The 48,343-nt window shown below is 74.3% G+C and carries 37 protein-coding genes, 2 pseudogenes and 1 riboswitch; of the genes and pseudogenes, 20 read left to right on the top strand and 19 right to left on the bottom strand.

Annotation, left to right across the window (positions count from 1 at the left end; translation table 11 throughout):
* Positions 1-815 (bottom strand): arabinofuranosidase catalytic domain-containing protein (locus tag AB0H28_RS15765; protein ID WP_358039678.1); only part of this gene is annotated, 815 nt, incomplete at its 3' end.
* 238 nt (positions 816-1,053) lie between these two features.
* Between AB0H28_RS15765 and AB0H28_RS15760 the strand changes: the two genes are divergently transcribed.
* The 8 genes from AB0H28_RS15760 to AB0H28_RS15725 all read left to right on the top strand — a co-directional run bounded on the left by AB0H28_RS15760 (position 1,054) and on the right by AB0H28_RS15725 (position 9,645).
* Positions 1,054-2,316: a cyanophycinase gene (locus AB0H28_RS15760; protein WP_358039675.1), complete on the top strand. Its 1,263-nt coding sequence runs from the start codon at positions 1,054-1,056 to the stop codon at positions 2,314-2,316.
* Positions 2,317-2,448: 132 nt separating this feature from the next.
* Positions 2,449-3,879, top strand: coding sequence for a hypothetical protein (locus tag AB0H28_RS15755; RefSeq protein ID WP_358039672.1), 1,431 nt, complete (start codon positions 2,449-2,451; stop codon positions 3,877-3,879).
* A gap of 68 nt (positions 3,880-3,947) precedes the next feature.
* Positions 3,948-4,832: a MurR/RpiR family transcriptional regulator gene (locus AB0H28_RS15750; protein WP_358039669.1), complete on the top strand. Its 885-nt coding sequence runs from the start codon at positions 3,948-3,950 to the stop codon at positions 4,830-4,832.
* Positions 4,833-4,926: 94 nt separating this feature from the next.
* Positions 4,927-5,868, top strand: a complete 942-nt coding sequence (locus AB0H28_RS15745) for a transporter substrate-binding domain-containing protein (RefSeq protein ID WP_358039667.1) — start codon at positions 4,927-4,929, stop codon at positions 5,866-5,868.
* Between the two features lie 113 nt (positions 5,869-5,981).
* The gene (locus AB0H28_RS15740) at positions 5,982-6,839 is read left to right on the top strand and encodes an amino acid ABC transporter permease (protein ID WP_358039664.1); all 858 of its coding nucleotides are present in this window, start codon (positions 5,982-5,984) and stop codon (positions 6,837-6,839) included.
* A complete protein-coding gene (locus AB0H28_RS15735) occupies positions 6,836-7,597 on the top strand; it encodes an amino acid ABC transporter ATP-binding protein (protein ID WP_358039661.1) in 762 nt (253 codons plus the stop codon). Before AB0H28_RS15740 ends, AB0H28_RS15735 begins: the two co-directional genes overlap by 4 nt.
* Positions 7,597-8,763, top strand: a complete 1,167-nt coding sequence (locus AB0H28_RS15730) for a M20/M25/M40 family metallo-hydrolase (RefSeq protein WP_358039659.1) — start codon at positions 7,597-7,599, stop codon at positions 8,761-8,763. The genes AB0H28_RS15735 and AB0H28_RS15730 overlap by 1 nt, the downstream gene beginning before the upstream one ends.
* Positions 8,764-8,808: 45 nt before the next feature.
* Positions 8,809-9,645, top strand: coding sequence for a DUF6671 family protein (locus AB0H28_RS15725; RefSeq protein ID WP_358039656.1), 837 nt, complete (start codon positions 8,809-8,811; stop codon positions 9,643-9,645).
* Positions 9,646-9,658: 13 nt separating this feature from the next.
* On the opposite strand, the gene AB0H28_RS15720 is transcribed toward AB0H28_RS15725, so the two are convergent.
* Complete coding sequence (locus AB0H28_RS15720) at positions 9,659-10,198, bottom strand: carbonic anhydrase (protein ID WP_358039654.1); 540 nt, start codon at positions 10,196-10,198, stop codon at positions 9,659-9,661.
* 98 nt (positions 10,199-10,296) lie between these two features.
* On the opposite strand from AB0H28_RS15720, the gene AB0H28_RS15715 reads away from it, so the two are divergent.
* Entirely contained in the window at positions 10,297-14,529 is a 4,233-nt protein-coding gene (locus tag AB0H28_RS15715; RefSeq protein WP_358039651.1) for a putative inorganic carbon transporter subunit DabA, read from the top strand.
* Positions 14,526-14,867: a DUF190 domain-containing protein gene (locus tag AB0H28_RS15710; protein ID WP_358039648.1), complete on the top strand. Its 342-nt coding sequence runs from the start codon at positions 14,526-14,528 to the stop codon at positions 14,865-14,867. Before AB0H28_RS15715 ends, AB0H28_RS15710 begins: the two co-directional genes overlap by 4 nt.
* Before the next feature lie 21 nt (positions 14,868-14,888).
* Here AB0H28_RS15710 and AB0H28_RS15705 read toward each other — a convergent pair whose 3' ends face one another.
* Together AB0H28_RS15705 and AB0H28_RS15700 are read right to left on the bottom strand one after the other, a co-directional pair.
* A complete protein-coding gene (locus tag AB0H28_RS15705) occupies positions 14,889-15,458 on the bottom strand; it encodes a TetR/AcrR family transcriptional regulator (RefSeq protein ID WP_358039645.1) in 570 nt (189 codons plus the stop codon).
* Positions 15,455-16,354: an NmrA family NAD(P)-binding protein gene (locus tag AB0H28_RS15700; RefSeq protein ID WP_358039642.1), complete on the bottom strand. Its 900-nt coding sequence runs from the start codon at positions 16,352-16,354 to the stop codon at positions 15,455-15,457. Before AB0H28_RS15700 ends, AB0H28_RS15705 begins: the two co-directional genes overlap by 4 nt.
* Before the next feature lie 103 nt (positions 16,355-16,457).
* On the opposite strand from AB0H28_RS15700, the gene AB0H28_RS15695 reads away from it, so the two are divergent.
* The 6 genes from AB0H28_RS15695 (at position 16,458) to AB0H28_RS15670 (ending at position 22,796) form a co-directional block, all read left to right on the top strand.
* Complete coding sequence (locus AB0H28_RS15695) at positions 16,458-17,639, top strand: sensor histidine kinase (RefSeq protein WP_358039639.1); 1,182 nt, start codon at positions 16,458-16,460, stop codon at positions 17,637-17,639.
* Positions 17,640-17,692: 53 nt separating this feature from the next.
* Positions 17,693-18,370 carry a response regulator transcription factor gene (locus AB0H28_RS15690; RefSeq protein ID WP_358039713.1) on the top strand — a complete coding sequence of 226 codons (678 nt, stop codon included), beginning with the start codon at positions 17,693-17,695 and terminating at the stop codon, positions 18,368-18,370.
* Between the two features lie 91 nt (positions 18,371-18,461).
* Positions 18,462-19,382, top strand: coding sequence for an ATP-binding cassette domain-containing protein (locus AB0H28_RS15685; protein WP_358039636.1), 921 nt, complete (start codon positions 18,462-18,464; stop codon positions 19,380-19,382).
* Complete coding sequence (locus AB0H28_RS15680; protein WP_358039633.1) at positions 19,379-20,206, top strand: ABC transporter permease subunit; 828 nt, start codon at positions 19,379-19,381, stop codon at positions 20,204-20,206. Before AB0H28_RS15685 ends, AB0H28_RS15680 begins: the two co-directional genes overlap by 4 nt.
* Before the next feature lie 252 nt (positions 20,207-20,458).
* A complete protein-coding gene (locus tag AB0H28_RS15675; RefSeq protein ID WP_358039631.1) occupies positions 20,459-20,929 on the top strand; it encodes a hemerythrin domain-containing protein in 471 nt (156 codons plus the stop codon).
* Positions 20,930-21,185: 256 nt separating this feature from the next.
* Positions 21,186-22,796 (top strand): cellulose-binding domain-containing protein, encoded by a 1,611-nt coding sequence (locus tag AB0H28_RS15670; RefSeq protein WP_358039628.1) that lies wholly within the window; start codon positions 21,186-21,188, stop codon positions 22,794-22,796.
* Between the two features lie 139 nt (positions 22,797-22,935).
* On the opposite strand, the pseudogene AB0H28_RS15665 reads toward AB0H28_RS15670, so the two are convergent.
* From AB0H28_RS15665 to AB0H28_RS15635, 7 genes and pseudogenes are all read right to left on the bottom strand, one after another.
* Positions 22,936-24,420 (bottom strand): annotated as a pseudogene (locus AB0H28_RS15665) (MFS transporter); the annotation flags it as partial.
* Positions 24,417-26,201 (bottom strand): IucA/IucC family siderophore biosynthesis protein, encoded by a 1,785-nt coding sequence (locus AB0H28_RS15660; RefSeq protein ID WP_358039625.1) that lies wholly within the window; start codon positions 26,199-26,201, stop codon positions 24,417-24,419. The pseudogene AB0H28_RS15665 and the gene AB0H28_RS15660, both read right to left, overlap by 4 nt.
* On the bottom strand, positions 26,198-26,782 hold the full coding sequence (locus AB0H28_RS15655; protein ID WP_358039623.1) for a GNAT family N-acetyltransferase: 585 nt from the start codon (positions 26,780-26,782) through the stop codon (positions 26,198-26,200). Before AB0H28_RS15655 ends, AB0H28_RS15660 begins: the two co-directional genes overlap by 4 nt.
* Positions 26,779-28,053, bottom strand: a complete 1,275-nt coding sequence (locus tag AB0H28_RS15650) for a SidA/IucD/PvdA family monooxygenase (RefSeq protein WP_358039620.1) — start codon at positions 28,051-28,053, stop codon at positions 26,779-26,781. The genes AB0H28_RS15655 and AB0H28_RS15650 overlap by 4 nt, the downstream gene beginning before the upstream one ends.
* Positions 28,050-29,555, bottom strand: coding sequence for an aspartate aminotransferase family protein (locus AB0H28_RS15645; RefSeq protein WP_358039617.1), 1,506 nt, complete (start codon positions 29,553-29,555; stop codon positions 28,050-28,052). The genes AB0H28_RS15650 and AB0H28_RS15645 overlap by 4 nt, the downstream gene beginning before the upstream one ends.
* A 69-nt stretch (positions 29,556-29,624) precedes the next feature.
* Positions 29,625-30,866, bottom strand: a complete 1,242-nt coding sequence (locus AB0H28_RS15640) for an MFS transporter (protein WP_358039614.1) — start codon at positions 30,864-30,866, stop codon at positions 29,625-29,627.
* The gene (locus AB0H28_RS15635; RefSeq protein WP_358039611.1) at positions 30,866-31,576 is read right to left on the bottom strand and encodes a siderophore-interacting protein; all 711 of its coding nucleotides are present in this window, start codon (positions 31,574-31,576) and stop codon (positions 30,866-30,868) included. The genes AB0H28_RS15640 and AB0H28_RS15635 overlap by 1 nt, the downstream gene beginning before the upstream one ends.
* Positions 31,577-31,630: 54 nt before the next feature.
* On the opposite strand from AB0H28_RS15635, the pseudogene AB0H28_RS15630 reads away from it, so the two are divergent.
* A pseudogene (locus AB0H28_RS15630) lies at positions 31,631-33,679 on the top strand (penicillin acylase family protein); the annotation flags it as partial.
* A 33-nt stretch (positions 33,680-33,712) separates the two neighbouring features.
* Entirely contained in the window at positions 33,713-34,276 is a 564-nt protein-coding gene (locus tag AB0H28_RS15625; protein WP_358039710.1) for a GNAT family N-acetyltransferase, read from the top strand.
* Positions 34,277-34,330: 54 nt separating this feature from the next.
* Here the strand turns inward: AB0H28_RS15625 and AB0H28_RS15620 are convergent, their stop codons facing one another.
* The gene (locus AB0H28_RS15620) at positions 34,331-35,221 is read right to left on the bottom strand and encodes an SGNH/GDSL hydrolase family protein (protein ID WP_358039608.1); all 891 of its coding nucleotides are present in this window, start codon (positions 35,219-35,221) and stop codon (positions 34,331-34,333) included.
* A 470-nt stretch (positions 35,222-35,691) separates the two neighbouring features.
* Here AB0H28_RS15620 and AB0H28_RS15615 point away from each other — a divergent pair, with 470 nt between their 5' ends.
* A complete protein-coding gene (locus AB0H28_RS15615) occupies positions 35,692-36,717 on the top strand; it encodes a hypothetical protein (RefSeq protein WP_358039605.1) in 1,026 nt (341 codons plus the stop codon).
* Between the two features lie 64 nt (positions 36,718-36,781).
* Here AB0H28_RS15615 and AB0H28_RS15610 read toward each other — a convergent pair whose 3' ends face one another.
* Complete coding sequence (locus AB0H28_RS15610; RefSeq protein WP_358039707.1) at positions 36,782-37,777, bottom strand: ribonucleotide-diphosphate reductase subunit beta; 996 nt, start codon at positions 37,775-37,777, stop codon at positions 36,782-36,784.
* A gap of 23 nt (positions 37,778-37,800) precedes the next feature.
* Positions 37,801-40,167, bottom strand: a complete 2,367-nt coding sequence (locus tag AB0H28_RS15605; RefSeq protein ID WP_358039602.1) for a ribonucleoside-diphosphate reductase subunit alpha — start codon at positions 40,165-40,167, stop codon at positions 37,801-37,803.
* A gap of 123 nt (positions 40,168-40,290) precedes the next feature.
* A riboswitch (cobalamin riboswitch) is annotated at positions 40,291-40,505 on the bottom strand.
* 107 nt (positions 40,506-40,612) lie between these two features.
* On the opposite strand from AB0H28_RS15605, the gene AB0H28_RS15600 reads away from it, so the two are divergent.
* Positions 40,613-41,422, top strand: coding sequence for a PrsW family glutamic-type intramembrane protease (locus tag AB0H28_RS15600; RefSeq protein WP_358039600.1), 810 nt, complete (start codon positions 40,613-40,615; stop codon positions 41,420-41,422).
* Positions 41,423-41,432: 10 nt separating this feature from the next.
* Here AB0H28_RS15600 and AB0H28_RS15595 read toward each other — a convergent pair whose 3' ends face one another.
* The 5 genes from AB0H28_RS15595 to AB0H28_RS15575 all read right to left on the bottom strand — a co-directional run bounded on the left by AB0H28_RS15595 (position 41,433) and on the right by AB0H28_RS15575 (position 48,340).
* Positions 41,433-42,656 (bottom strand): cytochrome P450, encoded by a 1,224-nt coding sequence (locus AB0H28_RS15595; protein ID WP_358039597.1) that lies wholly within the window; start codon positions 42,654-42,656, stop codon positions 41,433-41,435.
* Positions 42,657-42,731: 75 nt separating this feature from the next.
* Positions 42,732-44,195, bottom strand: coding sequence for a PepSY domain-containing protein (locus AB0H28_RS15590; protein ID WP_358039594.1), 1,464 nt, complete (start codon positions 44,193-44,195; stop codon positions 42,732-42,734).
* A gap of 139 nt (positions 44,196-44,334) precedes the next feature.
* The gene (locus tag AB0H28_RS15585) at positions 44,335-46,458 is read right to left on the bottom strand and encodes a bifunctional copper resistance protein CopD/cytochrome c oxidase assembly protein (protein ID WP_358039591.1); all 2,124 of its coding nucleotides are present in this window, start codon (positions 46,456-46,458) and stop codon (positions 44,335-44,337) included.
* 53 nt (positions 46,459-46,511) lie between these two features.
* A complete protein-coding gene (locus AB0H28_RS15580) occupies positions 46,512-47,081 on the bottom strand; it encodes a copper resistance CopC family protein (RefSeq protein ID WP_358039704.1) in 570 nt (189 codons plus the stop codon).
* 26 nt (positions 47,082-47,107) lie between these two features.
* On the bottom strand, positions 47,108-48,340 hold the full coding sequence (locus tag AB0H28_RS15575; RefSeq protein ID WP_358039701.1) for a Dyp-type peroxidase: 1,233 nt from the start codon (positions 48,338-48,340) through the stop codon (positions 47,108-47,110).
* Positions 48,341-48,343: the final 3 nt, after the last annotated feature.

The raw sequence follows: 48,343 nt of genomic DNA, 5'->3' as shown, positions 1-48,343 counted from the left end.
TGGGTGGACTCCGAGCTGGTCGGCGATCCGCCGGATCGCGCCGATTGCGCCGGCCGGATCCCGACGGGCCTCAAGGACCAACCGGGTCGCACGCTCACGCAGCTCGTCGGGGTACTTCTTCGGTGCGGGCATCGCTGGTGTTCCTCCAGGTTTCGATGTCTCCATCTAACCCGGGGCGGAACACGGCTGTTGGTCTCGGCGTTGCCGTAGTCGAAGCAGCAGCCGCCGTTGTAGTGGGTGCCGTCGAAGATGGCGTACATGCCCTCGGGCTGGTCGCCCCGGGCGATGCCGTTGGTGTTGTTGTTGCGGTAGCCGGTGCCGGGGGCGACGAACACGCCGTACGCCTTGCGTCCGCCCAGGGTGACCGGGGCGAGCGTGGCGTCGGCGAGGTTGTCGTAGCCGCCGGCGGCCGGGCCGGAGAACCCGCCGGGCGGCGCCTGGGTCAGGTGGTTGCCCCGGCCGGTCTGGTCGTAGATGACGCTGATCAGGCAGCTCGTGCCGGCGCAGAAGGCGTCCTGGGTGGCGGCGTTGGCGACGTCGCCGGCGGCCAGCGGGGCGACGTCACGGGTGGCGTTGTCGGAGGCGCGCCGCAGCTGGTAGAGCGGGCCGGCGTAGGCGCCGTAGAGCGCCCGGGTGGTGCTGTGCGCGGCCACGCAGGGCGTGCCGCCGGCGGCGTAGATGTCGCAGGGGCCGGTGCCGGCGGCGCGCGCCGGGGGCGCGGCGGAGCCGACCACCGTCGCGGTGACGGCGACCAGCAGGGCCAGGGGTACGAGCGCGACCGCCAGACGGCGGCGGACGGTGGTGGTGGGGTCCATCGATCCTCCTCCAACGGAGATGACGAACTAGTTAACGCTAACAATCGTTCTTAGCCTGACGTTCACATCGACGACTGTCAACACAACTGGGCAGACCCGACGCGCGGAGCAGTCGCGTTGTTAGCGCTCTCCCGATCCCTTCCGGGCCACGCCTGACGCCGCGGGCGATTGTCCTCGCGGTGGGGGTGCCGTACGCTCTGGCTCGCGGCCCGCCCTCACGGTCATGTGAGGAGCACCCATGCCCCTGAACCGCCTGCTGACCCTCGGGGTCGGCGCCTGTGCGGCGGTCGCGCTCAGCGTGCCGGTCGCCGCGGCGCCGGCCTCGGCCACCTCGTCCCACCACCGCGACGGCGGCAGCCTCGTGCTGGTCGGTGGCGCGCTGGCCGACGACAACCGCGAGGTCTACGACGAGATCGTCCGGCTCGCCGGCGGCCCCGGCCGGGCCCGGATCGGCATCCTGACCGCCGGCGCCCCGGTGCCGGCCGAGGATCCCGACGCCGGCACGCCGGACTGCAACAACAGCGTCTGCAACGGCGACTACTACGCCGACCTGTTCCGGTCCTACCGGGTGGCCGACGCCCGGTGGATCCCGATCGACCTGGACCACCCGGGCGCGGCCGACGATCCGGCGGTGGTCCGGCAGATCGAGTCGATGACCGGGTTCTTCCTCGGCGGCGGCGACCAGTACCGCTACGTCACCACGATGACCCGGGGCGCGGCGCAGCGGGACAGCGCCGCGCTCGCCGCGATCCGGCGCAAGCTGCGTGGCGGCGCGGTGGTCGCCGGCACCAGCGCGGGCGCGCAGATCATGGCCGGCCGCGACATGATCACCGGCGGGTCGACCGACCCGGGGCTGCGCGACGGCGCGAAGCCGGGCTACTTCGAGGACCCGGCCGTGCTCGGCTATCTGCCGCGCGGCGGTTTCGGGTTCTTCACCGCCGGGCTGGTGGACACCCACTTCTCCCGTCGCGGGCGGGAGGCGCGCTCGATCCGGCTCGCCTCGGACACCCGGCACACCCGGGTGTTCGGGCTGGACGAGAACACCGCGTTGGAGGTGACCGGTGTGGGCGGTCGCCGTACCGCGCTGCGGGTGCTCGGCCAGCGCGGGGTCAGCGTGCTCGACCTGCGCCGGGCGCGGGTCACCGACCACGCCGGCGGGTGGGGGATCGAAGGTGTGCGGTGGAGCCGGCTCACCGCCGGTGACGGGTACGTCGCGTCGCGCTGGCGGGTGGTGCCGGGCGCCGGCAAGCCGCGGGTGCGCCCGGCGGTCGGCCCGTGCACGGCGGTTGCGTCCGAGGACGTCTTCTACGACTACGCCATGGTCGGCCTGGTGGAGGAGGGGCTCGCCGCCCGCACCGGCTGCGTGGCGGTCGGCGGCACCTCGTACGAGAAGGACCCGCAGTGGGCGGCCCGGTTGACCCGGGGTTCCGGGTTCGCGGCCCGGCGGGGCGCGACGGCGACCACGTTCACCGATGTGGTGATCGGCATCCGACCGGTCTGACGTGGGTGCGGCGGCGCCGGGCCGGGTATCCGGCGTCGCCGTCACGCAGATGTAACAGAAGTTACGTATTGAGCAGCGTAATTAATGGATGTAACTTCTGTTTCATCGCTTCGTGGCCCCTCGGAGGTGCCCATGTCCCCTTCCCGCAACCCCCGCCGACTCGCCGTGACGGCAGCCGCCGCCGCGCTGCTCACCGTCGCCCCGCTCGGCGGCACCGCCGCGCACGCCCAGGTCACCCGGGTACGCCAGGGCAGCGCCACCGACGCCACCCGGGCGAGCTGGTCCGGCCCGGCCTACACCATGAACGGCTCCGGCGGCATCGTCACCGCCACCATGACGAAGGCGGTCGACGCGATCCGCGGCGGCACCGGCGCGATCGACGTGGTGGTCGTCGCCGGCTCCGGCACCGGCACCCCGGAGTGCGACGTGATCACCGGACTGGCCGGCGTGAACTCCTGCACCACGCTCACCCTCACCGCCGCCTCGGACGGCAATAACAGCCAGGTCAACACCGACGTCCGCAACGCCGAGTTTGTCTACTTCGCCGGCGGCGACCAGTGCCGGTACGTCGCCTGGAAGGGCACCGCGCTGGAGGCGTCGGTGGAGTCGGTGGTGGCCAAGGGCGGTGGCGTCGGTGGCGGCAGCGCCGGTCACCACGTCAACAGCGACGTCGTCTACGACGCCTGCACCGCCAGCGCCACCTCCTCCGGCGCGCTGGCCAACCCGTACGACCGGTCGCTGACGTTCACCACCGGTATGTTCCGCTGGCCGAACTACGCCGGCACGATCAACGACTCGCACTTCGTCACCCGGGACCGGATGGGCCGGACCATGGCGTTCGTGGCCCGGGCCGTCAAGGACGGGTTGGTCACCGGCGGCAAGGCGTGGGGCGTCGGAGTCGAGGAAGGCGCCTCGCTGTTCGTCGACCGCGCCGGCCGGGCCACGCTCAGCGGTCCCAGCGCCTACGTGGTGCTCGGCGACCACCAACCCGAGGTGGCCGTCGCCCGGCAGCCGCTCACCTACACCAACTTCAAGATCTGGAAGCTGACCAACGGGCAGAGCTACGACTTCGCCAACCGGCCCACCTGCGGTTACTACCTGCGCAGCGTGCGCGCCGGTGTGCCGGACGCCAACCTCTACGGCGGCACGCCGGTCACCGACTGCTCGACCACCCCACCGCCTCCCTCCGGCGGGTCGTCGTACGCCGAGGTGGAGCCGAACGACAGCCGTAGCGCCGCGAACGACATCTCCGGACTGACCTTCCCGGCCACCGTCACCGGTGACATGAAGAGCAGCTCGGACCGGGACTACTTCTCCCTCACCCTCTCCGGTGGACAGACGGTGACCGTGGACTGCGCGGTGCCGTCGGCGTACGACGCCGACCTCTACCTGCTCAACGCGAGCGGAAGCACGCTGACCCGCTCGGTGAACGACGGCGCCGGGGCGGACGAGTCCGTCACGCTCACCCGGACCGGGTCCGGCGTCGCCACCTACTACCTCGACCTGGAGGCGTACGCCGGCTCCGGCCCGGCCGACTACTCCTGCGCGGTCGCGAAGTCCTGACCCGGCCCGGTCGGTGGGCGGGGCGGTGGCGTCCCGCCCACCGACCGGCGGGCCGCTACGCTCGCCTCGTGTCGAACTCCGATGCTGTCGACGAACCGCACGCGGTGGGTGTGGCGGCGCTGATCCGCCGGCGGCTCGGCGAGTGCAGCCCGGCCGAGCGCCGGGTGGCCCGGACGCTGCTCGCCGCCTACCCGTCCGCCGGCCTGGGCACGGTGGCCGCGCTGGCCGAGCGGGCCGAGGTGAGCGCGCCGACGGTGCTGCGCCTGCTGTCCCGGCTCGGCTTCGGCGGCTACCCGGAGTTCCAGCGGGCGCTGCGCGACGAGTTGGCGGAGCGGGAGACCTCGCCGTTGACCGCCTACCGGGCGACCGAGCGTGGTCCGGCGTCGCCCGAGGGGGCACTGCCTCGGGCCGCCTCGGTGCTGCCGGAGGCGGTGGCCGGCACGCTCGCCGACGTGCCGCGGGGCGAACTGGACGCGGCCGTGCGCCTCCTCGCCGACCAGCAGTTCCGGGTCACCGCGGCCGGAGGCCGGTTCTCCGCGCTGGTCGCCAACTATCTGGTCCTGCACCTGATGCAGGTGCGCGGCAACAGCCGCCTGCTGCCCGCCGGTCCGGTGGAGCGCGCGGACATGCTCGTCGACGTCGGCAAGCGCGACGTGGTGGTGCTGTTCGACTTCCGCCGCTACGAGGAGCGGACCCTGGAGTTGGCGCGGGAGGTGACCGGCCGGGGCGCCCGGGTGGTGCTGTTCACCGATCGGTGGCTCTCGCCGGTGGCCGGTCTGGCCGAGGTGGTGCTGCCCGCCCGGGTCGACTCGCCGTCGCCGTACGACAGCTTCGTGCCCACCCTCGCCCTGGTGGAGACGCTTGTCGCGGCGCTGATCGACCGGCTCGGGCCGGTGGCCGGCGCCCGGCTGAAGGCGATGGAGGGGGCGCAGCAGGCGTTCGGCGGGCGCTGAAACGCGCGTTACAAGAAACTGTAACTCCATCGAGATCGTAACGTGAGTTACAGTCCGAGGGCCTGGCTCGTTCTGGCCCCCGGAAGGACTCACCATGCGTATCCGTTCCCTCGCCCTGGTCGCCGCGACCACGGCGCTGCTCGCCGCCACCGCCGCCTGCGGCTCCTCCTCGGCCGGCGGCTCCACCGACGAGATCACGCCGGTCTCGGTCACCATCGACGGCGTCGGCGCGGTCGACACCGACAAGGCCCTGGCCGGCAAGGTCCCGGCCGACGTGCGCGGCCGTGGCACCGTCACGGTCGCCACCAACGCCCCCTACCAGCCGTTCATCGATTTCAAGGTGGAGGGCCGCACCGACGAGTTCGTCGGCCTCGATCACGACCTGTTCCAGGCCGCCTCGGCCCGCCTCGGCCTCAAGGCCACCTTCACCCAGCAGCCGTTCGACGGCCTGGTGCCCGGCCTCCAGGCGGCGAAGTACGACGCCATCGCCGGCGGCATCACCGACAAGAAGGAACGCCAGCAGGTCGCCACGTTCGTCGACTACTCCGCCTCCGGCACCGGCTTCCTGGTCGCCGCCGGCAACCCGCTCGGCGTCAAGACGGTGGCCGACCTCTGCGGTCGCACGGTCGCCGTGCAGAAGGCCAGCAACCAGGCGAAGAACCTGGCCACGTACGCGAAGCAGAGCTGCGCCGGCCGCCCGCTGGAGGTGAAGGAGTACCCGGAGAACCCGCAGGCGGTGCAGGCCCTGATCGCCGGCAACGTGCAGGTGGTCGCCGCCACCCGGGTCAACCTGGTGGACACCGCCGACTCGCTCGCCGGCAAGGCCGAGCTGGTCGACGACCCGTCCTCGCCCAACGGCTGGCTGGCCAGCCCGAACGGCTTCGGGTTCCTCAAGGCGAACAAGGAACTGGCCGAGGCGTACCGGGCGGCCGTGCAGTCGCTCATCGACGACGGCACCTACGGCAAGATCCTGGCCCACTGGAAGCAGACCCCGATCGCGGTCGAGAAGGCCACCGTCGACCAGGCCATCGACTGAACCGGCGGACCACCGCCCCCCGATCCGCGGTCGCCGGGCGCCCTCTGAATCCGTGAGGGCGGGCCCGGAGGCGCCCGGCGACCGCCGTACCCCCTGCCGGAGGCACTCCCACGATGACCACCACCGACACCCCGGCGGTCCGGGTCGTCCCCGTCCGCCACTACGGCCGCTGGCTGACCGCGCTGGTCGTCGCCGGGCTGGCCGCGCTGTTCCTGCGGGCGCTGTTGAGCAGCCCGAACCTCGAACCGGGCACCGTCGCCCACTACCTGTTCCAGGACTACGTGCTCGACGGCGTGGTCACCACGCTCTGGCTCACCCTGCTCGCCATGCTGCTCGGCACCGCCGGCGGCATCCTGCTCGCGGTGCTGCGGCTGTCGGACAACCCGGTGCTGCGCGGCGTCTCGTGGACGTTCATCTGGGTGTTCCGCGGCACCCCGCTGCTGGTGCAGATCATCTTCTTCGGCTTCCTCGGCGCGCTGTTCCCCCGGATCACCCTCACCGTGCCGTTCACCGGCACCGTCCTGTTCGACCGCCCGACGAGTGTGGTGGTCACCGGTACGGTCGCCGCCGTGCTGGCGCTCTCGCTCAACGAGATGGCGTACGCGGCCGAGGTGATCCGGGGTGGCATCCTCGCCGTCGACCAGGGGCAGACCGAGGCCGCCGCCGCGCTCGGCATGGGCCCCACGCTCACCCTGCGCCGGGTGGTGCTGCCCCAGGCCATGCGCGTGATCATCCCACCGATGGGCAACGAGACCATCACCATGCTCAAGTCGACGGCACTCGTGTCGATCATCGCCGGCCGGGACCTGATGACCGCCGTGCAGAGCGTCTACCAGAACAACTACAAGGTGATCCCGCTGCTGCTGGTGGCGGCGATCTGGTATCTCGCCCTGGTCAGCCTCCTCTCCGCCGGCCAGTGGCTGGTCGAGCGCCGGTTCGGCCGCGGCTTCGCCCGGGGAGGCGCGCGATGACGGCGATGGTGCGTGCCGAGGGCGTGACCAAGCGGTTCGGCCCGGTGGAGGTGCTCAAGGGCATCGACCTGACCGTGGCCGCCGGCCAGGTGGCCTGCCTGCTCGGCCCCTCCGGCTCCGGCAAGTCGACGTTCCTGCGCTGCGTCAACCACCTGGAGCGCATCGACGGCGGGCAGCTCTCGGTCGACGGCGAGCTGGTCGGCTACCGCCGCCAGGGCGACCGGTTGTACGAGTTGAAGGCCCGCGAGGTGGCCGTGCGCCGCCGCGACATCGGCATGGTGTTCCAACGCTTCAACCTCTTCCCGCACCTCACCGCGCTCGGCAACGTGACCGAGGCGCCGGTGCGGGTGCTGCGCACCCCGCGGGAGCGGGCCCGCGCGGAGGCGATGCGGCTGCTGGAGCGGGTCGGGCTGGCCGACCGCGCGCACAACTACCCCAGCCAGCTCTCCGGCGGGCAGCAGCAGCGCGTCGCCATCGCCCGGGCGCTGGCCATGCGCCCGAAGCTGATGCTCTTCGACGAGCCCACCTCCGCGCTCGACCCGGAGCTGGTCGGCGAGGTGCTGGACGTGATGAAGGGCCTCGCCGCCGACGGCATGACAATGGTGGTGGTGACCCACGAGATGGGCTTCGCCCGGGAGGTCGCCGACCAGGTCGCGTTCCTCGACGACGGGGTGGTGGTGGAGGCCGGCGTGCCGGACGAGGTGCTCGGCCGGCCGCGCCACGAGCGCACCCGTGCCTTCCTCGAGAAGGTGCTCTGATGGATCCGCTGCTCACCGCCGCCGGTGACCGGTCGGGCGCCTACCACGACCGGCTCGCCCGGCTGGTCGCCGTCGACTCCGGCTCCGGCCAGGTCGACGGCCTGCGCGAGGTCGCCGACCTGGTGCAGGGCTGGTGTCTGGCCGCCGGGCTGGCGGTGGAACGGGCGCCGGTCGCCGACCCGGGTGGCCGTCCGCTCGGGGACGTGCTGATCGCCCGCCGCCGGGGCGCCGGCACCCGCCGGATCCTGCTCGCCGGTCACCTGGACACCGTGTTCCCGCCCGGCACGGCCGCCGCCCGCCCGTTCCGGGTGCACGACGGCCGGGCGTACGGGCCGGGGGTCAGCGACGACAAGGGGGGCGTGCTCGCCGGGCTGGCCGCCGTCGAGGTGCTCGCCGCGACGGACCGGCACGGGTACGGCGAGCTGGTGCTGGTCTGCACGCCGGACGAGGAGATCGGCTCGGTGGGCAGCCGCGCGGTGCTGCGTACCCTCGGTTCCGAGGCCGACGTGGCGCTCTGCCTGGAGTGCGCCCGCGACAACGGCGACCTGGTCTCCGCCCGCAAGGGCGTGGCGGACCTGGCGGTGACGCTGCGCGGGCGGGCCGCGCACGCCGGCATCGAGCCGGAGCGCGGCGCCAACGCGCTGCTCGCCGCCGCCCGGCTGACCGTGGCCCTGGACCAGCTCAACGGGCGCTGGCCCGGGGTGACCGTGAACGTCGGCGCGCTGGAGGCGGGCGGCCGTCCCAACGTGGTCGCCGACCGGGCGCGGATGCTCGTCGACCTGCGCGCCTGGCGCACCGGCGAGTACGAGGCGGCGCTCGCCGAGATCCGCCGGCTGGTCGCCGAGCCGGCCGTGTCCGGGGTGCACGCCGAGCTGACCGTGCAGGCGCCCACCCCGCCCTGGGAGCCGGACCCGGCCGGGCGGCGGCTCGCCGAGCTGGCCGCGAAGGTGGGCGCGGGGCTGGGCGTGCCGGTGTCGCACACCGCGACGGGCGGCTGCGCCGACGCGAACCTGCTGGCCGAAGCCGGCGCGACGGTGCTCGACGGGCTCGGCCCGGTCGGCGGCGCCGACCACAGCCCGGGGGAGTGGCTCGACCTCGACTCGGTGGTCCCTCGGGTGGCGTTGCTGGCCGGCCTGATCGACGCGGTCGGACGGCAGGACACGTAGCGGAAGTCAGGAAATGCTCTTCGTGTCTCCGGTAGGCTCGGTCCCGTGGACGCCTCGCCGTTCCGGGGTGTGGTGGCCTGCCTGGCGACCATGCACGGCAAGCAGTGGGCCTTGCGCGCGCCGCTGCGCCGCCGCCTGGGCATGGGCCTGCGGGTCGCGCCGGTGGACACCGACGCGCTCGGCACGTTCACCGGCGAGGTGCCCCGACCCGGGTCGGCGCGGGAGACGGTGGTGCGCAAGGCCCGGCTCGGAATGGCCGTCACCGGGTCCCCGGTCGGTCTGGCCAGCGAGGGAGCCTTCGGCCCGCACCCGGCGGCGCCCTGGATGCCCGCCGACGTGGAGTACGTCGCCTGCGTCGACGACCGGTCCGGCCTGACGGTGGTGGAGTCCGCCGTCAGCCTCGAGACCAACCACGCGCACCTCACCACCGACGGCCGGGACCGTCGGGCCGTCCTCGCGTTCCTGCGGCGGGTCGGGTTCCCGCACCACGCCGTCGTCGTCCGGCCGGTCGCCGGCCCAGGCCGGCCGGAGAAGGGCCTGCGCCGGCTCGCCGACGTGCTCGACGCCGTCGCCCGGGCGTCCGCCGGCGGCGCGGCCGTCCTCGCCGCCGACCTGCGGGCGCACGTCAACCCGACCCGGATGCGGGTCATCGCCGCCGCCGGGCAGCGGTTGGCCCGCCGGCTCGCCACGGCCTGCCCGGCCTGCGCCGCGCCCGGATTCGGCCCGGTGGGTGCGGAGGGCGGCCTGCCCTGCGGGGATTGCGGCACACCCACCGGGCACGACGCGCTGCTGATCCGGGGATGCGTGCGGTGCCCGCACCGCTCCCGTCACCCGGTGCACGGCGTCGCGGACCCCGGCGCGTGCCCGCGGTGCAATCCCTGACCACCGGACCCGGTCAGGACTGTCGCACCGACGCCCGGTTCGGTGGCCGCAGGCGGCCGAGGTGCCGCGCCGCCGGCGACGCGGTGGGACGCACCTCGGCGAGGGTGCGCGCCGCGTCGTGCCAGACCATGCCGTGCAGTCCGCACCGGCCGGACCGCGTCGCCTGATCGAGCACGGCGGAACGGCGACGCAGGGCGGCGAGAGTGGCCCGGACCCGCTCGGGCCCGCTGCCGGGCGGCAGTGAGCAGCCGGTGTGACCGAGCACCACCACCAGGGGCACGCCGAGGTGGCCGACCGCGTACTCCAGGCTGCCGAGCGCCGCCGGCCCGGTGCTCAGGCCGGCGGCGCGGACCGCGAAGACGTCGGCGCCACCGAACACGATCATCGGCTCCGGTTGCGGATCGGCGCAGGAGAGGACGGCGGCCACCGGCGCTCCGGCCGGGGCCGCCGGGACGAGCGCGGCGCCCGTCCGGAAACGGTGGTGGCCGGCGCGCAGCCGGGCGAGGGCGAAGCTCGGGCTGATGGGCCATCCCTGGGGCGGGGATCCGGTCATGTCCATCACTGCTCCTCGTGACGAGTCACTGTTGTGCGTCTCACGATACACGAATTCCAAATCGTGTAATAGAGTGCGCTTGTCTGAGGGAGGTGGCGATGGACGTCGCACTGGTTCTGGGAGTCCTGGCTGGGCCCGCGTCGGCGGTGCTCGGCGCGCTGGCGGTGCCCGACCCGCGCCGAGCGGCCCGGGTGGCAGGCGCGCTGCTCGGCCTCGGCGCGGTGGCGGCCACCGCGCTGCTCGTCCGGGTGGCGGCCGGCCCACCCGTGCCGGCCGTGCTCACCCGCGTCGACACGCTCGGGCCGGCGTTCTCCGTCGGTGTCCGCGTCGACCGGTTCACCGCGCTGTTCGTGCTGCTCGTCTGCGGGCTGGCCGCCGTCGTCGCCGGATACGCCCGCCGCTACCTTGACGGCGAGCCGGGTGCCCGCGCCCTTCAGGCGCGGGTGGCGGGGGCCACCGTCGCGACGCTGCTGATGGCCACCGCCCCCAGCCTCGTGCAACTGGCCGTCGGCTGGATCGTGGCCGGGCACCTGCTGGTCGGCCTCATCGGTCACTACCGGGACCAGCCCCGGGTCCGGGCCGCGGCACGCCGTGCCCGGCGGCTGTTCCTCGCCGGCGACGCCGCCCTGGTCGGCGGCCTCGCCCTGCTGGTCACGCCGGCCGGCGACGCCGACCTGGCGGCGGTCCGCGCCACGGTCGGCGACCGGCCCGGGTGGCTGCTCGCCATCGCCGGCGCGTTGCTGCTGGTGGCGGCCATGGTGCGGTCCGCGCAGGTGCCGGCGCACCGCTGGCTGCCGTCCACCCTGGACGCGCCGACCCCGGTGTCGGCGTTCCTGCACGCCGGCATGGTCAACGTGGCCGGCTTCCTCATGATCACGTTGGCCCCGGTGGTGACCGCCGCGCCCGGAATGATGCCGGCGATGGTCCTCGTCGGTCTCGTCACCGCCGTCTCGGGGCTGCTGTTCGCCGCGGTGCGCACCGACGTCAAGGGCACCCTCGCCCGGTCCACCGTGGCGCAGATGGGATTCATGCTCGCCCAGTGCGGGCTCGGCGCGTTCGGGCTGGCCGCCGTGCACCTGGTCGGGCACGCCGTCTACAAGGCGTACGCCTTCCTCTCCGCCGGCGGCGCGCTCCAGGCACAGGCCCGCGACGCGGGCGCGCCCCGACCGGCGGGCCCGCCGTCGACCCGCTCCCGAGCCCTGGCCGGGGCGGTGGTGCTCGCCGCCGTGCTGGTCACCGAGCTGCTGCTCGGCGCCACCGCGAGCGGCTCCCTCGGCGCCGTGCTGGTCGCCGCCGCCGCGCTCGCCGCCGTGTGGTCCGCCCTCGGCGACCGCGCGCTGCCGGCCCGCACCGCGCTCACCCTCACCGGGGCGGTGGCGGCGCTGGCGAGCGGATACCTCGTCGCGGGGCGGGCCGCCACCGACTGGCTGGCGCTGCCGACCGGGACGAGCGTGCTCGGCGTCGGCGTGGTGGCGGGCGTGCTCGTCGCGTCGGGCGTCGCCGGAGCCGCCCTGCGTCGCCGGGGGAGCGCCGGGCTGTGGTGGTGGGCCTGGCACGACGGCGGCGCGCGCCCGCGCCGGCGGTCGGCCGAAGCTCCCGCCGCGCTCACCACGCCCCGGGCCGACCTGCTCGACCGCTCCGACGGGGCCCGCGTCGTCGCCGCGGCGACCGCCGCCACCGACCACGTCGGCGCGGTCGCGCCGCTGGACGCCTTCGTCGCGGTCAACCCGCTCGCCGGCCGGGAGAGCGTGCCGTTCGCGGAGGCCACCGCCGAGCTGCGGAACCTCACCGGGACGCGGACCCACCTGCCGGCCGCCGCATACCGGCAGCGGTTGCGCGACGGCCGGATCCTCCGGGCCGACCTGGCCGCGGTGCTTCCCCCGGCACCCGCCACCGGGTCGGTCGTGCTCGGCCACCGGCGGGTCGACGCCACCGAACTCCAACTGGCCGTCCTGAGCCATCCGGTGCACGACGGGCCACCACCACCGGCCGACCTGATCGCGGTGGCGCGGCGCCGGCTCGCCGACCTGCCCGCGCGACCCCGCGCCCGCACCTCGCCCGAGGCCGAACCGCGCACGCTCGCCGAGACGCTGGACCGGGCGCTGGGCACCCGGATCGCCGCGGACGTCGACGACCTGGTGGCCGGCTGGTGCGCCGCGCACGGTGGACGCCCGGCGGCGCTCTGGCCGGTCCCCGGCCCGGCCGACGAGGGGTGCTGGGCGCGCTGGCGGCGGATGGCCGGCGCCGATCCGGCCCTGGCCCGGCGGGGCGTCACCGGGTTCGCGACGCTCGTCGACGCGCTGCCCCCGGCGCCCGAACAGGCCGTCGCGGTGCTCCTGCGCGCGGTCGGGGTGCCGCCCGCGGCCTGGTCGACCTACCTGTCCCGGTCGCTGCTCCGGTTGCCCGGGTGGGCCGGGCACGCCCGCTGGGCGCAGGCCCACCCCGGACCGGGTCCGGCGGTGAGCCCGCTGGACCTGCTCGCCGTGCGCCTCACCTACGAGTACGCGCTGGCCGGTGTCGCCGCCCAGCGCCACCTGGAACTGCCGCCGGTGCTGGACGCGGTCGCCGCCGCGACCCCCACCCCGCTGCCGAGCACGGCCGGGATCGCGCCGGAGGTTCTCGCCCGGCTGGCCGCCGCGCTCGACGTCGACGTCGCCACGCTGGCGTGCCTGCCGGGGGAGACCGTGGCGGTGCTGCGGGACGTGGCGCTGCACCTGACGCCGGCACGGCAGTCCGAGGTGTGGCTCGCCGCCGCGGAGCACGCCTACCGGCGCCGGCTGCGGTACCGGCTGGACCGGCGCGTGGACCGGCCCGTCGCCGGGTCCCCGGCGCGCGTGCAGGCGGTGTTCTGCATCGACGTGCGCAGCGAGGGCCTGCGCCGGCACCTGGAGGCCACCGGACCGGTCGACACGTACGGCTTCGCCGGCTTCTTCGGCCTGCCGGTGCGGACCGTGGCCGCCGACGCCCGGCGGGGCCGGGACCGCTGCCCGGTCCTGATGCGACCGGTCGCCACGGTCGCGGAGTCACCGGCGTCGGCGCGGGCCGCCCGGGCGGTACGGCGGCGGCGGTCGCGGCAGGCGTGGCACCGCGCGTACGCCGCCGCCAAGGCGAACCCGGTCGGCGCGTTCGCCTTCGTCGAGGTCGGCGGCGTGCTCGCCACCGCCGCCCTGCTCCTGCGGGCCGTCGCGCCCGACCGGTTCGCGCCGGCCGCGGACCACACCGCACCGGGCGCCACCGACCTCACCGCCGCCATGACGCTCGACGAGCAGGTCTACTACGCCGAGGCGACGCTGCGCACGCTCGGGCTCACCGCCGGCTTCGCGCCGCTGGTGCTGCTCTGCGGGCACGGCGCCACCAGCGCCAACAACCCGTACGCCGCCGCGCTCGACTGCGGGGCCTGCGGCGGCAACCGGGGCGGGGTGAGCGCGCGTCTGGTCGCCGAGGTGCTCAACCGGCCCGAGGTGCGCGCCGCCCTGGCCGAACGCGGCATCCACCTCCCCGACGGCACGCACGTGCTGGCCGGCGAACACGACACGGTCACCGACGAGGTCCGGCTGTTCGACCTGGACGCCGTCCCCGCCGGGCTGCGGCCGGCGGTCGAGGAGCTGTCCGGCCGGCTCGCCGAGGCGGGCGCGCGGTTGCGTGTGGAACGGGCCGCGCGGCTGCCCGGCCGGCCGCGCCCGTACGGTCTGCCCCGGCGCGCCGCCGACTGGGCGCAGGTCCGGCCGGAGTGGGCGCTGGCGGGCAACGCCGCGTTCATCGCCGCGCCTCGCGAGCTGACCGCCGGGGTCGATTTGGGCTGCCGGACGTTCCTGCACTCCTACGACTGCGCCGTCGACACCGACGCCGCGGCACTGGAGACGATCATGACCGGCCCCCTCGTCGTCGCCGCCTGGATCAACCTCCAGTACTACTTCTCGACTGTGGATCCGCAGCGGCTCGGCGCGGGCACGAAGACGGTGCACACCGTGCTGGGCGACGCGCTCGGCGTCCTCTCCGGATCCGGCGGCGACCTGCGTATCGGCCTGCCGCTGCAGTCGGTCGGCGACGGCACCCGGCCGGCGCACGACCCGCTGCGGCTGCTCGCGGTGATCCGCGCCCCGCACCACCTCGTCGACACCGTGCTGGGCCGCAACCCCGGCCTGCGCCAGATGGTCGACGGCGGCTGGCTGTCCCTGACCGTCGTCGACCCCGGCACCGGCGAGTGGACCGAACCGGCGCCGGGGGGAGCCTGGCGGACGCTGCCCGCCGCGCACCTCGGCACCGAAACCGCCACCGAGCCGCCCGCGCGCCGTCCGGCGCGTCGGGTGGAGAAGGAGTACACGGCATGAACGAACTGGGACTGACCCGCATGGTCAAGGTCGAGGTGGTGACCCGCGCCGACGACGCCGACGCCGTCCGCACCCTGCTGCGCGCCTCCGGCGTGAGCGGCTGGACCAGCCTCAGCGGCGTCTCCGGCTTCGGCCACCACGGCACCCACGAGGGTCGGCTGCTCTTCAACGACCGGGCCGGCCTCGTCATGGTCATCGCCGTGCTCCCGCACGAGCGGGCCGAGCCGGTCGTCACCGGTCTGCGGGACATCCTGGCCCAGCGGCCCGGGGTGATGTTCGTCAGCGACGCCTGGGTCAGCCGACCCGACTACTTCGGCGCGCAGCGTCGGCCGGACTGACCGCCCGCGGGCGTGCCCGGTTCAGGCCGGGTACGCCCGCAGGACCCGGTCGACCAGCCGCTCGGCGTACCGCCGGTCCACCGGTGCGCCGGAGGTGGTGCGACGGTAGAAGATCGGGCCGGCGAGCAGGTCGAGCACCTCGGCGGGGTCTGTGCCGCGGGGGAGTTCGGCCCGGCCGACGCCCCGCTCGACGACGCGCCGGATGATCGCGTGCCGGGCCTCGGCCTCCCGGTGGTGCAGGTCGGCCAGCCGCGGGTCGCGTTCGGCGGCGTCGACGAGCGCGAACCACAGCGCCGCGGCCGGCCCCCGGGAGACCGCGTCGGCCAGCCCGGTGACCAGGGCCACCAGGTCACCGCGCAGAGTGCCGGTGTCGGGGTCCTCGGGCGGGCGCCGGACGCTGGCGAAGGCGTCGAGCACCAGCGCCGCCTGCCCGTCCCAGTGCCGGTAGATGGTCGTCTTCGCCACCCCGGAGCGTTCCGCGACGGCCTCGACGGTGGTGCCCGCGACGCCGCGTTCGACGAGCAGGCCCAGCGCGGTGCCCAGGACGGCGGCCCGGGTACGCCGGATGCGCGGGTCGGTCGCCGGGGTCATTCCGACATCTTCGGCGGCTCCGACGCAGGCGTCCACCGCCACACGTCGCGGTGCTCGGTCACGTACTCGCGCAGGGTGCGCGCCGGCCGCCCGAGCAGCAGGGGCAGCGCGGGGTCCACCCGCTCCGCCTGACCCCGGCGCAGGCCGGCGTGCAGCACGGTCTGCACCAGCGCCTGCGTCACCGGAACCCGCCGTCGGCGCAGGTGCCGCAGATAGCCGGCGACGCTCGCCGGCTGGTAGCGCACCGGCCGCCCGAGCACCTCGGTGAGCAGCGCCGCCACCTGGGTGAAGTCGAGCGCCTGCGGCCCGGTCAGGGTGTGCGCGGCGCCCCGGTGCGCGGTCGGGTCGGCGAAGACGGCCGCCGCCGCGTCACCGATGTCGCGGGTGTCCACGAAGGCGACCCGGCCGGCGGCGGCGGGCAGGTAGATCCGCCCGTCGTCGCGGATGTCCCGACCGTAGGCGTCGGCGAGGTTCTGGGCGAAGAAGCCGGGCCGCAGGATGGTGTTCGGCAGGCCGCTGGCGCGCAGGTGGCGCTCGATGCGGTGGTGCGGCACCACCGGGTTGCGGTCCGCGCCGGCGACCGAGGCGAACACCACGTGCGCCACCCGGTGGCGCACGGCGTGGTCGACGAGCGCGTTCAGCGTGGGGCCCACCCGGGCGATCCGGGGCGGGCGGATCAGGAACAACCCGGCCGCGCCGGCCAGCGCGGCGTCGAAGGTGCCCGGCTCGCCGAAGTCCAGGTGAGCCGCCGGTACGCCGGGGAAGCGCGCCCGCAGCCGGGCGACGTCGGTGCCGGCGACCCGCGGCGCGATGCCGGCGGCCTGCAACGAGCGGGCGACGGCGCCACCGACGTTGCCGGTCGCGCCGGTGACCAGGACCGGGCCGTTCAATCGCATGCCCGCAGCATAACGCTACGGATGCGTAGCGGAAAGGAGTGGCGGCTGTCGATCGTGGCCGCCGTTGCGTCCCGTCGCCCGGCCGGTGCCGTACGGTGACCGCATGGGACGCCTCGCGCGGTGGCGTCGGGTGGCCCGGGAACACCCGATCGGGGTCGACGCCCTGCTGGCCGCCCTGCTCTTCGTGGTCAGCCTGCTACCGGTGAACCCGCCCGGCGGGCCGCCACGCGACCCGCTGACCGCCGGCGCGGTGCTGCTCGCGCTGGCCGGCTGCGGCGCGCTGGTGCTGCGCCGCCGTCACCCGCTGCCGGTGCTCGCGGTGGTGACCGCCGCCGCGGCGACCGCGCTGCTGGTGCAACAGGCACGCGGGCCGTTCGTACTGACCGTGGCGCTGGCCGCGTACACGGTCGCCACCCGCACCGACCGACGGACCGCCGTGGCGGCCGGCGCGGCGAGCGGGCTGCTCCTCGGTGGCGGCGCGGTCGTCGCGCTCGGCGTGGGCTGGCTGGACCCGGCGGTCGTGGTGCTGCTGCTCTGGTTCGGCGTCGCGGTGGCGGCCGGCGACGCGGTGCGCAGCCGGCGGGCGTATGTCGCGGTGCTCCAGGAGCGGGCGCGCCGGGCCGAGCGGACCCGCGAGGAGGAGGCCCGTCGCCGGGTCGCGGAGGAGCGCCTGCGCATCGCCCGGGAGCTGCACGACGTGGTGGCCCACCACATCGCGCTGATCAACGTGCAGGCCGGCGTGGCCGGGCACCTGCTGCGGGCGCGGCCGGACGCGGCCGAGGAAGCCCTCGGACACGTCCGGTCCGCCGCCCGCACCGTGCTTGACGAGCTGGCCACCCTGCTCGGCCTGCTCCGCCGCGGCGAGCCGGACGCGCCGACCGAGCCGGCACCCGGCCTGGACCGGCTGGACGCCCTCGTCGACGGCTTCGCCGCCGCCCAGCCGGTGCGCTGGAAGCTGACCGGACGGCCCCGGCCGCTGCCGAGCGCGGTCGACGTGGCGGCCTACCGGATCGTCCAGGAATCCCTGACCAACGCCCACCGGCACGCGCCGGGCGCGACCGTCACGGTCGGCGTGGCCTACACCGACGCCGGCGTGGTGGTGGAGATCCGCGACGACGGGCCCGGTCCGCGCACGCCCGGCGACCCGGGATCCGGCCTCGGCCTGCTCGGCATGCGCGAGCGCGCCGAGGCGGTGGGCGGCGTGTTCCACGCCGGCCCCCGGCCCGACGGCGGCTTCCGGGTCCGCGCGGAACTGCCCGCCGGCATCCCGCAGGAGGCGGCATGAGCGAACGCACCGAGCGGAGCGAGGGCCGTGCGGGCATGCCCGGCCAGCTCGGCATGAGCGTCCGGGTGCTGCTCGCCGACGACCAGACCCTCATCCGGGCCGGCTTCCGCGCGCTGGTCGACTCGGCCCCGGACCTGAGCGTGGTGGGGGAGGCCGCCACCGGACGGGAGGCGGTCGCACAGGCCCGCGCCACCCGGGCCGACGTGGTGCTGATGGACATCCGGATGCCCGACCTCGACGGCCTGGCCGCCACCCGGGAGATCACCGCCGACGAGGACCTGGCCGGCGTACGGGTGCTGATCCTGACCACCTTCGAGGTGGACGAGTACGTCTTCGAGGCGTTGCGCGCCGGCGCCAGCGGCTTCCTCGGCAAGGGCGTGGAGCCGGTCGAGCTGCTCGACGCGATCCGTACCGTGGCCGCCGGGGACGCGCTGCTGTCGCCGAAGGCCACCCGCGGGCTGATCGCCCGCTTCCTGGCCCAGCCCGAGGCGCGACCCGGGGCCACCCCGGAGCGGCTGCGGGTGCTCACCGAGCGGGAACGCGAGGTGGTCGCGCTGGTCGCCACCGGGCTGAGCAACGAGCAGATCGCCCAACGGTTGGTGGTCTCCCCGCTGACCGCCAAGACCCACGTCAACCGCGCCATGGCCAAGCTCGACGCCCGGGACCGGGCCCAACTGGTGGTGCTCGCCTACCAGAGTGGGCTGGTCCGGGCCGACCCGCCGCCGCGGTAGCCGGGCCGCCCGCGTACCGCCGCCGCGGTACGCGCAGGTGTCCGCGCCCGGCCGACGCGCCGAGGGGGGTACGCGGGCCACTGTTGGGCACATGATCGAAGCCTCTGACCTGAGCAAGCGGTACGGCGACAAGCTCGCCGTCGACGCGCTGACCTTCACCGTCCGGCCCGGCGTGGTGACCGGTTTCCTCGGTCCCAACGGAGCCGGCAAGTCCACCACCATGCGGATGATCCTCGGCCTGGACGCGCCGACCGCCGGGACCGTACGCGTCAACGGCCGCCGCTACGTCGAGCACCGGGACCCCCTTCGCCAGGTCGGCGCGCTGCTGGAGGCCAAGGCGGTGCACACCGGCCGGTCCGCCCGCAACCACCTGCTCGCGGTGGCCGCCACCCACGGCATCGGCCGCCGCCGCGTCGACGAGGTGATCGACCTGGTCGGGCTGCGGGAGGTGGCCGACCGTCGGGCCGGCGGATTCTCCCTCGGCATGGGCCAGCGACTGGGCATCGCCGCCGCGCTGCTCGGCGACCCCGCGGTCGTGATGCTCGACGAACCGGTGAACGGCCTCGACCCCGACGGCATCCGGTGGATCCGCGGCCTGCTCAAGGGCCTCGCCGCCGAGGGCCGGACGGTCTTCGTGTCCTCGCACCTGATGAGCGAGATGGCCCAGACCGCCGAGCACCTGATCGTGGTCGGCCGGGGCCGGCTGATCGCCGACGTGCCGCTCGCCGAGTTCACCCGCCGCGCCTCCCGCGGCACCGTGCGGGTGCGCTCCCCCCAGGCCACCGCACTGCGTGACCTGCTGGCCGGCCCGGAGGTGACCATCACCGGCGGCGAACCCGGGGTGCTGGAGGTCAGCGGCCTGCGCCCCGAGGTGATCGGCGACCGGGCCGCCGCCGCCGGGCTCACCCTGCACGAACTGACCGCCGCCGAGGCGTCCCTCGAAGAGGCGTTCATGACGATGACCCGCGACGCCGTCGAGTATGCCGGCGCCACCGAAGGAGCCGCCCGATGACCAGCGCTGCCCCACCCGCCACCACCGTCGCCGCCGACGCCCGGATCACCGGACTCCGGGTGGTCCGCGCCGAATGGATCAAGTTCCGGTCGCTGCGCTCGACGCTGATCATGCTGGCCGCCACGGTGGTCGTGTTCGCCGCCCTCGGGCTCGGCTTCTCGGCGTTCCTCGCCGACGCGACGATCGAGCCGGGCACGCCGGCGCCACCCGGCGGGCCCTCGTCGCTCGACCCGCTCGGCGCCAGCCTCGGCGGTGCCAACCTCGCCCAACTGCTCATCGGCACGCTCGGCGTGCTGCTGACCGCGGGCGAGTACAGCACCGGCATGATCCGTACGTCCCTCGCCGCGGTGCCTGCCCGCTGGCCGGTGCTCGCCGCGAAGGCAGTCGTGCTGGCCGGCGTGTCGCTGGCCGTGCTGACGCCCGCCGCGCTGCTCACCTTCCTCGGCGGGCAGGCGATCCTGGGCGACCAGGGCATCTCCCTCGCCGATGCCGGCGTGCCGCGCGCGGTGCTCGGCACGGCGGTCTACCTCGCCGCGGTCGGCGTGCTCGGCGCGGCGCTCGGCGCGCTGCTGCGCACCACCGCCGGCGCGTTGACGAGCGTGGTCGCGCTTCTGCTGGTGGTGCCCGGCGTGGTGTCGCTGCTGCCGGAGAGCTGGTCGGAGCGGATCTCACCGTACCTGCCGTCGCAGGCCGGGCAGGCGCTGATGAGCGTCGGCGGGGGCGGCGACCTGCTCGCCCCGGGCGCCGGCGCGGCCGTCCTCGCAGCCTGGCTGCTCGTCCTGCTCGGCGCCGCGCTGTTCCTGCTGCGCCGCCGCGACGCCTGATCATCACCGCCGGTTCGGCCGGGGCGGCGGCCGGGCCGGCGTACCACGGGTCGTGCTCGCCGTCGCGACGGTCGTCCTGAACCCCTGCCGGTGCGGTCGGTCGCCCACAGGCTCCTCGACGCGGCCCGGCAGGCGCGAACCCGGTAGGCTCGCACCAGCGTCGCGTGCCGGTGGCAGACCGTGTCAGGCATGGAGGCGCCGGACCGCGAGGGAGCGCGACGTTGACAATCGTCGTCCCTTCGCCGTCACCCGATGCGTGACGGCGAGCAAGCCAGGCTGGTGGCCTGGAGTCGAGAGTTGCACAGCGTGCACGAACGGCTGCGCGAGGCGTTGCGGGTCACCCGCGAGGCGTTGGCCGACGGCGAGGCGGCCGGGCCGGCCGCCCGCGACCTGCTGGTGTTCTGTCACGGGTTCTGTGCCGCGCTCACCGCGCACCACGAGGGCGAGGACCGGGACCTGTTCCCGGCGATCGCGGCTCAGCACCCGGAGCTGCGCGACACCCTGCGCCGCCTGCGGCAGGACCACTCGGTGATCGGGCGCCTGCTGGCCGGGCTGTCCGCCGCGGTGGCCCGGGGTGCCGCACCGGTGCAGCTGAGCCGGCACCTGGACGGCGTGGCGGCGATCATGGAGTCGCACTTCCGGTACGAGGAGCGCCAACTGCTCACCGTGCTGGAGACGCTGGCGCTGGACGCCGATCCGGCGGTGGTGCTGGGTCCACTGTGAGCGCCGGCCGCGGCCGGTCCGGCAGTTCGGCTCCAGCGATGCCGGGCAGGTCGCCGGATCGTTCAGCGTCCGGTAACCCGATTGACCGGATCGACATGTGTCAGTAGCCTCTGGTGAAAGCGCTTTCTGCGCGGGGAGGCGCCACGGGTCCGTCGAGCACGGATGTCCGGGGCAGGAAAAGACCCGCCGACCGCACCGACCGGGCATCGGTGCGGATGCGGCGCGGCATCCACCCGCCACCCGCAGGAGAACCACCATGATCAACCGACGGCGCCGTACGGCGTTGTGGACGTCCGCGGCCGCGGCGGCGACGCTCGCCGCCTCCGGCCTCACCATCGGCGCGACCGCCGCCCAGGCGGCCGCCGGCTGCCGGATCGACTACTCGGTCACCGCGCAGTGGTCCGGCGGCTTCACCGCCAACGTCAACCTCACCAACCTCGGCGACCCGCTCAACGGCTGGATCGTCACCTGGTCCTTCGCCGCCGGGCAGAGCGTCAGCCAGGCGTGGAGCGCCGACATCACCCAGACCGGCGCGTCGGTGCGGGCCGCCAACGTCAGCTACAACGGCAGCCTCGGCACCAACGCCACCACCTCGTTCGGCTTCAACGGAGCCTGGAACAGCACCAGCAACCCGAAGCCGACGTCGTTCGCGGTCAACGGCGTCACCTGCGCCGGTGCGACGATCCCCACCGACCCCGGCGCGACCAGCACCCCGCCGCCGGCCCCGACGACCCCACCCCCGCCGCCCACGACCCCGCCGCCGACGACCCCGCCGCCGACGAGCGGAGCGGTGTACGCCGCACCGAACGGCACCGCCGGCGCGGCCGGCACCCAGGCGAACCCCACCACGATCGCCGCGGCGATCACCCGGGTCGGCGCGGGCGGCACCGTCTACCTGCGCGGTGGCACCTACAGCCTGGCCCAGACCGTCACCATCGCCGCCGGCAACAACGGCACCGCGAACGCCCGCAAGAATCTGTACGCCTACCCGGGCGAGACGCCGATCCTCAACTTCTCCGCAATGGGTGAAGATCCCGCCAACCGGGGGCTGTCGCTGAACGCGTCCTACTGGCACGTGCGGGGGATCGTGGTCGAACGTGCCGGTGACAACGGCATCTTCGTCGGCGGTAGCAACAACATCATCGAGCGGACCGTGACCCGCTTCAACCGCGACACCGGCCTGCAACTGTCCCGGATCTCGTCGAGCACCCCACGTGACCAGTGGCCGGCGAACAACCTGATGCTCAGCGTCGAGTCGCACGACAACGCCGACTCCGACGGCGAGGACGCCGACGGGTTCGCCGCCAAGCTCACCGTCGGCGGGGGCAACGTCTTCCGGTACGCGGTCTCGCACCACAACATCGACGACGGCTGGGACCTCTACACGAAGACCGACACCGGCGCGATCGGCGCGGTGACCATCGAGGACTCGCTCTCCTACCACAACGGCACGCTCAGCAACGGCACCCAGAACGGCAACGGTGACCGCAACGGCTTCAAGCTCGGCGGCGAGGACATCGCGGTCAACCACACCGTCCGGCGCACCATCGCCTACCGCAACGGCAAGCACGGCTTCACCTACAACCGGAACCCCGGCACGATGACGGTCTCCCACAACCTGAGCATCGACAACACCGAGCGCAACTTCTCGTTCGATGCCGGCACCTCGGTCTTCCGCAACAACACGTCCTGCCGCAGCGGCAGCGGCTCGAACGACAAGACGGTCGGCAACGTGGACAGCTCGAACCAGTTCTGGTCCGGCTCCAACGGTTCCCGCTGCGCCACCTACTCCGGTGCTCTCGGCTGGTCCTTCGCCGCCGACGGCCGCCTGGTCGTCACCCTCGGCGGTCGCGTGGTCTCCCTCTAGCTCCGTGCCGCCCACCCCGCGGAGCGGGCACCTGGTGACCGACCGGGGCTCGACCGGCGGGCGGTGGCGTTTCTGGGCTACTGGCGGGCCGGTCGGGCCGAGTGCTGGCCGGCCCGCGCCGGTCGGTGCGACGGTGGTGCCGCTCGGCGCGGCGCAGCAGGGTGGCCGCCACCAGCCCGCCCGTCAGGACCGCGACCGCACCCACGGTCTGGCCGGTCCGCAACGCCTCGGCGAAGGCGACGCGCACCAGTTCCCGGTCCGGGCCGGCGGCGGCCAGCGCCGCCGGGAACGAGCCCGCGCCGGCGAGCGCGGTCGGCAGCAGCGCGCCGAACCGGGCGTTGAGCACCGCCCCCAGCACGGCCACGCCGAGGCTGCTGCCGACCTCGGTCATGGTGCCGTCCACTCCCGCGCCGGCACCGGCCTGGTCGGTGGGGATCGCACCCATCACCGCCTCGACGATGGCCGGGTTCGCCAGCGCGCAGCCGGCGCCCATGACCAGCAACCCGGCCAGCAGCGTGCCGTAGCCGTCGGACGGGCCGTGGGTGACCAGCGTCAGGCCACCGGCCAGCAGGGTCATCCCGACCGCGACGGCGGCCGGCAGCCCGAGCCGGCGGATCACCAGCGCGGCGACGCCGCCGACGTTGAGCACCACGATGGACAGGGCGAACGGCGCCATCCGCAGTCCCGCCTCCCAGGCCGGATAGCCTCGGACGAACTGCAGGTGCTGGGTGAGCAGGAACAGCGCGCCGGTGGCGCCGAACGTGATCAGCACGACGCCGCAGACCGCCCCGACGAAGCGGCGGTCCCGGAAGAAGCGCAGGTCCAGCATCGGACGGGCGACCCGGCGCTCCCAACCGACGAACAGCGCCAGCAGCAGTACCCCGGCCGCGCCGACGCCGAGCACCGCCGCCGACGTCCACCCACGCTCGGGACCCGAGATGATCGCCCAGACGATCGCGGTCAGGCCGGCGGTGGACAACGCCACCCCGCCCAGGTCGAGCCGCCCGCCGGCCGGGTTCCGCGACTCCGGCACCAGCGCCCGGCCGGCGAGCAGGCAGACCAGCACGATCGGGACGTTCATCAGAAAGATCGCACCCCACGGCAGGTGGGCCAGCACGAGTCCGCCGATCGGCGGCCCGGCGGCGAAGCCCAGCGCACTGGTCGCCGCCCAGACGCCGATCGCCCGGGACCGCTCGGCGGTGTCGAAGACCTGCATGGCGACGGCCAGCGTGGCGGTCAGCAACAGTGCGCCGCCCACCCCCATACCGGCCCGGGCCGCGATGAGCTGCTCGGCGGTGCGGGCGAGCCCGGCGGCGGCCGAGCCGGATCCGAACAGCGCCAGCCCGAGCAGCAGCATCCGCCGGCGTCCGTACCGGTCGGCGGCGCTGCCGGCGCTCAGCAGCAGGCCGGACAGCACCACCGCGTACGCGTTGATGATCCACTGCACGTCGGCGGTGCCGGCGCCCAGCTCGACCGTGAGCACCGGAACGGCCACGGTCAGCACGGTGTTGTCCAGCACCACGACGAGCTGGGCCAGGCAGAGCACCGCCAGGATCAGCCAGCGGTGCGGCACCGGAGCCGGGGCGGCCCGGCCGGCCTTCACCGTGGCCGGGCCGGCGCTCATCGCGGCGGCGCGAAACGGGCGAGGGGGTTGGTCAGCGAGCCGGCGAACTGCAACGCGGCGGACGGGTCGGCCAGGTCCACCATCTGTTGGTTGTTCCGGAGCTGGAGCCGGTTGAGGCAGGACAGTGGGAACTCCGGCGTGAACAGGTCGTGCCGGCGCAGCCGCTCGGCCAGGTGCGGCACCGTCGCGGCGTAGCCGGTGGCGCACTCGGCCACGGTGCGCCAGAAGTCGTCCTGGTCCAGCACGCCGACGGTGTGCAGGGCGGCGCTCAGGTGGCGCAGGAAGCAGTCGAACACGTCGGTGAAGACGGCCAGGATCTTCTCGTCGTCGGGGACTGCGGCCCGGATCCGGCGGACCGGCTCCGGCAGGTCGGCGTCCGGGTCCGTCACCACGATCTCCTCGGCGATGTCCTTGAACACCACCCGCTCGACCACGTCGCCGTCGAGCACCAGGATGACGTTCTCGCCGTGCGGCATGAACGCCAGATCGTGGGCGTAGAGGCTGTGCAGCAGCGGCACCAGGTAGGCGTCCAGGTAGTGCCGCAGCCAGCGAGCCGGCGGCAGACCCGACCGCGCGATCAGCGCCGCGGCCAGTGAGCGGCCGTCCCGGTCGAGGTGCAGCAGCGAGGCCATGGTGGCCAGCCGCCGGCCGGGCTCCAGGCCGGGCGCCGGGCTCTCCCGCCAGAGCGCGGCCAGCATCTTCCGGTACGGCGACCCGGGCGCGGTCGCCGCCTCGTACTGCCGGTGCCGGTAGCCGATCGCGGCGCGTTCCCGGATGATCGACAGGCCGGTGCGCTTGAGCACCGGGTCGCCGTCGATCAGCCCCGCCAGCCAGTCGTTGATCGCCGGCGTCGCCTCCATGTACGCGGCGGACAGCCCGCGCAGGAAGCCCATGTTCAGCACCGAGAGCGCGGTCTTGACGTAGTGCCTCGCCGGGTCGGTGACGTTGAAGAACGTGCGGATGGACTGCTGGGCGAGGTAGTCGTCCGGCCCCTCACCGAGGCAGACCAGCCGGCGCCGGGCGACCTCCCCGGCGAACGTGACCGCGAGCCGGTTCCACCACTGCCACGGGTGCACCGGGATCAGCAGGTAGTCGTCCGGGTCGAGGCCCAGGCCGGTGAGCGTGGTGGTGAACCGGTCCAGGGTGTCCGCGCCCAGCTCGGCGCGGACGAGGGTGTCGTAGTCCAGGTCGGCGGCGCAGGTGAACGTGGTCCGGTCGCGGTGCGCGGCCAGCCAGAGCAGCCGTACCGGCGCGGCGGTCTCCGGGGCGTACCTGTGGTATTCGTCGACGCCGAAGCCGATGCGGCCGTTGTTGGCCACGAAGCAGGGGTGGCCCTCGGTCATGCCGGTCTCGATCGCCTGGAAGTCGGCGGCGGCCAGCTCCGCGGCGGTGACCGCCGGCTTGCCGAGCTTGTAGGCGGTGCCGGCGAGCGTCGAGGTGATCTCCTCCAGGTAGACCGGCAGGACCGCGTCGGTGAGGCCGAGCGCGCCACGCAGCTCCAGGCAGAGGTCGACCGCGTCGGGCGGCAGTTCGACGCCGCCGCGCCGGCGGGTGATGCTGGCGGCGTCGACCTGCCAGTGGTCGAGCGCGAGCCGCTGCGCGGCGAACCGGTACTCCACCGTGCCGTCGCCGCCGCGCACCACCCACCGGCCGGGGCCGGCCGGCTCGGGGTCGATCAGGCGCTCGTGGGCGAACTCGGCGAGTGCCTTGCGCACCAGCAGCCGGTTGGCCGTCGCCCAGGCGTCGGGGGTCAGGTGGTCCACGGATGCGGTGGGGTTCACGCGGGTACGTCTCCTTCGTGGGCGGCCCTGTCGACGGCCGCGCGGAACTGGTCCCGGGTGCAGACGCTGAGCAGGGCGTCCTTCTCCGGCTTGCGGATCTCGCCGACGACGGTGAAGCCGACGGCGGCGTTGAGCGCGTGCACGGCGGTGTTGCGCACGTCCGGCTCCACCACCACCCGGTGGGTCGCCGGGTCGGCGAACAGCCAGGTCAGCACCGTGGTGATGACCGCCCGGCCGAAGCCGTGCGCCGGGGTGTCGGTGGGCGCGCAGAGGAAGTGCATGCCGACGTCGCCGGGTTCGGCGTCGTACAACCCGGCCAGCTCGACCCGGGCCGGGTCGTACCGTTCGGCGAGGAACGCGGGCCGGCCCCGCCACGACCCGAGGTGCGCGTCGTGGTGCGGGTGTGCGGCGATCCGCCGGTACTCCCGCGCGACGCCCGCCACGTCGGCGTCGGCCATCAGCCAGAACGCGGCCTTCGGGTGGGTGACCCACCGGTGCAGCAGCGCCGCGTCGGCGTCGGGGTCCAGCGGGCGCAGGGTGAACTCACCGAGCCGCCGGTCGACGTGGGCGAAGCCGCTCATTGGTGCACCCCGAACTGCTGGAACGCGATCGTCTGCTCGATCGGGTAGTGCTCCCGGCCGGTCAGCTCCCGGATGATCCACGAGTTGCGGTACGGGCCCATGCCCAGGTCGGGGGAGGTGATGCTGTGCGTGTGCGTGCCGCCGTTCTGCAGGAACACGCCCCGGCCGGTGTGGTCGACGCTGTAGTTGCGGGCCACGTCGAAGCGGCCGTGGGCGTCGAAGCGCAGGCGGTCGCGCACCGGGGCGAGGAACTCCGGCACCCGGTAGTGGTAGCCGGTGGCCAGCACGAGGCCCTCGGTGTCCAGCGTGTACGCGCGGTCCTGCTCGATGTGGCGCAGCCCGAGCCGGTAGCGGCCGTCGGTGTGCTCGGCGTCGACCAGCTCGGTGTTGGTCAGCAGCCGGGTCGGCGCCGGCCCGTACAGGCTCTTGGCGTAGAGCGTGTCGTAGATGTCGTTGATCAGATCGGCGTTGATGCCCTTGAACAGCGGCTTCTGCGCGGCTTCCAGCCGGTAGCGGGTCGGCTCGGGCAGCGCGTGGAAGTAGTCCACGTAGTCCGGCGAGGTCATCTCCAGCGTCAGCTTGGTGTATTCCAGCGGGAAGAACCGCGGCGAGCGGGTCACCCAGGTGAGCTGGTAGCCGTGAGTGTCGATGTCGCCGAGCAGGTCGTGGTAGATCTCGGCGGCGCTCTGGCCGCTGCCGACGACGGTGATGCTGCGCTTGGCCCGCAGCGCCTCGCGGTGTTCCCGGTAGCGCGAGTTGTGGATGAGGTCGCCGCCGAGCCCGGCGCAGGCCGGCGGCAGGTAGGGCGGGGTGCCGGTGCCGAGGACCAGGTGTCGCGCCCGGTGGGTGACCGGCCCGTCCGGGGTGTCGGCGTGCACCACGTAGTGGCCGGCGTCGTACTCGACCCGCGTGACGGTGTGCCGGAAGCGCAGGTTGGGCAGCTTGCCGGCGGCCCAGCGGCAGTAGTCGTCGTACTCCGGGCGCAGCGGGAAGAAGCTCTCCCGGATGTAGAACGGGTAGAGCCGGCCGGTCTCCTTCAGATAGCTGAGGAACGAGTACGGGGAGGTCGGGTCCGCGAGCGTGACCAGGTCGGCGATGAACGGCGTCTGCAGCCGGGTCGATTCGAGCAGCATCCCGGGGTGCCAGGCGACGCTGTCCCGGGCCTCCAGGAACAGCCCGTCGAGGTCGTCGATCGGGGCGGTGAGGCAGGCCAGGCCGAGGTTGTACGGGCCGAGGCCGATCGCGATGAAGTCCGGCACGTCTCTGCTCACCCGACCGGGGACAGCGTGGCGGCGGTCCCGGCGTACCAGGCGGCGTGGCCGGCGATCAGGTCGAGCACGTGGGCTACGTCCTCCACCGTGGTCTCCGGGTTGAGCAGGGTGAGCTTCAGCCAGTGCGCGCCGTCGACCTTGGTGCCGGCGACCAGGGCCGCGCCGGAGGTGGCCAGCGCCTCGCGGGCGTGCAGGTTGGCCTCGTCGACCAGGTTGGGCGCGGCGCCGGGCGGCAGGTGGCGGAAGACCACGGTGCTGAGCTGGGAGCGGGCCGCCACCTCGAACCGGGGGTCGGCGTCGAGCAGCCGCCAGGCGTCGGCGGCGAGGTCGACCACCTGGTCGAAGAGCGCGCCGATCGCGTCCGGCCCCATGATCCGCAGCGTCAGCCAGAGCTTGCACGCGTCGAAGCGGCGGGTGGTCTGGAGGCTCTTGTCGACCTGGTTCGGGATGCCCTGCTCGACCGCGCGGGCCGGGTTGAGGTAGTCGGCGTGCCAGGTGGCGTGGCGCAGCGTCCGGCCGTCGCGCACCAGCAGCGCGCTGGAGCTGACCGGCTGGAAGAACGACTTGTGGTAGTCGACGGTGACCGAGGTGGCCCGCTCGATGCCGTCGAGCAGGTGCCGGCGGGTGGGGGAGACCAGCAACCCGCAGCCGTACGCGGCGTCGACGTGCAGCCAGACGCCGGCGGCGGTGCAGATGTCGGCGATCTCGGGCAGCGGGTCGATGGTGCCGAAGTCGGTGGTGCCGGCGGTGGCGACGACCGCCATCACCTGCTGCCCGTCGCGCCGGCAGCGGTCGATGGTGCGGGCCAGCTCGTCGGTGCGCATCCGGCGGCCGGCGTCGGTGGGCACGGTGAGCACCGCGTCGGCGGCCAGGCCGAGCAGCTTGGCCGCCTTCTGGACGCTGAAGTGACCGGCCGCCGAGGTGATGATCCGGAGGCGGTCCAGCACCTCGGGGCGGGTCGGCCGGGTGGTGACGCCGCCGACCACCCGGCGGTGCGTCTCCTCCCGGGCCAGCAGCATCGCGTGGAGGTTGGACTGGGTGCCGCCGCTGGTGAACACGCCGTCGGCGGTCGCGTCGAGACCGATCCGGTCGGCCGTCCAGCGGATCAGCCGCCGCTCGACGAGGGTGGCCCCGACGCTCTGGTCCCAGGTGTCCAGCGAGGAGTTGACCGCGCTGAGCACCGCCTCGCCGAGCAGCGCCGGGATGACCACCGGGCAGTTCAGGTGGGCCAGGTAGCGCGGGTGGTGGAACCACACCGCGTCGCGTAGCCAGACGTCGTGCAGCTCGTCGAGGGCGGCGTCGGTGTCGCCCAGCGGCCGGTCCAGGTCGATGCCGCCGACCAGCGGCGCCAGCGCTTCCGGCCCGACGCCGGTGCACGGCCGGTCGGCGTCGCCCACCCGGCGGGCGACGCGGTCGACGCCGCGCGCCAGCACGTCCCGGTAGCGCCCGAGCGAGCCGGCGTTGAACAGGTGGTCGCGCGCTGCGCTGCCGTTCGAACTCATGCGACGTCCCAGTGGTCGTGCGGACAGGGAGCGCGACCGGAGCCACGCGGAGATCAGATTAGGTTAGGCTTACCTAACAATCAAGTCCGACACGGCGGTCGCCGGCTCGCGGGCCGGGCCGGCCGGCGGGAAGCGCCGCTGATGCGTCACGCCCACCGCGACCCCGGCCGCAACCAGCACGAGCGACGCCAGCGCCACCGCCGGGTAGCCGAACCGCTCGGCCGCGGCGAGTCCGAGCGAGGCGGCCACGAACGAGCAGACCAGCCCGAACGACGACAGCACGGTGAAGTCGGTGCCGCCGCTGCCCGGCCGGGAGTAGTCCATGTTGACCGTGTAGAGCACCACGTTGGCGATGGTGTAGGCGGCCAGGAAGAAGCCGAGCGCGGCGACCGTGCCGCCCAGCGGCGCGTGGCCGCGCATCAGCGGCAGCAACGCCACGGTGGACAGCGCCAGGGTGACCCCACCGGCCACCAGCACGCCGGCCCGGCCGAACCGGCCGATGCCGAGGCCCGCGACCAGGCCGGCCGCGATCGCCGGCACGCTGGTCACCACGCCGGTCACCACGCCGATGCGGCCCAGCGACCAGCCGGCGTCCACCAGCGCGGGCGTCACCAACGCGTACGCCATGCCCGCGCCGACGTAGACCAGCGGCACCACGCCGAAGGTCCACCACCGGCAGCCGGGCTGGCCGAACACCGAGAGCAACGCCCGGTACGCGGCGCCGACGCGGACCACCCGGTCGGTACGTTCCGGCTCCCGGAACTGCCACACCACCAGCAGCCCGACCGCGGTCAGCGCGGCCAGCAGTCCGACCGCCGGGGCCCAGCCGAAACGGTCGTAGACCAGCACGCAGGCCCCACCGCCGAGCAGGTTGCCCAGGTAGCTCGCCGCCACCTGGATGCCGTTGCCGGTGCCCCGGTCCGCCGCGGCGAGCAGCCGCACCGCCACCGCGTCGGCGGCGATGTCCTGGGTCGCGGAGAAGAACACGAACGCGGCGCAGAGGGCGATGACCGGGCCGAGGCTCTCGGCCGGGCGGGTGAACGGCAGCAGCGCCAGCAGGGTCAGCACCAGCGCGGTCTGCAACACCAGCAGCCAGGAGCGGTAGTGACCGCGGTGCCGGGAGCCGTAGCGGTCGAGGATCGGCGCCCACAGGAACTTGATCGGCCAGATCAGACCGACCACCTGAAGCAGCGCGAGCGTGTCCAGCGAGGTGCCGCCGTCGCGCAGGATGGCGGTCAGCCCGACGGTGATGAAACCGATGCCGAGATACTGCGTGACGTAGAGCGCGGTGAGCGTGCCGAGGCGGCCCATCAGACGGCCCGCCAGTAGGCGAGCGAGGTGAGCTGGTGCTTGCCGACGCCGAGCGTGCGTCGCAGGTGCCGGGTGATGCCGCGGGTGCTCGCCGCCTCGCAGGCCACCCAGTAGTGCGCCCGCTCGCCGGCGGGCAGCGCCGCGCAGACGGTGTCGACCAGGTGCCGGCCGTCGTCGCGGCGCGGCACCCAGGTCACCGTGTGGTGGGCCCGGGCGCGCGGGGCCAGCGCCTTCTCACCCTCGTGGGCGTACTCCAGCCAGACCGTCGCCGGGATCTCGGCGCCGGCGTCGAGGAGGCTGTTGACCGCCGGCAGCGAGGCCGCGTCGCCGATCAGGTAGAGGTGCTCCGGCGTCGGGTCGGGCAGGTGGAACGCGCTGCCCTGCACGGTCGCGGCGATGGTGTCGCCGACCCGGGCGGTGGTGGCCCAGCGGGCGGCGCAGCCGTCGTGGACGGCGAACTCCAGGGTGAACCGCCCGGCGGTCGGCTCCGGGTCGACCAGGGTGTAGGCGCGCTGGTGCGCCCGGCCGTCGTTGTCGAACCACAGCCGGATCCACATCGTCGGGTGCGTGCCGCAGGCCGCCAGCAACCCGCCGTCGTCGAGGAGCAGGCGCTGGTAGTGCCCGTCGACCGACTCGGTGCCCAGCACGGTGAGCCGGAAGTCCCGACCCCCCATGGCCTTGAGCACCAGGCCCTCCCAGTTCCGTTTCACGAACCCCTCCAGGTAAGGTCAGCCTCAGTTAGGGAAGGGTAACCTAAGTTGACCATCCGAAGAAACGCCGCCCCGGGGCCCGGCCCCGCGACGCGCGTCGAACGCGACCCGTGGGGCGTACCCCAGCTCTGGGCGGACGACGTCGACGCGCTCGCCCACCTGCAGGGCCGCGTCACCGCACACGACCGGGCCTGGCAGATCTGCGTCGAGCGGTGGCGCGCCGAGGGCCGGCTGGCCGCCCACGTCGGTCCCGCCGAGCTGCCGTGGGACCGGTTCGCCCGCCGGGCCCGGCTGGACGACACCGCCCGGCGCTGCCACGAGCGCCTGGACCCGGCGACCCGCCGGTGGGTCGAGGCGTACGTCGACGGCGTCAACGCCGGGCTGGCCGAGGGCGCCGCCGTCGCACCCGAGTTCACCGCGACCGGCAGCACGCCGGACCCGTGGCAGCCCTGGTCGCCGCTGGGCGTCTTCCTCGTCCAGCACGTGCTCTTCTCCACCTTCCCGAACAAGCTCTGGCACGCGCACGTCGCGCGCACGCTCGGCCCCGAGGCGGTCGGGCTGTTCTCGGTGCAGGGGCCGGCGGCGTCCGGCAGCAACGCCTGGGCGCTGCCCGCCGACCCGGGCGCCGGGCGCGGCCCGGTGCTCGCCGGCGACCCGCACCGGCTGCTCGAACTGCCCGGCGTCTACCAGCAGATCCGGCTGGCCTGCCCCGCGTTCGACGTGGTCGGCCTCGCCTTCCCCGGGGTGCCCGGGCTGCCGCACTTCGGGCACACCGGGCACGTCGCCTGGGCCGTCACCAACGCGATGGCCGACTACCAGGACCTCTACCGCGAGCAGCTCCGTCGCGACGGTGACCGGGTGCTGGTACGCGACCCGGACGGGTGGACACCCGTGGCACGCCACGTCGAGGAGATCGAGGTCCGGGGCGCCGCCCCCGAGCCGGTCGAGATCATCGAGACCCCGCGCGGCCCGGTCGTCGACCACGACCGGCGCAGCGGCGAGGCGCTCAGCCTGCGCACCCCGAGCCGCGTCGAGGCCCGCCTCGGCTTCGAGGCGCTGCTGCCGTTGCTGCGCGCCCGCCGCGCCGAGGACGTCGCCGGTGCGCTGCGCGGATGGGTCGAGCCGGTCAACAGCGTGCTCGTCGCCGACACCGGCGGCGCGGTCCGCCGCCTGGTCGCCGGCCTGGTCCCGGTACGCGACGAGCGCGCCCGCCGCGCGCCCGTGCCGGGCTGGGACCGGCGGCACCACTGGCGCGGCGACTACCTGCCGGTCGTCGACGAGCCGGTCGGCGGCGTGGTGGTCTGCGCCAACGACAGGCGCGAGGACGTCGCCGGGCACGGGGTCGACTTCGCGCCACCGCACCGCGCCCGGCGGATCCGGGAACTGCTCGCCGCCGGGGTCGAGGCGACCCGGGTGCACACCGACGCCCGGCTCCCGGCGACCCCCGCGTACCGGCTGCTGCGTCGTCTGGACCCGGACCGGCTGGAGCCGCCCGCCCGTACGCTGCGACGCCAGCTGCTGGAGTGGAACCGCGTGATGGCGGCCGACTCGGTCGACGCCGGCGCGTACGCGGCGTGGCGTGCCGCGCTCGCCCGTGGGCTGCGCGGCCACCCACGGTTGCGGGCACTGGGCGAGCCGTCCGGGTACGACGAGTTGTTCACGCCGTGGACCGATCCGGCGACCCGGATCGGCCTGGCCCTGGACCACCTGGTCGACCGGGCGGCCGAGCTGGGCGTCGACGCCGTGTCCCTCGCGGCTGCCGCGCTGGCCGAGGTGGCCGCCGGGCCGGCGCCCGAGCCGTGGGGCCACCGCCACGTCCCGCACCCGGTTCACCTCGGTGTGACCGCCGCCGTCTCGACCGCCGTGGGGGAGATGCGGCACCGGGTGGCGCTCGCCGGGGACACCGACTGCGTGTTGTCCACCGCGAGTGTGCCCGGCGTCTCCGACGCCTGCTGGCGTGCTCCGGTGGCCCGCTACGTCTGGGACCTGACCGACCGCGCGGCCAGCCGGTGGATCGTGCCGTTCGGCGCCTCCGGACGACCGGGGGACCCGCACTTCGCCGACCAACTGACCCACTGGGCCGCCGGGACGCTGATCCCGGTGCCCGCCGAACCGCTGACGAGGGGCGAGACGACAGTGAGCTATCGGGAGCAGATCCCCGACCTCGGCGCACTGACGCTGGAACCGGTGCGGCCCGACACGCACGCCGAGTTGCTGCACGGCTGGGTGACGGCGTCGCGCAACGGGTTCTGGGGGATGGGCGCGCACACCCTCGACGAGGTACGCGAGATCTACGCCTTCCTCGACGGGCTGGACACCCACCACGCGTTCCTGATCCGGCTCGACGGCGAGCCGGTGGGCCTGTTCCAGACCTACCGGCCGGAGGCGGACCCGGTCGGGGAGCGCTACCTGGTCCAGCCGGGCGACGTGGGGATGCATCTGCTGCTTCACCCGCCCCGGCGGCTGGCCCGTGGTCTCACCGCGGCCGTCGGCCCGGCGCTGGCCCGGTTCCTGCTGCGGGACCCGGCGGTGCGCCGCATCGTGGTGGAGCCGGACGTGCGCAACGAGGCCGCGTTGCGGCGCCTGCGGGTCGAGGGGTTCACGTTCGCCGACGAGATCGAGCTGCCGGAGAAGCGCGCGCAGTTGGCGTTCCTGACCCGGGAACGGTTCGAGGGCGCCCGATCCACGCCGGACCGATGAGCCGCCCGGTGAGCCGGCCCCGCCGTGCGACGGGACCGGCCCGGGTGCGTCGGGTCAGCTCAGGTGCGCCAGCAGGGCGGTGGCCATGCCCTGCTCACCGCGGGCGTTCGGGTGGAACGGCGCGGCGGTGTTCTGCGGGATCAGCCCCTCGACCCAGCGGGTGCCGCTGCCCTTGCACGCGTCCCGGCCGATCGACGGGGTGTAGACGTCGGCGTAGCTGGCGCCGTTCGCCGCCGCCGTGTCGGCCAGCATCGCGTTCAACGCCTTCTCGATCCCACGCAGGTAGGGCACGTCCTGGTAGGCGATCGGGACCACGGGCCAGCAGCCGTACCCGCTGTCCGGCAGGATCGCCGGGTAGCCGAGCACCACGACACGCGCGCCCGGGGCGGCCTGCCGGACCGCGCGCAGCACCGAGGTCACCTTCGGCGCGGTGGCGGCGATCCGGGCCCGGAGCTGGTCGGTGCCGCCGGCGGTGAACCGGTCCTTGCACGGCGAGCCGAACGGGCTGCTGACGCTCGCCTGGGCACAGTCGCCGATGATCCCGGAGAACCCGATGTCGTTGCCGCCGATCTGCACCGTCACCAGCGCCGTGTTCGAGGTGACCGAGTTGAGCTGCGGCGGCAGGTTGATGCCGAGCTGCCCGTCGCCGCCGTAGAGGATGTCGTCGGTGGTGGCTCCGGAGCAGCTCACGTCCGCGAACGACGACGAGCCGGCGGCCGTGGCGACCAGCGACGGGTAGTTGCGGTTGGACCGCAGGCAGTTCAGGTCGACCTGGGTGGGGATGAGCGGGCCGGCGGTGTACGAGTCGCCGAGCGCCACGTAGCGCCCGGCGGGCACGGCGGCGTTGGCGGGTGCGGTGACGGCGAGCAGCACGCCGGCGGTGGCCGCGGCGAACGCGGCCAGGCGTGCGGCCGTGCGCGTCAGCGACAGGCGGGGACGGATCATGGGGCCCTCCCGGAGCGGGATCATGGGGGTGGTGGTTCCGGAAGTCTGTCCGCGCCTGTGACGCTCGTCAATATCGACGAACCTCATTAAGGGTGGCAGGGGTGTGTGGGGTCGGCCGGTCCCGGTCGCGACCAGTTCGCCGAACCGGTGGCATCGGTGAGGTGGCGACCCCGCCTCTTCGGCGAGCCGGTGTGGCCAGGAAGCGGTGCCGGCGCCGCTGTAGCGTACGTCACATTCCTTGACGCTCGGGGCGGCCGGCGTCGGCCCGGCGATCCGTTGCCGCGCAACGGATCCCGTCAGGTGGACGGTGACCGCGAGGTCGCCGTGAACGGCGTGCCGGCACGCACCGGAACGGCGTCGACACCGCCCGTGATACCCCGACAGGCGTCGGCGATCGTGAGTTTGCAGCCCTCATTACGCTGCGGGTGGTTGATCGCCGGAACCACGGACGACAGGTGGAAGAACCTCAGATGAGTGACAATCACCCTCCCTACGGAGGCTATCCGGACCCGAACGCCGGAGCGTGGGGCAACCAGCCCGACCCCAACGCCCCGTACGGCCAGCAGCCGGCCTCCGGTGCCCCCTACGGCGCCCAGCCCGGCTCGGGTGTGCCGTACGGCCAGCAGCCCGCGTCCGGCGCGCCCTACGGCGCGCAGCCCGGATCCGGCACCCCGTACGGCGCCCAGCCCGGGCCCGAGGCGCCGTACGGCGCCCAGCCCGGTGCGGCGTACCCGGGTCAGCCCGGCTATCCGGGGCAGCCGGCGCCGTTCGCGCCGGTCCCGCCGCCCGGCCGGTCGAAGAAGGGGCTGATCGTCGGCCTCGCCGCCGGCGCGGTGACGTTGACGCTGCTCTGCTGCGGCGGTGGGCTCGCCTACGTCGCGTTCGGCGGGGACGACAAGGACGACCCGACGCCGGTGGCGTCCGGCAGCGCCACCCCGGGGCCGACCGCCACCTCCACGCCGGACGGGCCGGAGTCGACCGGGCCGGAGGAGCCCACCGACAACGACGCGACGACCGCCCGATACTCCAGCGACCTGTCCGCGGTCTGCGAGGGCGGCTCGATCCTCAACGCCACCCCCTACACCGGACCGTCGAACGCCAAGGCGTACGTCTTCTCCAACGCCCCGGACCGGCCGACGTACTGGTCGCAGAAGTCGTTCGGCTCGGACAAGCCCTACTACGCCAAGTCCGCGGACTTCGCCAGCGCGTCGGTGATCGGCTGCCTCAAGGTGGTCGAGGGCAGCGAGGGCACCCCGAAGAAGTGCCAGTACAAGGCCACCGACGGCAAGGCCGTCACGGTCGACTACATCTCCTCGCGCTACACGCTGACGTTCCACGCGGCGAAGACCGGCGAGAAGATCGGCGACGGCGGCACCGTGACCGCCCCGGCGGCCCGCTGCCCGAGCTTCATCTCCTACAACAAGGTGACGATGAAGTCGTACGCGGCCCCGGACAGCGGCACCATCGAGGCGGCGCTGGACCGGTTCCTCAAGTAACGCGTGTTGGAAGAGGGGCCCCGCCTGTGCGGAATGCGTCAGGCGGGGCCCCTTCCTTCGACGCTCAGAAGTCGTCGTCGAAGGTGACCCGGCCGGTCACGCCGACCTGGTACGCCGACACCCGCCGCTCGAAGAAGTTGGACAGCTCCTGCACGTCCTGCAACTCCATGAACGCGAACGGGTTGCCGCTGCCGTACATCGGGGCGATGCCCAGCGCGGCCAGCCGGCGGTCGGCCACGTGTTGCAGGTAGCGCCGCATGTCGGCCGACGACATGCCGGAGACACCCTGCTCCAGCAGGTCCTCGGCGAACTGCGCCTCGCACTCCACCGCCTCGGCGAGCATGTCCCGGACCTGCTGCTCCAGCTCGGCGTCGAACAGCTCCGGCTCCTCGGCGCGCACGGTGTCCACCACGTCGAAGGCGAACGCCATGTGCATCGACTCGTCGCGGAACACCCAGTTGGTGCCGGACGCCAACCCGTTGAGCAGCCCCCGGGAGCGCAGGAAGTAGACGTAGGCGAACGCGCCGTAGAAGAACAACCCCTCGATGCACGCGGCGAAGCAGATCAGGTTGAGCAGGAACGCCCGCCGGTCGTCGCGGGTGCGTAGCTGGCGCAGCTCGAAGATCGAGTCGATCCACCGGAAGCAGAACTCGGCCTTGCGGGCGATCGACGGGATGTTCTCCACCGCCGCGAACGCGGCGAACCGCTCGGCCTCGTCCGGCACGTACGTGTCCAGCAGGTTGAGGTAGAACTGGACGTGCACCGCCTCCTCGAACAGCTGCCGGGACAGGTAGAGCCGCCCCTCCGGGGAGTTGACGTGCTGATAGAGATTGAGCACCAGGTTGTTGGCGACGATGGTGTCGCCGGTGGCGAAGAACGCCACCAGCCGGGACACCAGGTGCCGCTCGGCCGGCGAGAGCCGGTCCAGGTCGGCCAGGTCGGCGTGCAGGTCCACCTCCTCGACCGTCCAGGTGTTGCGGATGGCGTCGCGGTACCGGTCGAAGAAGTGCGGATACCGCATCGGACGCAGGGTCAGGTTCAGGCCCGGGTCGAGCAGCATGGGCCGGCTCTCGGCGGTCGTGGTCACTGGCAGGCCTCGCAGCTCTCGGGTTTCTCCAGGGAACAGGCCGCCGCCGCGTCGAGCACCGGGGCGAGCACCGGGGCGAGCACCGGGGCGACGGTGGCCTGCTGGATCCGGGTGGCGGGTCGGGATCGCAGGTAGTAGGTGGTCTTCAGGCCGGACTTCCAGGCGTAGCGGTACATCGAGGAGAGCTTGCCGATGGTCGGCGCGCTCAGGAACAGGTTCAGCGACTGCGACTGGTCGACGAACGGCGCACGGGCGGCGGCCAGGTCGATCAGGGCCCGCTGCGGCAGCTCCCAGGCGGTGCGGAACAGCTCCCGCACCGACGCGGGCAGCTCGTCGATGCCCTGCACCGAGCCCTCCGCGCGGCGGATCCGGTCGCGCACCTGCGGCGTCCACAGCCCGCGGGCCTTCAGCTCCCGCACCAGGTACGTGTTGATCTGGAGGAACTCGCCGGACATGGTCTCGCGCTTGAACAGGTTGGACACCTGCGGCTCGATGCACTCGTAGCAGCCGGCGATCGACGCGATGGTCGCGGTCGGCGCGATCGCCACCAGCAGCGAGTTACGCAGCCCGTGCGCGGCGATCCGCGCCCGCACCGCCGTCCACCGGGCGGTCTGCGCCGGCTCCGCGCCCCACAGGTCCGGGTGCAGGTCACCCTTCGCGGCCCGGGTCCGCGGGTACGCCGGGTGCGGGCCGAACCGCTCGGCCAGCCCGGCGGAGGTCTCCAGCGCGGTCAGCAGGATCTCCTCCTGCACCCGGGTGGACAGCTCCAACGCCCGCGCCGAGTCGAACGGCAGGCGCAGCGTGAAGAACGCGTCCTGCAGGCCCATCAACCCCAGCCCGACCGGCCGCCAGCGGGGGTTCGACGCCGCCGCCTGCGCCGCCGGATAGTAGTTGACGTCGATCACCCGGTCGAGGAAGACCACCGCGGTGCGCACCGTGGCGCGCAGCTTCTCCCAGTCGACGCCGGCGGCGGTGACGTGCGCGCCGAGGTTGACCGAGCCGAGGTTGCACACCGCCGTCTCCGCGTCGTCGTTGACCTCCAGGATCTCCGTGCACAGGTTGGACAGGTGGATGACGTTGCCCGGCTCGCCGGTCTGGTTGGACAGCCGGTTCGCGGCGTCCTTGAACGTCATCCAGCCGTTGCCGGTCTGCGCCAGGGTGCGCATCATCCGCCCGTACAGGTCCCGGGACCGCACCGTGCGGACCGCCTTCTTCTCCGCCGCCCGGTAGGCGGCGTCGAACGCCTCGCCGTACAGGTCCGGCAGCTCCGGCGCGTCGGACGGGTCGATCAGCGACCAGTCGGCGTCGGCCTCGACCCGACGCATGAACTCGTCCGGGATCCAGTTGGCCAGGTTGAGGTTGTGGGTACGCCGGGACTCCTCGCCGGTGTTGTCCCGCAGCTCCAGGAACTCCTCCACGTCCGGGTGCCACGGCTCCAGGTAGACGCAGGCCGCGCCCCTGCGCCGGCCGCCCTGGTTGACCGCGGCCACCCCCGCGTCGAGCGTCTTGAGGAACGGCACGATGCCGTTCGACCGCCCGTTCGTGCCCCGGATCAGCGCGCCCCGCCCGCGCACCCGCGACCAGGAGATGCCGATGCCGCCGGAGAACTTCGACAGCTTCGCGACCTGGTGGTAGCGCTCGTAGATGGAGTCCAACTCGTCGCGCGGGGAGTCGACCAGGAAACACGACGACATCTGGGTGTGCCGGGTGCCCGAGTTGAACAACGTGGGGGAGCTGGGCAGGTAGGCCAGCTCCGACATGAGCCGGTAGAACGCGACCGCCTCGCCCGGCGTGTGCGACAACCCGCAGGCCACCCGCAGCAGCCAGTACTGCGGCGTCTCCACCACCAGCCGGGACTCCGGGTGCCGCAGCAGGTAGCGGTCCGCGACCGTGCGCAGCCCGAAGTACTCGAACCGCAGGTCACCGGCCGGGTCGACGGCGTCATCCAGCTCGCCGGCGTGACGGGCCACGAACGCGGCGGTGTCGTCGCCGACCAGGCCCAGCCCGTGGGCGTACGCGATCGACTGGCTGAAGCTCGCCACCTGCTGACCGCTGACCTCCTCGGCCACGTACGCGGCGAGCAGGCGGGCGGCCAGTTTCGAGTACTGCGGCTCCTCGCCGATCAGCTCCGCCGCCGTCTGGATCGACAACCGGTCCAGCTCCGACCTGGTCGCCCCGGCGTGGAGCCCGCCGATCGTCCTCGTGGCGACCCGCATCGGGTCCACCTCGTCCAGGTCGGCGACCCACCGCCGCACCGCCCGGACGACCCGGTCGACGTCGACCGGCTCGGTGTCGCCGTCGGACCCGCGGACCCGCAGCGCCGGCCGGCGCTGCTCCGGGGGGCTCTCCCGCACAACCGTCATGACCTCTCCTCGCTGTCACTCCGATGGCCTCGGACGGCGGGAGAACGCCAACGGGCACGGCACGCACGAACCGGCCCGGCTGCTGGCGTCGGTCGTCCCGCGCGACCTCCGACCGCCACGCGCGGCGGCGCGCGGCGCGCTGGCAGGTCTTCGGACTCGCGGGCGTGACCGGGTCTCGGTCGCCTACTGGCCGTCGCTTCCCAGGCCGGTGGCCCAGTGCTGATGACGGCTGTCGTTCCCACTCACCGCTGCGGGGCAGCCCCGGATTTCCACCGGGTTCCCTCTTGCCTCGGCCGCACCCGCGAGGGCGTGGCCGAACCAGCTACGGGGGACACCATATCTGGCGGTGGTCATGCCCGGGCAACACCACATGTCGGGTCCGCGTGTCGGGTTCGTCTCAGCCCAGGAATAGCGCTCGGCGCGGGCGGCGACGATACTCGGCGGCATGGCGAATCTGGCGCGCCGCTGGGCGTGGGTCGCGGTCCTGCTGGTCGGCATCGGCCTGTTCCTGCTGGTGCTGGCGACACTCGTCGACACCAGGAACATCAACTTCGTGCCCGCGCTGATCGTGCTCGGCGCCGCCATCGCCCCGGCCACGTTCCTCACCTTCGCCGAGGGCCGGTCGGGCCGGTGGCGGGTCCCCGGCGCGATCGTCGGCCTCGCCGCGTTCCTCGGCGGGGTGATCGGCGTGGTCGCCGCCGGTTGGCTGGAGTTCGACACGCTGCGCCGCCTCGGCGTGCTGCCGATGGTCTTCGTCGGCCTGATCGAGGAGACCGCCAAGCTGATCGTGCCGGTCGGCATCCTGCTGCTCTGGCGGCGGCACCGGACGCCGGGCGAGGGGCTGGTGATCGGGGTGGCCTCCGGCGCCGGCTTCGCCGCCCTGGAGACGATGGGCTACGCGTTCACCGCGCTGGTCGGCTCGCAGGGCAAACTCGGGACGGTCGAGCAGACGCTGTTGGTGCGCGGCCTCACCGCGCCCGCCGCGCACCTGTCCTGGACCGGGCTGACCGCCGGCGCGTTGTTCGCCCTCGCCGCCGCGCCCGGCGGTCGCCGGCTGGCCGGGTTCCTGCTGACCTTCGCCGCGGCGGTCGCGCTGCACACCTGCTGGGACACGGTCGGCACGCAGGCCGCGTACCTGTTCGTCGGCGGCGTGTCGCTGGGCTGGCTGCTGCTGCGCCTGCACCTCGACCGCGCGGACGAGGTGCGGGCGGAGCCCCCGGTCGGCGCCGCCGGCAGAGCAGGGGCCCCCGTCTGACACCCGCCGCCTACCAGGCGACCGGCAGACCCACCGGGCCGAGGATGGCGTGTCCCGCCTTCCACGCGACCTCGTCCGCCGGCACCGCCAGGCGCAGGCCGGGCAGCTTCCGCAGCAGCAGGCCGAGCGCGGTGCGGACCTCCAGCGCGCCCAGGTGGGCCCCGACGCAGTAGTGCGGACCGTGCCCGAAGGACAGGTGCGGGTTGGGCGTGCGGTCGAAGTCCATCCGTTCCGGTTCTGCGAACACGTCCGGGTCGCGGTTCGCCGCGTCGTGCGACGGCACGACGATGTCGCCCTCGGCCAGCCGGGCACCGCTGGGCAGCGTCACGTCCGCCATCACCCGCCGCGGCATGTCGTCGCCGTTGGCGGTGGAGTGCAACCGCTCCAGCTCGGCGACCGCGCCGTCCAGCCGGTCCGGATTGGCGACCAGGTAGGTCCACCCGGTGCCGTCCGGCCCGTACGGCTCGGTCTGCAGCACGTGGACGAACGTGGCGATCGAACTGGCGGTGGTCTCCCAGCCGCCCACCACCAGCGAGATCGGCAGCTTGATCTGCACGTCCGCCGGCTGGTCGGCGGCGGCGGTCGCGATCCGGCCGAGCAGGCCGTCACCGGGGCGCCCGCGCCGCCGCTCCAGTTGACCCCACAGGTAGCCGCCCATCTCCTCGGCCGACCGGGCGGCATCCGCGCGGCTCGGGTCACCGGCGCCGAGGAACATGTCCCCCCACCGGCGGAACCGCATCCGGTCGGCGGCGGGCAGGCCGAGCAGGTCGCAGATCACGTCCAGCGCGAACGGGACGGCGAAGTCCCGGAGCAGATCGGCCGGGGCGCCGGCGTCCACCATCGACGCCAGCCTCGCCTCGGCCGCGGCCCGCACCGCGTCGCGCAGTTCGTCGACCGCCGGTCGGGTGAACGCGTCCTTCACCGTGCCACGCACCCGGGCGTGCCCGTCGCCGTCCATACCGAGCATGGTGCCCGCCACGTCGACCTCGTCGGCGTGCGCGGCGGCGGCCCGGGAGAAGACGTCCTGCCGGCGCAGCACCTCCCGGACGTCGGCGTACCGGCAGATCAGCAACGCCGGGACCGGCGCACCGTCGACCTGTCGCACGATCGGCACCACGCCGGAGCCGGCGGCGAACCGGGCGTAGTCCGGGTGCTTGCGCGGCCCGGGTGGCCGGTTGACGCCGTCCGCGTCCTGGTAGAAGGGGTGGGGTCGGCGGGCGTCGATGTCCGTCATCCGTCCACAGTGCCAGGAACGGGCCAGGGACGGGACCCCGCGTTCGACGGCCGTGGGGTCCTCGCCCGAGGACGGTCAGCCGCCGGATGGGGCGGGCGAGACCGGGACGGCTGGCCGCCGGCGACGCCGGAGCAGCCCGACCACGGCGTCGACCACCAGGAAACCGAGCAGCGTGCCGCCGAACCAGGGCAGCGCCCAGCCGAGCGCCACCACCACCGGCACTCCGATCAGCAAGGCCCACCAGCGCACCCCGCGTGCCGCCCCACGCGCCGGCGGCGCGCCCAGCGGGGCCCGGCGGTCGGCGCGGGTGGGACGGCGCTGCCACCACATCCGGTATCCCCAGACGGCGACGCAGAGCAGGCCGAGCGCGAGCGCGGCGAGCAGGATCTGGTTGACCGGCCCGAAGAGCCGGCCCATGTGGGCCTGAATGCCGAGCTTGCTGAGCTTTGCCAGCAGCGGCCAGTCGGCGAAGTCGCTGCGCGCGGTCACCGTGCCGGCGACCGGATCGACGGCGACGCGGTCGTACCGGACCGGCCACCGGTCGTCGGTCTGCGTGACCGTCCACGCCGCGCCGTCCTCGGCCGCCGGGGTGATCGCGACCGGTCCGGACAGGCCGGCGGCGCGAGCGCTGCCCAGCACCCGGTCGTAGGTCGCCGGGTCCGCTGCCGGGGTGATGGGCGACCCGCCGTGCTGGTGTCCGCCACCGGCGGCGGGCGGCGGGCCGGCGAGTGCGGTGGAGATCTCCGGGGTGCCGGCGCGCAGCGCATCCAGGCCGGCGCCGAAGTTCGCCCCGGCGTAGCGGGACCAGGTCAGGCCGGTGGCGGAGAGGAACAGCAGGCCGACGGCGAGCCAGACACCGGTGGTGGCGTGCCAGCCCCGGGTGCGCCGCACGCCACGGCCGGCGGACAGGTCGGGCACGAGCAGGTGCCGGGCGCGGGCCCGGCCGGCGGCACGCCGACGCCACCACAGCACCACGCCGCCCAGCACCAGCACCCACAGCCAGCTCGCCGCGATCTCCGAGTAGTGCCGGCCGACGTCGCCGAGGTGCAGGTTGCGGTGCAGGTCGTCCAGCCAGGTGGTGGCCGGCGTCGAGCCGAACCAGGTGGTCAACTGGCCGGACACCCGCGCGGTGTACGGGTCGACGTAGACGGTGTGCTGCCGGTCGCCGAGGTCGTCCCGGGCGAACACCACCTGGGTGGTCCGATCGCCGTCGCCGGGCTGCACCTCGGTGAGCGTGCCGTCGGGGTGCGCGGCGCGTGCGGCGGCGATCTGCTCGGCGAGCGGTCGGGGCTGCGCGCCGACGGTGGCGACGGTGAGCTTGTCGCCGTAGAGCGCGCCGTCGAGCTGCGGGGTCAGCGTGTAGGCCAGCCCGGTGAGCGCGGCGACCAGCAGGAACGGCGCGACGAGGATGCCGGCGTAGAAGTGCAGACGGGTCAGCAGCGCGGTCAGCGGGGCGGATCGACGTGCCGGCCGGGGTGGATCCGCCGGGACGGTGGGGGAGTCCGGCGCGCGGTCGCCGGGCAGCTCGGTCACGGACATCAGGGCAACTCCGATCGAGAAAAGGGAAATGCGGGATGGCCGGCCCGCCGCCCGTCGAGCCGTGCCGTGGTGCGCGGTTTGCCGTCTCCCGGGTGAATGGTCGGGCCGGGGCGCGCAGAAGTTCCCGCCGATGTCCCGATCAGTTCCGGTCGCGCGCGGCGGCGGCCAGGAACGCGTTGTAACGGGCGAGGTCGTCGTCCTCGCCGGTGGCCTCGGCCCGGTCCGCCGCCCGGTCGAGGCGGCGTTGCTCGCGCTGGTCCGCCCGGATCCACTGCCGCACCAGCAGGATCATGACCACGGCGGCCGGGATCTCGCCGAACGCCCAGGCGATGCCCGCGCCGAGCTTCTGGTCGTCGAGCAGCGACGACGCCCAGTCGGGGTGGACGCCGAGATACCAGTCGGGGGCGATGACGGTGGTGGTCTGCATGAGCGCGAGACCGAAGAAGCCGTGCGCCATCATCGCGGCCAGGTGCACGAGCACCAGGATCGGATGTGGGATCCGGGGCCGGCCCGGGTCGATGCCGATGAGCACCCAGAACAGCAGATAGCCGGAGAGCACGAAGTGCCCCAGCATGGCCAGGTGCCCGAGGTGCGAGCGCATCAGGGTGCCGAGCAGGTCGCTGAAGTAGAGGCCGAACAGGCTCGCGGTGTAGACGCCGAGCGCCACCAGCGGGTGGGTCAGCAGCCGGGTCGGGCGGCTGTGCAGGGCGCGCAGCAGCCACTCCCGGGTGCCGCGTACCCCCGCCTCCGTCGGGCGGCGCAGCGCCCGCAACGCGAGGGTGACCGGGGCGCCGCCGACGAGCAGGATCGGCACCAGCATGGACAACACCATGTGCTGCGCCATGTGCGCGCTGAACAGCACGTAGGCGTAGCGGGCGAAGCCGAGGCCGGTGGTGGCGGCGAGCACCAGCAGACCGCCGACCCAACTCGCGGTGCGGGCCACCGGCCAGCGGTGCCCGCCCCGGCGCAGCCGGCGCACCCCGGCGAGGTAGCCGGCGATGCCGACGACGGTCAGGGTGAGGAAGAACAGGTCGGGCAGCGGCTGCCCGAGCAGGTGCGCCGCGGTGGGCGCGGCCGGCATGCCGAACCCGAGCACCGCGGTCACCGGGTCGGCGTCCGCCGGCTCGACGACCGGCGTCGGGCTGCGCGACAGCGCCACGGCCAGCCCGATCGTGGCGGCGAAGAGCACCAGTTCCCCGGCGGCGAGCCGCGCGAACGCGCCGCGCCGCCCGGCGGCCAGACCCGGCAGGGTACGCGACCGGTGCGCGGCGCCGAGCAGGCCGAGCAGACCGAGCGCGGCGAGCTTGCCGAGCACCAGCCACCCGTAGCGGGACTGCCAGAGCGCGTCGACGGCGCCGAGCCGGACCGCGGCGTTGGCCAGGCCGCTGACCGCGACCGTGACGAAGCAGGCCAGCGCGAGCCGGCTGTAGCGGGCGGCGGCCCCGGGCAGGTGCCGGCTGCGCCGGATGGTCAGCAGCGCGGCCAGGCCACCGGCCCACAGCGCGGCGGCGAGCACGTGCAGGGCCAGACTCGACACCGCGATCTGGTGGTTGCCGGCCCCGGCGGCGTGCCCGGTCAACGCCGGCGGCAGCAGCCCGACCAGCGCCAGCCCGGATGCGACGGCGGCCGTGCCGCGGGACACGCCGGTCCGCGCCGCCACGGCCACCGCCGCGGCCAGTGCGGCCTGCGCCAGCAGCGACTGCCCCTGCGAGATGTCGACGCCGAAGCTGACCACGCTCGCCGCGCCGAGCCGGTCGAGCGGCACGCCGAGCAGGTCGGACACGGTCAGCACCAGCAGCGCCAGGGCCGCCACGGCCCAGGCGGCAGCCGCCAGGCCGGCGCGACGCAACAGCAACCAGCCGTGCGCGGAGACGCTCGCCCCGTCCCCGGGCAGCAGGAACGCGGCGGTCACCGCGAACCCGACGGTGATCGTGGCCAGCCCGTCGGCGAGCAGCCGGACCGGTGGCAGCGCCCAGGTGGTGACCGGGCCGGGGTCAGGCAGGCCGGGGATCGCGGCGGCGAGCGCCCCGCCGAGGCGCAGCGCGAGCAGCAGCACGGCCACCGCCGCGCCGACCGCGACCGACCCGACCAGCCAGCCGGCCGGCCCCGACCCACCGGCACCGGGTCCGGCGGCAACCGGTCCGACCGCGTCCGGTCCGGCGGCCTCCGGTCGCGCGGTGGGCGGATTCGAGCTGGTCGGTGCGGCGGTGGCGGTGGCGCGGCGAGGGTCGGACCGCGGGAACGGTGACGTGGGCTGGTGCACGGTGCGGAACCTGGTTTCGGATCGGTTGCCGGGGCGGACCCCGGCCGCGAGACTTACGGGACGCGGCGGCGCCGGAGCAGGAGCAGGGCCGCGCCCGCCACGGCGAGCGCGGCGACCAGACCACCGGCCACCAGGGCCACCGGCGGTCCGTCGTCGAGGTCACCGGCGGCGGACACCGGACTCGCCGCGCCGTCGGCGTCGGCGGACGCCCCGGCCGCCGTGGGCTCGGCCGCGGTCGAGGCGGTGGGCGCGGCCGGGTCCGCCACGGTGAAGCGGTACGACCCCTGCACCGGGTGCCCGTCGGCGGACACCACCCGGTAGGCGACCGTGTAGGTGCCGTTGGCCAGCGGCCGGTCCACGGTCACGGTGCCGGCCGTGCCGTCCACGGCCGGCGCGCCGGTCGCCACCTTCCGCCGGTCGGCGTCGCTGAGCACGATGGTGGTGAACTCCGGGTTGAGTCGTTGCAGGAACCGCAGCGTCACCGACGTCGGCGCGGTGGTGAGCCGGGCGTCCTGGGCGGGTGTGGCGGACTGCAACGCGTTGTGCGCGGCGGCGGGGGTGGCCGGCGCCAGCAGCAGCGCGGTGAGTGCCGCGGCGAGCGCGGCGACGGCACGGGTACGCATCGGGCGAGGAGCCTTCCTGGTGGTGGTCATCCGAGCACCTGCTGGCCGACCCAGCCGCCGTCGGGGCAGCCCGGCGGTACGGCGAACACGGCGGAGCCGATCGGGGTGGTCCACTCGTTGAGCAGGTCCCGTGCGGCGAGCCGCCGTTGGATGGGCAGGAACTGGCGGGTGATGTCGGCCTGGTAGGCGGCGAAGACGAGGCCGCTGTCGGCGTGCCCGTCGGCGGTGGGCACGCCGTCGTAGTTGTAGGGCCGGCGCAGGATCCGCAGCCGGTCGTCGGTGACGTGGGCACGGGTCAGGTGGGCGAAGTCCGGGATGACGGTGAGCCCGTCCGGGCCGAGCGCGGCGAAGTCCGGCTCGTCGTGCTCGGCAGCTCCGGTCAACGGCGCGCCGGTGTCCAGCCGTCGCCCGACGGCGACCTCCCGGTCGGTGCGGCCGAGCAGGTCCCAGGTCTCCAGGTTCATGCTGATCCGGCGCAGCACGAGGGTGGTGGAGTCGCGCAGCCAGTCCGGCCCGTCGGTGACCCAGACGGCGGTGTCGGCGGGGGCGCCGGGCTTCGGGTTGGCGGTGCCGTCGAGCTGGCCGAACAGGTTGCGCTGGGTGCGCCCCGGCTCGGCTCCGGCGGCCCGCCGGAAGCCCTGCTGCACCCAGCGGACGCTGGCGAAGGGCCGGCTGTCCTTGACCAGGACGCGCTGGGCGTGGGCGACGGTGAGCGGGTCGTCGGCGCAGATCTGCAGCAGCAGGTCCCCGCCGGACCAGCGCGGTTGCAGCCGGTCGATGCGGAACGCGGGCAGCTCGGCCACCGACGCGGGCCGGCGGTCGGCGCGCCCGGTGGCGGTGTACAGGCCGGGGCCGAAGCCGAACGTCACGGTCAGCCGGGCCGGCAGCAGGCCGAGTTCCGGTTCGGTGTCGGCCAACGCCGGGCGGCCCTGGGTGAGCCGGGCGGCGTCGTCGGAGAGCAGTCGCAGCATCCGCCCGAGCGCGGCCCGGTCGGTGCCCGGTCTCAGGGTGAACGCGACGAACGCCGCGTGCGCCTGCGGCTCGGTGGTCACCCCGGACTGGCGGGCGCCGTGGAACGGCTCGACCGCGTCGCCGACCTGTGCCACCGGGACCGGCGCGGCGGAGCGTACCCGGGGATGGTCGGAACGGGCCGCGGCGGTCGCGGCGGCCCCGGCGAGCGCGCCCCCGGCGGCGACGACGCCGCCGGTGAGCAGGCCCCGCCTGCTCACCGCACGACCCGTGGCGGAACCCCCGGGCATGCT

The sequence above is a fragment of the Micromonospora sp. NPDC050980 genome (genome assembly GCF_040653835.1).
Taxonomy (GTDB): Bacteria; Actinomycetota; Actinomycetes; order Mycobacteriales; family Micromonosporaceae; genus Micromonospora.
Note: the sequence above shows the minus strand (reverse complement) of the source record. Positions and strands in the feature narration are given on the sequence as shown.

Excerpts from the sequence above, each read along its gene's own strand:
- AB0H28_RS15760 (WP_358039675.1), top strand. The coding sequence starts at position 1,054 with ATGCCCCTGAACCGCCTGCTGACCCTCGGGGTCGGCGCCTGTGCGGCG.
- AB0H28_RS15755 (WP_358039672.1), top strand. The coding sequence starts at position 2,449 with ATGTCCCCTTCCCGCAACCCCCGCCGACTCGCCGTGACGGCAGCCGCC.
- AB0H28_RS15745 (WP_358039667.1), top strand. The coding sequence starts at position 4,927 with ATGCGTATCCGTTCCCTCGCCCTGGTCGCCGCGACCACGGCGCTGCTC.
- AB0H28_RS15740 (WP_358039664.1), top strand. The coding sequence starts at position 5,982 with ATGACCACCACCGACACCCCGGCGGTCCGGGTCGTCCCCGTCCGCCAC.
- AB0H28_RS15735 (WP_358039661.1), top strand. The coding sequence starts at position 6,836 with ATGACGGCGATGGTGCGTGCCGAGGGCGTGACCAAGCGGTTCGGCCCG.
- AB0H28_RS15730 (WP_358039659.1), top strand. The coding sequence starts at position 7,597 with ATGGATCCGCTGCTCACCGCCGCCGGTGACCGGTCGGGCGCCTACCAC.
- AB0H28_RS15720 (WP_358039654.1), bottom strand. The coding sequence starts at position 10,198 with ATGACCGGATCCCCGCCCCAGGGATGGCCCATCAGCCCGAGCTTCGCC.
- AB0H28_RS15715 (WP_358039651.1), top strand. The coding sequence starts at position 10,297 with ATGGACGTCGCACTGGTTCTGGGAGTCCTGGCTGGGCCCGCGTCGGCG.
- AB0H28_RS15710 (WP_358039648.1), top strand. The coding sequence starts at position 14,526 with ATGAACGAACTGGGACTGACCCGCATGGTCAAGGTCGAGGTGGTGACC.
- AB0H28_RS15705 (WP_358039645.1), bottom strand. The coding sequence starts at position 15,458 with ATGACCCCGGCGACCGACCCGCGCATCCGGCGTACCCGGGCCGCCGTC.
- AB0H28_RS15700 (WP_358039642.1), bottom strand. The coding sequence starts at position 16,354 with ATGCGATTGAACGGCCCGGTCCTGGTCACCGGCGCGACCGGCAACGTC.
- AB0H28_RS15695 (WP_358039639.1), top strand. The coding sequence starts at position 16,458 with ATGGGACGCCTCGCGCGGTGGCGTCGGGTGGCCCGGGAACACCCGATC.
- AB0H28_RS15690 (WP_358039713.1), top strand. The coding sequence starts at position 17,693 with ATGAGCGTCCGGGTGCTGCTCGCCGACGACCAGACCCTCATCCGGGCC.
- AB0H28_RS15685 (WP_358039636.1), top strand. The coding sequence starts at position 18,462 with ATGATCGAAGCCTCTGACCTGAGCAAGCGGTACGGCGACAAGCTCGCC.
- AB0H28_RS15680 (WP_358039633.1), top strand. The coding sequence starts at position 19,379 with ATGACCAGCGCTGCCCCACCCGCCACCACCGTCGCCGCCGACGCCCGG.
- AB0H28_RS15675 (WP_358039631.1), top strand. The coding sequence starts at position 20,459 with ATGCGTGACGGCGAGCAAGCCAGGCTGGTGGCCTGGAGTCGAGAGTTG.
- AB0H28_RS15670 (WP_358039628.1), top strand. The coding sequence starts at position 21,186 with ATGATCAACCGACGGCGCCGTACGGCGTTGTGGACGTCCGCGGCCGCG.
- AB0H28_RS15655 (WP_358039623.1), bottom strand. The coding sequence starts at position 26,782 with ATGAGCGGCTTCGCCCACGTCGACCGGCGGCTCGGTGAGTTCACCCTG.
- AB0H28_RS15645 (WP_358039617.1), bottom strand. The coding sequence starts at position 29,555 with ATGAGTTCGAACGGCAGCGCAGCGCGCGACCACCTGTTCAACGCCGGC.
- AB0H28_RS15640 (WP_358039614.1), bottom strand. The coding sequence starts at position 30,866 with ATGGGCCGCCTCGGCACGCTCACCGCGCTCTACGTCACGCAGTATCTC.
- AB0H28_RS15620 (WP_358039608.1), bottom strand. The coding sequence starts at position 35,221 with ATGATCCGTCCCCGCCTGTCGCTGACGCGCACGGCCGCACGCCTGGCC.
- AB0H28_RS15615 (WP_358039605.1), top strand. The coding sequence starts at position 35,692 with ATGAGTGACAATCACCCTCCCTACGGAGGCTATCCGGACCCGAACGCC.
- AB0H28_RS15610 (WP_358039707.1), bottom strand. The coding sequence starts at position 37,777 with ATGCTGCTCGACCCGGGCCTGAACCTGACCCTGCGTCCGATGCGGTAT.
- AB0H28_RS15605 (WP_358039602.1), bottom strand. The coding sequence starts at position 40,167 with ATGACGGTTGTGCGGGAGAGCCCCCCGGAGCAGCGCCGGCCGGCGCTG.
- AB0H28_RS15600 (WP_358039600.1), top strand. The coding sequence starts at position 40,613 with ATGGCGAATCTGGCGCGCCGCTGGGCGTGGGTCGCGGTCCTGCTGGTC.
- AB0H28_RS15595 (WP_358039597.1), bottom strand. The coding sequence starts at position 42,656 with ATGACGGACATCGACGCCCGCCGACCCCACCCCTTCTACCAGGACGCG.
- AB0H28_RS15590 (WP_358039594.1), bottom strand. The coding sequence starts at position 44,195 with ATGTCCGTGACCGAGCTGCCCGGCGACCGCGCGCCGGACTCCCCCACC.
- AB0H28_RS15580 (WP_358039704.1), bottom strand. The coding sequence starts at position 47,081 with ATGCGTACCCGTGCCGTCGCCGCGCTCGCCGCGGCACTCACCGCGCTG.
- AB0H28_RS15575 (WP_358039701.1), bottom strand. The coding sequence starts at position 48,340 with ATGCCCGGGGGTTCCGCCACGGGTCGTGCGGTGAGCAGGCGGGGCCTG.